The following is a 42,344-nucleotide window of genomic DNA, read 5'->3' on the forward strand; positions in this document are numbered from 1 at the left end:
GAAGGCTGAGACAGGGCGGCGGGACCTCTTCTTCCGCCGTCCGCAGATGCCGCGCCGCTCTTCGAGATGCGCGGCATCACCAAAACATTCGAGGACCTCACCGCCCTCACGGGCATCGACCCCCTGCAAGCTGATCTTCGGCGTCCACAGGCCCAGCGAGGGCACGATGTCCTTCCTCGGCGCGGCCCATGCGCCCGCCGGGCCGCGTGACGCGCTCGGGGTCGAAATCGTCAAGGCGCTGATGCGCCGCTCGAGACCTGCCGCCGCTTGGCCGAGGAAGGCTGCGGCGTCGTGACGGTTAGACACAATCTCGCCGAGATCCGCTCGGCCGCCGTCCGCGTGCCGGTGATCCGCGCCGGCGGGCTCAGCTGCCGCGACCCGAGCGGCGCCCTGCGGCTCGACAGCGCCTTCTTCACCGTGAGCGCCGGCGCGGTCGTCGGCATCGCGGGTGCCGACGACCGCACCGGCCAGACCGAGCTCAGCAACATCCTCGCCGGCGTGCTGCGCCCCTCGCAGGGGCGCAGGTTCGCGAGCGATGCCGACATGACCCATGCCACCGCGCGCGGCGACGGCCTGCGGTGTCGGGATCGTGCCCGAATACGCACATAGTGGCGATCGCCGACGGCATGAAGATCTCGGACAACATCGTGAAAAACCGGCTGCGCGACTACGGGCGCATCGGCCTGCTCGACCGGAGGCGGACGCGGGCGGATGCGGGCGCGCTCATGCAGCGCTTCGAGGTCCGCGCCGCGGGGTCCGAGTGCCCGATCGGCGGGCTCTCGGGCGGCAACCGGCAGAAGGCGGTGCCGGCGCGCGGGCTGACGACGCCGGGCCTCAGCTTCCTTCTTGCGGCGCAGCCGACGCGCGGGCGCGACGTCGGCGCGGTGAACGCCGTCTGCAGGCTGACACGCGAGGCCTGCGAGGCTGGCGTCGGCGTGCTGCTGAACTCGTCGGAGCTCGACGGGGTGCTGGCGGCCTCGGACCGCATCCGGGTGATCTACCGGTGCAGGATCGTGGCGCAACGCTCCGCGCATGAAACCCCGCGCGAGGAGATCGGGGCACTGATGGCGGGACAGGCGGCGGGACGGCGACGGGTCGGTCCTTCCGGGAGGTGCCGCGCGCGATACAGGTGCTCTCCGTCCTCGCAACCTTCGCGATCGGACTGCTGCTGATCCCCGGCATCGGGGCCACGCTGTCGCAATTGGTCAACGCTTTCGTGCAGGGCGCCTTCGGCTTGCCCTGCGCGATCTCGTTCCCGATCAATCGTGCGGTGATTTTCGCGCCGGTGGGCCTCGGCTTCATCATCGCCGCGCGGGCCGGGCTGAGCAATGCCGACCGCCCGCCTCGTGGTCGCGGCCCGGGGCAGCTTCGCCGGCGTGCTCAAGGTGCGCGCGGGCACCAACGGGGTGATCTCGACGCTGTTCCTCTCGTTCATCGCGATCTGGATGGTCTACTGGTCGGTGTGGTCGGCCGACCTGCTGCGCCAGCCGATGAACCTCGGCCGCGACGCTGCCGGAATCCCTGTCCATCCCTCTCGATCCCGCAGATCCCCCTGCTCACCGGCTCGACCCTCGGTTGCCGGCTGCGGCTGGTGGGCGAGAACGCGACAGCCGCGCTGCGCGCCGGAGTGCCGCTGGACCGCGTCATCGTGCTGGCCCTCGCCATCGTCGGCGCCTTCGGAGGGCTTGCCGTGTCGCTGATCCTGCAGGGCGAGCATTGCGCACTGAAGGCAGGCTTTTGGTCGAACTACGGCTTCGACGGGCTGGTCGTGGGCCTGCTGGCGCGCGGCCGGGTGTCGGGCTCGCCGGGTGCCAGCGAGCGCCCACCGCCCTCGCGAGACCCTGATAGCGGGCCCGACCGCGCGCGCCTTGCCGCAATCCCGGACAGGTCATGCCGACCAAAGTCCATGGTCGGACCGGGCGAGGATCGGCTATCCTTGCAGCCACCCCGAGGGAGGAGACAACGACATGTGCCAACTATTTGCCGGGCAGGATCCCACCCGTTATTCCTCGACCACCCGCCGGCTGCGCCTCAACGGCCAGAGCACCAGCATCCGGCTCGAGAATGCCTTCTGGGACATCCTCGACCAGATCGCCGAGGCCGACGGCGTCTCGACCCCTGCCTTCATCTCGCGGCTGCACTCCGAGGTGCTCGAGACCCGCGGCGAGCCGACCAACTTCACCTCGCTGCTGCGCACCGCCTGCCTGGTCTTCGCCGGCCAGTCGAGTGCCACCGCGCACCAGGGTGACAGCCTGGCCCTGGCCGCGGAATAGACCGCCGCGACCCGTGACCGATCAAAATTTGTGCGCGTAGTAGACGACTACTACCTGCACCCGCCGCGCCGCTGACACTCTTTCCCGGAGACTCATCATCCGGGAGGACCCCTTGGCAAAGGCCATTCACAGCATGATCCGCGTGCTCGACGAGGCACGCTCGGTCGATTTCTACCGCCGCGCCTTCGCCCTCGAGGTCGCCGACAGGCTGGATTTCGACGATTTCACGCTGATCTATCTCAGCAATTCCGAAACCGGTTTCGAGCTCGAGCTGACCGTGAACAAGGGCCGCAGCGAGCCCTACGCGCTGGGGGACGGCTACGGCCACCTGGCCGTCTCGGTTGCCGATCTCGACGCCGAACACGCCCGCTTCGAGGCCGAGGGCCTTGCCCCGCGCAAGCTCGTGGAATTCGCGCCGTCCGGCACCCGGATCGCGCGCTTCTTCTTCGTCGCCGATCCCGACGGCTACCAGATCGAGGTCCTCGAACGGAGCGGCCGCTTTGCCTGAACGACACTGACCGGCGCGGCGTGCAGAGGAGACATGCCGCGCCCCAACTGGGAGGAGACCCAAATGATCACAACAGCAAGCCCACGAGGACTGTCTCGGCGCCAGCTCCTGTCCCGGGCCAGCGCGGCCGGGGCGTCCTTCGTCGTCGGAGCCGGCTTCATGGCAGCCCCGAACGCTGCCTGGGCAATCGAGACCGCGAACCTCGACGCGCGGGTCTTCGCGACGCTCGTGCAGATGGCGCGCGACATCTACCCCCACGACCGCATCCCCGACGAGAACTACGTGATCGCCGTGAAGGGCTACGACACGCCCGAGGCGGCCCCCGGCATCGCCGCCGGGATCGCGCTGCTCGACGCCGCCGCGGGCGGCCGGGGCTTTGCCAGCTACCTCGACACCGGCTGGGAGCGCGACCGCGTCGACATCCTGCGCGGCATGGAGGAGAGCGCCTTCTTCCAGCAGGTGCGCGGCGGGCTGGTCACCGGCCTCTACAACCAGAAGGCCGTCTGGCCGCTCTTCGGCTACGAGGGCGAAAGCTACTCGAAGGGCGGCTACATCGAGCGCGGCTTCGACGACATCGCGTGGCTCTGAAGGGGGAGGAACGATCATGGCTGCACCTTTCGACATGAACGACGACAGCGTCGTCGTGATCATCGGCACCGGCGCCGGAGGCGGCGTCCTGGCCAACGAGCTCGCGCAGAAGGGCGTGAGCGTCGTGGCTCTGGAAGCGGGCGGGCGCTACCTGCCCGAGGATTACATCAACGACGAGTGGGACAGCTTCGGCCAGCTCTCCTGGACCGACCCGCGCACCACCTCGGGCAACTGGCGCGTGGCGAAGGACTTCTCGGGCCTGCCCGCCTGGATCGTCAAGGCGGTGGGCGGCACCTCGATCCACTGGGCCGGGGCCTCGCTGCGCTTCCAGGAGCACGAGTGGAAGGCCAAGGCCACCTATGGTGACGTGCAGGGCGCGAACCTGCTCGACTGGCCGCTCGACCATGCCGAGATGGCGCCCTGGTACGACAAGGCCGAGGACAAGCTCAAGGTCACCCGCACCGGCGGGCGTGCCGGGCTGCCGGGCAACAACAACTTCAAGGTGCTCGAGGCCGGCGCCAAGGCGCTTGGCTACACCGAGGTCCACACCGGCAACATGGCGATCAACTCGGCCGACTACGACGACCGCATGCCCTGCCAGCAGACCGGCTTCTGCTTCCAGGGCTGCAAGTGGGGCGCCAAGTGGTCCGCCGCCTACACCGACATCCCGCGCGGCGAGGCGACCGGCAACCTCGAGGTGCGCGACCATGCCCATGCCGCGCGCATCCTGCACGACGACAGCGGCAAGGTGACCGGGGTCGAGTATTACGACAAGGACGGTGCGCTGCAGATGCAGAAGGCGCGCGTCGTCTGCGTCGCGGGCAACTCCTTCGAGAGCCCGCGCCTGCTGCTCAACTCGGCCTCGGCGATGTTCCCGGACGGGCTGGCCAACAGTTCGGGCCAGGTCGGGCGCAACTACATGCGGCACACCACCGGCTCGGTCTACGCGACCTTCGACAAGCCGGTGCGCATGTGGCGCGGCACGACCATGGCGGGCATCGTGCGCGACGAGGCGCGGCACGACCCCTCGCGCGGCTTCGTCGGCGGCTACGAGCTCGAGACGCTGAGCCTCGGGCTGCCGTTCATGGCGGCCTTCCTCGACCCCGGCTCCTGGGGGCGCGAGTTCACCACGGCGCTCGATTCCTACGAGAACATGGCCGGGATGTGGATCGTCGGCGAGGACATGCCGCAGGAGACCAACCGCGTGACGCTCAACCACGGCGTCAAGGATGCCTTCGGCCTGCCGGTGGTGGACGTGCATTTCGACGACCACCCCAACGACATCGCCATGCGCAACCACGCCTACGCGCAGGGGCGGGCGATCTACGAGGCGGTGGGCGCCACACGCACCCTGCCGACGCCGCCCTACCCCTCGACCCACAACCTCGGCACCAACCGCATGTCCGAGAACCCGCGCGACGGGGTGGTGAACCGCTGGGGTCAGACGCACGACATCGCCAACCTCTTCGTCTCGGACGGCTCGCAGTTCACCACCGGCGCGGCGGAGAATCCGACGCTGACCATCGTGGCGCTGGCGATCCGGCAGGCGGACCATATCTCCGGCGAGCTCTCGCGCGGCAACCTCTGAACCCCGACACGCGCCGCTCCCCGCGGCGCGTGCCGTCCGGCTGCGATCCGGGAATTTGTGTTGTCCGATCGGTAATTTTGGCCTTATAGGTACAAAAAACCACAAACGGACACATCCCATGTCACCTGACCAAGCTCCCCTTCGCGTTGCGCTGAACCACGGCAACTTCGTCCTTGTCGGCCGCGACGATGCCGGCCGGCCGAAGGGCATCAGCGTCGATCTGGCGCAGGCCTACGCGGCGGCCCGCGGACGCGAGATCGTCTTCGTGGAGTATGAGCGCGCCGTCGACGTCTCCTCCTCCGCCACCGACGACGAATGGGACATCTGCTTCCTCGCGGTCGACCCCGAGCGCGCCATGACGATCGCCTTCACCGAGCCCTACGTCCGGATTGAGGGCAACTATCTCGCGGGACCGGACTGCGACGCCCCCGATGCCGGTGCGCTGGTCGCCTCCGGGCTGCCGGTCGGCTCCGTGCGGGGCAGTGCCTATTCGCTGACGCTGCAGCGCAAGCCAGGCGCGGAGGTCTTGAAGCTCTATGAAACCCTGCAATTGGCGCTCCAGGCGCTCGACCGGGGCGAGGTCCGCGCGGCGGCCGGCATCCGCCAGGCGATGGAGCACGAGGGGGGCAAGCGCCCCGGAAGCCGCGTGCTGACCCCGCCGTTCATGGAAATCCGCCAGGCCATGGCGATGCCGCAGGGGCGGCCCGAGGCCTCTGCCGACCTTCAGGCCTTCCTGACCGAGGCGCTGCGGGATGGCACGGTCGGCGACATTCTCGAGCGGCACGGCGTGTCGCGCGACTGCGCGATCGTTCCCGCGTAACGCCCGAACACGCGTCCGGGCCGGCCTGTCGCAGGTCGGCCCGGCCACGCGCCGCGCGCCGGTTCAGGCCGGGAGGCAGACCTCGCTCCGGCCCAGCTGCTCGGCGAGGATCTTCGGCAGCACGCCCCCCGCCCTCAGCGTCTCGACTTCCTGCTCGGTCTCGACCGCGACGCGGCCCGCGATCCGGCGGACGAGATCGCCGCGGCTCACCACCACCTCGGTCTCCTGCCGGGGCTGCAGACCGTCCGCCTCGACGCAGAGCGCGACCTCGTCGGTCAGCCGCAGCCCGCCCTCGGCGGGGATGAACCCGTCGGTGATCTCGATCGGCAGGATGCCCATGCCGATCAGGTTGGTGCGGTGGATGCGCTCGAAGCTGCGGGCGATCACCGCGCGCACCCCGAGCAGCGCCGCGCCCTTGGCAGCCCAGTCGCGGCTCGACCCCATGCCGTAGCGCTCGCCGGCGAAGATCACCACCGGCGTGCCAGCGGCCTCGAAGCGCTCGGCTGCCTCGTGCAGCGCCAGCACTTCGCCCGCCTCGCTGCGCAGGTGAGCCGGAGGCAGGTCGGGATTGAGGTAGTTCACCGCCATGCGGTTGGTGAAGAGCCCGCGCAGCATCACCTCCCAGTTGCCGCGGTAGCTGGCGTAGACGTTGAGGTTCCTCGGATCGCCGCCGCGCGCGATCAGCCAGCGGCCCGCCGCGCTTTCTGGGTCGATCCAGCCCGCGGGCGAGATGTGGTCGGTGGTCATGTCGTCGCCGAGCACCAGCAGCGGCCGGGCGGTCAGCGGACCGAGCGCGGTCGTGCTGGCGGCACGGGCGAACTTCGGGCGGCGCAGGTTGCGCGACTCCGGGTCCCACGGGAAGCGCGCCGTGGACGGGGCCCCGAGCGCCGCCCAGTCGTGGTTGTCGAGTGCGGCGCGGAAGTCGGCCTGCACATCTTCGGCGCGGAAGGCGCGCGCCATGGCGGCCTCGATCTCCTCGGCGCGGGGCCAGAGGTCCGACAGGTAGACCGGCGCGCCCGATGCGTCATGGCCGAGCGGATCGCGCGTGATGTCGGCGCGCACATGGCCCAGCAACGCGAAGGCCACCACCATCGGCGGCGAGGCAAGGAAGCCGAGGTCGAGCTTGGCATGCACCCGGCCCGGGAAGTTGCGGTTGCCCGAGAGCACCGCCGCCACAGCCTTGCCCTCGGCCAGCGCGTCCTCCACCGCCTCGGGCAGCGGGCCGGAATTGCCGATGCAGGTGGTGCAGCCGAAGCCGACGATGCCGAAGCCGACCGCCTCGAGCCCCTCAAGCAGCCCGGCGCGTGCCAGGTAGCTGGCGGCCGAGGGCGATCCGGGGGCGAGCGAGGTCTTGACCCAGGGCGCGGGGGCAAGGCCGCGCGCCCGCGCCTTGCCGGCCAGCAGGCCCGCCGCGATCAGCAGGCGCGGGTCCGAGGTATTGGTGCAGCTGGTGATCGCGGCGACGCCGATGCCGCCGTCGGGCAGTGCTTCGGGCCGCGCGGCGAGGACCGGCAGGGCGCGGCCGATCGCTCCCTCCACCGCCTCCCGCGCGGCGCGGGCGGGCAAGCTGTCCTGCGGGCGGCGCGGCCCGGCCAGCGTCGGCTCGAGCGTGCCCAAATCGAGCGCGATCTGCCGGTCGAACGAGGGCGTGGCATCGGGGTCGAACCACAGGCCCATGGCGCGGAAGGCCGGTTCAATCGCCGAGGTCAGCGCCTCGGGGCGGCCGGTGCGGACAAGGTAGGCGACCGAGTTGCAGTCCGCCGGGAAGAAGCCGGTGGTGGCGCCGTACTCGGGCGCCATGTTCGCAATCACCGCGCGGTCGTCGGCGGTGAGCGCCTGCACCCCCGGCCCGAAGAATTCCACATAGGCCCCGGTGACGTCGAGAACCCGCAGCCGGTGCGTCAGCTCGAGCGCGAGGTCGGTCGAGGTGACGCCATCCGGCAGCCTCCCTTCGAGCCGCACGCCGACCACCTCGGGCATGGCGAGCGAGACCGTCTGGCCGAACATCACGCTCTCCGCCTCGAGCCCGCCGATGCCCCAGCCGAGCACGCCGATGCCATTGATCATCGGCGTGTGGCTGTCGGTGCCGAGCATCATGTCGGGATGGGCGCGCCCGTCCGCGCCGGTCTCGAGCAGGCTCGCGTATTGTTCAAGGTTGAGCGTGTGCATGATGCCGGTGCCCGGCGGGTTGACGTGCACCGTCTCCATCACCTCGGAGGCCCATTTCATGAAGCTGTAGCGCTCGGCGTTGCGGGCGATCTCGTTGCGCAGGTTGACCTCCGGCGCCCCGGCGCGGGCAAAGACATCCACCGCCAGCGAGTGATCGACCGACACCTCGACCGGCAGCGAGGGTGCGAGCACCGAAGGATCCGCCCCCGCCTCGGCCAGCGCGTCGCGCAGCCCCGCGATGTCCGCGAGCGCCGGGGTGCAGGTGGTGTCGTGCATCAGGAGGCGGTTCGGCCGGAACATGAGTTCGAACCCGGTGTCCTCGCCGCGCAGCTTCCGCTCGAGCGCGCGGCGCAGTTCCTCCGCGTCGCCGCCGCAGCGCAGGTGGTTCTCGGCCAGCAGCCGCAGAACGTGCGGCAGCCGGTCGATAAGGCCGGCAAGGATCGCGGGCAGATCGGTCACAACCAGCGTCGCGCCGGGGATCTGGACAGAGCGGGAGGGCACCATGTCGGGGTCCTTGGATTGGGTCCGGCCAGGCGCCGGTCGTTGAACTTGCCCGGCACCGTCGCCGGGAGGCACGGGGCGCCGCAGCGCCCCGTGGTGGTGGCGGGTCAGTCGCCGACAGCGATCTCGTCGCTTTCTTCGGCGATCGCCTTCTTCACCTTGCGGCCGAAGATCATCGGCGCGACGAAGCCGAGGATGGCCAGCGCCCAGAGGGTTATCGAGAGCGGGCTGCCGACGAGGGTCAGCCAGTCCCCGTCCGAGAGCGTCATGGCGCGGCGCAGGTTCACCTCCATCTCGTTGCCGAGCAGGATCCCGAGGATGACCGGCACCAGCGGGATGTCGAGCTTGCGGAAGAGCCAGCCGACGACGCCGAAGATCACCATCAGGATCAGGTCGAAGGACGAGCCCGAGATGCCGTAGATCCCGACGAAGCTGACCATCGCCACCAGCGGCATCAGGATGTGCACCGGCACCAGCAGCACGCGGCTGAAGAGGCCCACGAGCGGGATGTTGAGGATCAGCAGCATGACGTTGGCGATGAAGAGCGCCGCGATCAGCCCCCAGACCACGTCGGGGTTCTGCGCGAAGAGCAGCGGGCCGGGCGTGATGTTGAGCGAGAGCAGCACCGCCAGCAGCACCGCCGTGGTGCCCGAGCCCGGCACGCCGAGCGCCAGCATCGGCACGAGCGCGCCACCGGCAGCGGCGTTGTTGCCGACCTCGGGCGCCGCGACGCCGCGCGGGTCGCCCTTGCCGAAGGTCTTGCCGGTCGGATCGACGATCTGCTTCTCGACCGAGTAGGACAGGAACGAGCCCAGCGAGGCCCCTGCCCCGGGCAGCACACCGGCGAGGAAGCCGATCACCGTGCTCCGCCCGAAGGTCGGGATGCAGTTGCGGATCATGCTCCAGGGCGCGAGGACCCGGCCGACCGAGGTGATGGTCTGGTTCTTCTGGTCCTCACTGCCCCGATGCTCGAGGAAGACGAAGACCTCGGAGAGCGCGAAGAGCCCGACGATGGCGATCAGGAAGTCGATGCCGTCGAAGAGATGCACCTCGCCGAAGGTGAAGCGCTGCACGCCGGTCTGGGTGTCGACGCCGATCATCGCGATGGCAAGGCCGACTGCGGCGGCAAAGGCGGCCTTGGCCTGGTTGGTCGACGAGATGCCGCCGAGCGTCGCGAAGGCGATGGTGAAGAGTGCGAAGTACTCGGCCGGGCCGAAGAGCAGCGCGATCTTGACGAGCTGTGGCGCCAGCAGCGCCAGCCCGATGGTCGCGAAGATCGCCCCGATGAACGACGCGATGCCCGAGAGCGACAGCGCCTCTCCGGCCATGCCCTTGCGCGCCATCGGGTAGCCGTCGAGGCAGGTCATCATCGCCGGCTCGTCGCCGGGGATGTTGAGCAGGATCGAGCTGATCCGCCCGCCGTACATGGCGCCGTAGTAGACCGAGGTCATCAGGATGAGCGACGGCAGCGGCCCGAGCCCGATCGAGAAGGCGATGGGGATGAGGATCGCGACGCCGTTCGCCGGCCCGAGACCGGGCAGCGCGCCCATCATCGTGCCGAGGAAGGCACCGATGAGGGCGATCCCGAGGTTGGAGAAGGTGAGCGCGGCGTCAAAGCCGACGCCGAGAGACGACAGGAGTTCCATGTGCTGACCTCAGATGCCGAGCGGACCCACGGCCAGCGAGAGGCCGAGCACGAGTTTGAAGACGACCCAGATCCCGACCGAAAGGCCGATGCCGGTCAGCACCGCGCCGAGCGGGCGCCCGCCGAGCCGCCAGCTCATGTAGCCGGAAGCGAGCGCGGTGCAGATCAGGAAGCCGAGCTTGGGCAGCAGGATCGCGTAGAGCAGGCAGACCGCGATCGCAAAGCCGATCTCGGCCAGCCGGTTGAGCGGCGGCCAGACCGGGTCGGGATCGGGCCGCAGGAGGAACCAGACCGAGCAGATCGCGATGATCACGCCGATGATGATGGGGAAGGTCGCGGGGCCGACGACATCGGCCATGAAGCTTTCGGGAATGATCGTGGCGGCCCAGATGTAGAAGGCGGCAAGGGCAAGCCCGATCCCCCCCATGATGCGATCGCTCATGCGGTGTCCTCTTGTGGTGAGGGGCGGCCGGGGATCGCCCCCCGGCCCGCCGGTTTACTGGATGAGACCGATTTCCTTCGAGAGCGCGCGGATCTCGGCGACGTTCTCGTGCACGAATTTCTCGGCATCTGCGCCGAAGAGGTCGAGCGCCTCGATGCCCTGGTCGGCGCGGATCTTCTGGAACTCCTCCGAGGCAACCATCTGCTGGATCGCCTTATTCCAGGCCTCGTAGGCCTCGTCCGAGATGCCCTTGGGCACGTAGAGGCCGCGCCAGTTCGGGCCGGTCACGTCGTAGCCCTGCTCGATGGCGGTGGGGAACTGGTCGAACTGCTCGAGCCGCTCGGGCGAGAGCACCGCGACGATGCGCATGTCACCCGCCTCGACGAAGCCCCGCACTTCCGAGAAATCGCCCGAGAAGGCGGTGATCGAGCCGCCCAGAACCTGGGTCATCGCCTCGCCGCCGCCCGAGAAGGCGACGTATTTCACTTGGCGCACGTCCGCGAGTTCGGCCGCCTTGGCCAGCTTCAGGATCTTCAGGTGGTCATAGCCGCCGACCGCCGAGCCGCCGGCGAAGGAGACCGAGCGCGGGTCCGCCTTCATCATCTCGACCAGCTCGGGCAGGTCGTCGATCTCGCTGTCGGCAGCCACGGCAATCACGCCGTATTCCGCGCCGAAGGAGGCGAGCCAGCGCACATCATCCTCGTCGGCGTCGGGGAAGGCCCCCTGCGCGAGCCGGGTGGTGGTGCCGTTCGAGGCCGCGATCAGCAGCTTGTCGTCCTCGTTGCGCTTCGAGACGACGTGGGCATAGGCCACGCCGCCGCCGCCGCCGGTCATGTTGGTGACCTGCATGGTGCCGTCGATCAGACCCTCGTCGCGCAGGACCTTGGCGACGGTGCGGCAGATGAAGTCCCAGCCGCCGCCCGGTGCCGCGGGCGCGATGCACTCGGTGTTCGAGGGCTTGTCCTGGGCTGCGACCGGCATGGCGGTGACGGCGGCGAGAACGGCCGCGCTGAGAATGCGAATCATTGTTGACCTCCCTTGATTGCGAGTCAGGTTTTGGACTTTTGGATTCTAAAATGCAAACTGTTTTGGTTTTTACATAACCAAAAGCCAACTTGCACTTTTCGCGCAATGAGTGTTCATCTGGACCGAGGAGGACCGGGATGCGCAGCGCTGACCTTGCCCAGAAGATATCCAACCGGGTGATCCGCGAGATCGCCGAGGGCCATTACTCTGCGGGCGACCGCCTGACGACGCAGTCGATCGCGGACCGCTACGGCGTTTCCCGCACACCCGTGCGCACGGCTCTCGGCCTGCTCGCCGAGCAGGGCATCCTCGGGCAGGTCCCGAACCGGGGCTATTTCGTCAGCAACGCGATCCCCGACGGTGCCCTCGCCTCGACGAGCGAGGACGAGCTCACCCGGGAATACCAGTCGCTGGCCGAGGACTGGATCCGTGACCGCATCCCCGAGGAGATGACCGAGCTCGCGCTACGGGAGCGCTATTCCTGGACCAAGGTACGCACGCAGGAACTGCTGGGCCGGGCGCAGCGCGAGGGCTGGGCCGAGCGCAAGGAGGGCTATGGCTGGCGCTTCCTGCCGGTTGCCAAGACGCCAGAGGCCTTCGACCAGATCTACCGCTTCCGCATTGCCAACGAGCCGGTCGCCATGCTGGAGCCCACCTTCCGGATCGATTTCCGCAGGCTGGCGGAGCTGCGCGAGGTGCAGGAAAAGCTGATCCATGCGGATCCGGCAACCATGCCCAACGAGACCATCCTGCAGCACGGGGCGGATTTCCACGAGAGCCTCGTGGCGATGTGCGGCAACCCCTTCTTCCTGATCGCCCTCGAGCGGGTCAACCGGATGCGCCGCCTCATGGAATATCGCGCGCGGGTGGACCGGGGCCGGCTGGCGAACGAATGCGGCGAGCATCTCGAGATCCTGACCCTGCTCGAGCAGGAGCGCATCGCCGAAGCCTCGCAGCGGCTGCGCCGGCACCTCGAGGACGCGCGGAACCGCAAGGCCCCGAACGCCCGCGCCTGGGCGGAGGGGTGAGCCCTACCCTCGACAAGCCGGAAACCATGCGCACCCGGTCAGGCGGGATCATCCCGCCTGACGCCGGAAGGCTTGGTGCGCCGTCAGGTCAAGCGCGGAAGAGGAGACCGCAAGTGGCTCAGCCCATCCGCTCGGACGCGTGCTCGCCCGGGCTTGCCGGGAAGACCACGGTCTTGTCGCGGTTGAGGAACACCCGGCGATGGATATGCGCATGGATGGCGCGGGCCAGGACCTGGCTCTCCACATCGCGGCCAAGGCTGACGTAGTCCTCGGCGCTCTGCGCATGGGTGACGCGGATCGTGTCCTGCTCGATGATCGGGCCCTCGTCGAGGTCGGCGGTCACGTAATGCGAGGTCGCGCCGATCAGCTTCACCCCCCGCTCGAAGGCCTGCTTGTAGGGGTTCGCCCCCTTGAAGGACGGCAGGAAGGAGTGGTGGATGTTGATGATCCGGCCCGACATCTTCCGGCACATCTCGTCGCTGAGGATCTGCATGTAACGGGCCAGAACGATCAGGTCCGCGCCGGTCTCCTCGACCACGCGCATGATCTCGGCCTCTGCGTCGGGCTTATTCTCCTTGGTGACCTTGATGCAATGGAACGGCAGGTCATGGTTCACCACCACCTTCTGGTAGTCGAGGTGGTTGGAGATCACCGCGACGATCTCGATCGGCAGCGCGCCGATCCGCCAGCGGTAGAGCAGGTCATTCAGGCAGTGCCCGAAGCGGCTGACCATGATCACCACCTTCATCTTCTCCGACGGATCGTGGAAGGCGAACTCGGCGCCGAGCCGTGCGGCGGTCTCGGCGAAGCCCTCACTCAGCGCCTCGCGCGTCGCGCCCTTCTCCGAGACGAAGCTGAGACGCATGAAGAAGCGGTCATTCTCGATGTCGGAGAACTGCGAGCTGTCGTGGATGTTGCAGCCCCGCTCGGCGAGGTAGGTGGAAATGGCCGCCACGACGCCGGAGCGCACGGGACAGGAGACGGTCAGGATGATCTTGGACATGTCTGTTGGACCCAGTTTGAGCGGTGTCCCGGCGCGCGGCGCGGGACCGGGACGTATGGTCTTCGTGCGTCCCGCCCGGGCTGCGGGCGGGACGGGAGCGCGGGGCGTGGTCAGGCAGGGGTGGAGTAGATCGGGAAGTCGTCGCAGAGCGCCTGCACTTCGGCACGCACCATCGCCTCGACCTCGGCATTGCCCTCGGGGTCGTGCGACAGCGCATCGATCACCCGCAGGATGAGCCCGCCGATGAGCTCGAACTCCGCCTCGCGGAAGCCGCGCGTGGTGCCCGCCGAGGTGCCGAGACGGATGCCCGAAGTGACGAAGGGCTTCTGCGGATCGTTCGGAATGGCGTTCTTGTTGCAGGTGAGCCCGGCGCGTTCGAGCGCGATCTCGGCGGCCTTGCCGGTCACGCCCTTGGGCTGAAGGTCCACGAGCACCATGTGGCTGTCGGTGCCGCCCGAGACGATGCCGAGCCCGCCGACCATCAGCACGTCGGCCAGCGCCTTGGCGTTCTCGATCACCTGGCCGGCGTAGTCGGCGAACTCGGGCTGCAGCGCCTCGCCGAAGGCCACGGCCTTGGCGGCGATCACATGCATCAGCGGGCCGCCCTGGTTGCCGGGGAAGACCGCCGAGTTGAGCTTCTTCGCAAGCGCCTCGTCATTGGTGAGGATGACGCCGCCGCGCGGACCGCGCAGGGTCTTGTGCGTGGTCGAGGTGACGACGTGGGCATGCGGCACCGGGTTCGGGTACTTGCCGCCTGCGATGAGCCCCGCGTAATGCGCCATGTCGACCATCAGGTAGGCGCCCACCTCGTCGGCGATCCGGCGGAAACCCTCGAAGTCGATGCGGCGCGGATAGGCCGAGGCGCCGGCGACGATCAGCTTGGGCTTCGTCTCGAGCGCCTTCGCGCGGACTTTCTCCATGTCGATGAGGTGGCTCTCGGCATCGACCTCGTAGGAGACCACGTCGAACCACTTGCCCGACATGGTGACCGGCGAGCCATGGGTCAGGTGCCCGCCATGGGCCAGCGACAGGCCCATGATCCGGTCGCCCGGCTCGAGCAGCGCGAGGAACACCGCCTGGTTGGCCTGCGCGCCGGAATGAGGCTGCACGTTGGCATATTCGGCCCCGAAAAGCTGCTTCAGCCGGTCGATCGCCACCGCCTCGACCGCGTCCACGTGCTCGCAGCCGCCGTAGTAGCGCTTGCCGGGATAGCCTTCGGCATACTTGTTGGTCAGCACCGAGCCCTGCGCCGCCATGACGCTGGCCGAAACGATGTTCTCCGAGGCGATGAGCTCGATCTGGCTCTGCTGGCGCTTCAGCTCCGCGGCCACGGCGGTCGCGATGACGGCATCGGAGATGCCGCCCTTGGGCAGTCTGTTGAACATGGTCTATCCCTTCAGATCAGAGAGTTTCAGCGGCGAGTTCACGTGCCCCGATCTGCAGGAGGTGCAGCAGGTGGGGGGCGAAGCTGTTCCAGATGTCGAGGCGGAAGCGGTCTTCGGCGTCGCGCCAGAGGGTGACCGTGGCGCCGTCGAAGAGCGTGCGGCGGGCGGTGCCGGGGGCGATGGTATCGATGTCGCGGGCGCAGCCGATGGTGATCAGCTCGGCGGCGCGCGGGCCCTCGATGACGAAGGTCACCTCGCGGGCCGAGATGTCGACGAGGCTGTGCGGCAGCGTGCCGTAGACCCCGGCGCAGGCCTCCGCGATGGGCGCGGCCTCCGAGGCCAGCAGGACCCATTCGTCGGGGCCGAGGCAGGCGGCCTCGATGGGGCCCTTGACGGTCTGCCCGATGCGGCGCGGCAGGGTCACCCCCAGCGCCTGCTCGAGCGGCGCGAGATCCCCCCGCGCGCGCAGCGAGAAGCGGGTCCTGGGCAGGGCCGAGCTCACCTTGGCGGCCGGGGTCTCGGCCAGGGTGGCGGGCGGGAAGGCGGAAAGCGGGGCGTTCATCATGGCCTCCTCAGATCTTCAGCCGGGTGTTCTCGGGATCGACGAAGACCGTTCCGGTGATCTTCGCCGCGATGGTGCGGTCGGGCATCGGGATGTGGACGGTCTCGCCCATCCGCCCGTGCCCGCCCGCGACCAGCGCCAGCGCGATGGGACGGCCCGCGGCATCCGAGTGGTAGGACGAGGTCACGTGGCCGACCATGGTCATCGGGATCGCTTGGCTGGGGTCGAAGACGATCTGCGCCCCCTCCTCGAGCTTGCTGCCATCCTCGGTCAGCAGCCCGACCAGCTGCTTGCGGCCCTCGGCCACGAGGTCGGGCCGCGCCATGCCGCGCTTGCCGACGAAGTCGGGCTTCGACTTGCCGACGGCCCAGCCCATGCCCGCGTCGATCGGCGTGACCGTGCCGTCGGTGTCCTGGCCGACGATGATGTAGCCCTTCTCGGCGCGCAGGACGTGCATGGTTTCCGTGCCATAGGCGCAGATGTTGAACCTCTGCCCGGCCTCCCAGAGCAGCTCCCAGAGCCTGCGGCCCATCGGCGCGGGCACGTTGACCTCGAAGCCGATCTCGCCGGTGAAGCTGACGCGGAAGAGCCGCGCGGGGATGCCCGCGACGCTGCACTCGGTGCAGGACATGTGCCGCTAGGCCTCCTCGGCCAGCTCGACGCCCTCGACGAAGGGCGCCAGCAGCTTCGCGGCATCGGGGCCGTTGAGCGCGATGGTGGACCATTGCTCGGTGGTCGAGGTGAGCCAGACGTTCAGGTCCGGCCACTCGGTCTGCAGGTAGTCCTCCATCATGTTCAGCACCCGCGCGGCGCCCCCGGTGGTGGTGGTGACGTGGAACTTGTCCTGCGCCATGCGGCCGATGACGCCGTCGTCGCGGATGAAGCCGTCGTCGCCGCAAAGCAGGCCATAGCGGCAGCGGCCCGGCGCCAGCTTGCTCCAGGGATTGGTGTACATGCGGTTCATGAACTCGACGGCGTCGGGGCCGACGACCTCGATCTTGCCCAGCGTCGAGGCGTCGAAGATGCCGACGCCGGCGCGGGTGGCGCGGCACTCGCGGCTGACCGCCGCCTCCATGTCCTCGCCCGGCCGCGGGAAGTACCAGGCCCGGCGCCACTGGCCGACCGGCTCGAAGACCGCGCCCTGTTCCTCGGCCCAGAGATCGATCTGGGTCTTGCGCGTCACCTCGAAGTGCCCGCCGCGGTGATAGCCCGCGAAGGCGCCGAAGCTGGTCGGGGTATAGGGCGGGCGGAAGGTGGTCAGGCCGACCGAAGGCTGTTTCTTTCCAAGCGCATCCGCGGCGATGTTGAGACCGTTGATATTGGACATCTTGCCCTGGTCGGTGGCCATGCCGTTGGTGGTGTAGCGCTTGACGTGCTCGATCGAGCGCATGCCCTCGCGCACCGCGAGGCGCAGGTCCTTGGCGGTCACGTCGTTCTGGTAGTCGACGAAGGCCTTGGCCTTGCCGGGGCTGAGGTCGGTCGGCAGTTCCCTGTGCGACACGCCCGAGCCGGCGCGGTCGTCCGAGACGGTGTAGGCCCGCGCGTCCCCGGTCTTGCCGAGCGCCTCGACCACCGCGCGGCCCTTCTCGGCGCCGTCGTTCAGCACCGCCTCGAGGCCCCAGAGGCCGCGGCTGGCGCCGGCGATGACGCAATCCTCCGGCGTGCGCTCGGGCAGGAAGGTGGTGCGGTCGTCGTCCCAGGCCAGCGTGCCCCTGGTGTGCGAGAAGAGGTGCAGCGAGGGCGTCCAGCCGCCCGACATCAGCACCGCGTCGCAGGCGATCTCCTCGCCCGCGCCGACCCTGCCGCCGGAGACCGGGTTGATCCGGATCGAGGCGACCCGCAGCCGGCCCTTGGTCGCCGTGGCGGTGCGGCCGAGCTTGACGGGGATGCCGCGCAGCCGCGCCTCGGCCATCAGCTCCTCGCTGACGCTGGCCCGCGTGTCGGCGATGGCCTGCACCCTGGCGCCGGCGTCCGAGAGATCGAACGCCGCGTGCCAGGCACTGTCATGCGAGGTCAGCACCACGGGGCGGCTCCCCACCAGCACGCCGTAGCGGTTGAGGTAGGTCTGCGCCGCGCCCGCCAGCATGACGCCGGGGCGGTCGTTGCCGTGGAAGACCAGCGGCTTTTCCAGCGCGCCCTGCGCCAGCACCACCTGCTTCGCCCGCACCCGCCAGAGCCGCTCGCGCGGGGTGTCGGCGGGCAGCTGCGCGAGGTGGTCGGTCAGCCGCTCGCAGAGGCCGATGAGGTTCTGGTGGTAGTAGCCGATGGCGGTGGTGCGGGTCATCACCTTGACGCCCGCGGCCTTCAGCGCGGCCAGCTCGGAGGCCAGCCAGTCCCAGGCCGGGATGCCGTCGATCTGCGCCTGCGGCTCCGAGAGCAGCGTGCCCCCCGCCTCGGCATTCTCGTCCACGAGCACGACCTTGAGGCCCGCCTCGGCAGCGACCTTCGCCGCGGCGAGGCCCGAGGGCCCGGCGCCGACGATCAGCACGTCGCAATGCAGGTTGCGCGAGGCGTAGCTGTCGGGGTCTTCCTCGGTGGGGCTCACCCCGAGCCCGGCGGCGGCGCGGATGAAGGGCTCGTAGACCTTGTCCCAGAAGCTGCGCGGCCACATGAAGGTCTTGTAGTAGAAGCCGGCCGAGAAGAGCATGTAGGCTGCGTCGTTGACCGCGCCGATGTCGAACTTCAGGCTCGGGTACTTGTTCTGCGAGCTGGTCTCGAGCCCGCCCCAGATCTCCTGCACCGTGGCGCGGGTGTTGGGCTCGAACCGGCCCGGGCCGCGGCGGGTGCCGATCAGCGCGTTCGGCTCCTCGGAGCCCGCCGCCACCGGCCCGCGCGGGCGGTGGTACTTGAACGAGCGGCCCATCAGGTGCACGCCATTCGCGAGCAGCGCCGAGGCGACCGTGTCGCCCTCGTAGCCCTGGAAGGTCCTGCCGTCGAAGGTGAAGTTCACCGGGCGGCTGCGGTTGACGCGGCCCTTGCCTGCGACACGGGCGGATGCGCGATGGCTGCTCATTTCTGGCCCTCCTTCAGCGCGGCGAGGTCGGGGCGCGGCGCGCCCGCCTTGTAGGTGGTCAGGAACTTGTCGGTGACGGTGTTGCGCACGGCGTTGAAGAAGCGCCCGCAGCCGTGCAGGTGGCGCCAGCGCTCGAAGTGGTCACCCTTCACGTTGTCACGCATGAAGAGGAACTGCTGCCAGGCATCGTCGCTCATCTCCGAGGGGTTCTCCGGCCGGGCGATATGCGCCTCGCCGGCATAGGTGAACTCGACCTCGGGCAGCGTCTCGTCGCAATAGGGGCAATGTATCAGGAGCATGGGCGTCGTCCTTAATGTGCAGTCATCATCGCGCGCAGGTCAGTGCGCGACTGCGGCCGCCGCCGCCTCGTCGATCAGCCGGCCGGTGCGGAAGCGGTCGAGCGTGAAGGGGGCGTTGATCGGGTGCGGCTCGTCCTTGGCGATGGTCCAGGCGAAGACATGCGCCGAGCCCGGCGTGGCCTTGAAGCCGCCCGTCCCCCAGCCGCAGTTGACGTAGAGGTTCTTGACCGGCGTCTTGCCGATGATCGGCGAGCGGTCCGGCGTGTTGTCGGTGATCCCCGCCCATTTGCGCAGCATCCGCATGCGGTTGAAGATCGGGAAGACCTCCGAGATCGCCGCGATCGTATGCTCGATCAGCGGCAGCCCGCCGCGCTGCGAGTAGCTGACATACTGGTCGGTGCCGCTGCCGATCACCAGCTCGCCCTTGTCGGACTGGCTGCAATAGGCGTGCACGGCGTTCGACATGACCACGCAGGGGAACACCGGCTTCACCGGCTCGGAGACCAGCGCCTGCAGCGGCATCGACTCGAGCGGCAGGCGGACATCGGCGGTCGCCATCACCTGGGTGTTGTGGCCCGAGGCCGAGACCGCGACCTTTTTCGCCTTGATGAAGCCCTTCTCGGTGTCCACCCCGGCGACCGAGCCGTCGGGGTTGCGGCGGATCGCGGTCACCGCGCAGTTCTGGATGATGTCGACGCCCCGCGCCGCGGCGCCCCGGGCATAGCCCCAGGCCACCGCGTCGTGCCGCGCCGTGCCCGCCCGCTCCTGAAGCGCGCCGCCCATGACGGGGTAGCGCGAGGTCTTCGAGATGTTGATCGGCGGGCAGTACTCCTTGCACTCCTCCGGCGTCAGCCAGCGGTTGTCGACGCCGTTGAGCCGGTTGGCATGCACGTGGCGCTTGAAGCTCTGCACGTCATGCACGGTGTGCGCGAGCATGAGGCAGCCGCGGTTCGAGTACATGACGTTGTAGTTCAGCTCCTGGCTGAGGGTCTGCCAGAGATCCACCGAGTGGTCGAAGAGCCGCGCGCTCTCGTCGTAGAGGTAGTTCGAGCGGATGATCGTGGTGTTGCGCCCGGTGTTGCCGCCGCCGAGCCAGCCCTTGTCGATCACCGCGATATTGGTGATGCCGTGCTGCGTCGCGAGGTAGTAGGCCGCCCCGAGCCCGTGCCCGCCGGCGCCGACGATGACCACGTCATACTCGGCCTTCGGCTGGCTGTCCGGCCACTGCTCGGTCCAGTTCCTGTGACCGGTGACGGCGTTCTTGAGAAGGGAAAAGGCGTTGAACCGCGTCATCGGAGGGCCCCCGGCTGGAATGGCGTTCGGCTATCCGTAGCGAGCCCTTCGGCCAGCGGCGTGAGCTTTTGCGACAGTGCCATCGGATCTTTGCGTCGGGGCCCGTGTCGCGATGATCCGGTTGCCCTTGGGCTGCCACGCCGGCCGCCGGGACCGTGGGTTTCGGCGCCCCGCCCCGTGACCCGTGGAGACCGACCTGCGAATCCCTGCGTTACAACTTATTAAATTCAGATAGTTACGCTGCACCCTACCCGCTCGCGCGCCCGAAACCTCCCACCCCGCGCCCCCTCCCGGCGCACGCCAGCGGGCCGGAACCGGCACCCGGCGTCGCGAAGATACCGGGGCTCTGTCGTTCCGGTTCTGCCCTGCGTGCGGACTTCCCTGAATAACCTCCGGACCGCAGATCAGCCTGCCGCCTGTCCGGGCTCAGTACAGCCGCAACGGCCCAGGGCGCGCATATTCCGCGCCGCACATCACCCCGCACCAAGACGGGCAGAAGCCTCCGGACGTGACTTGGCGAAAGGCTCCTTACCAGCAGAGGAGAGCCTCACTTGACCTATCCCACCGACACCGGAGACACCGGGACGGCACCGGACGCGCCCCCCGCGGAGAGCGTGATCCAGACCGACTACACCATCGGCCGCGACAATATCGAGGGCTCGGTCGGCCCGATCTATTTCGACGTGCACAACCCGGTCTTCGCGATCTCGGCGCTTGCCATCATCGCCTTCGTGGCCTTCACCCTCGCCCTTCCCGAGCTTGCCGACACGCTCTTCAGCACGCTCTTCACCGAGGTGACCACCGGCTTTGACTGGCTGTTCCTCGGCGCGGCGGACGTCTTCGTGCTGCTCTGCCTCGTGCTCATCGTCAGCCCCCACGGCAAGATCCGCCTCGGCGGGCGCGACGCGGTGCCGGAGTTCGGCTACCTCAGCTGGTTCTCGATGCTCTTCGCCGCCGGCATGGGCATCGGGCTGATGTTCTACGGCGTCTCCGAACCGCTCAGCCATTTCGGCTCGTCGCTCGGCGGCACGTCGCTCGGCGATGCCGGCACGCGCAGCGACTGGGCCCCGCTCGGCGCCGCGCTGAGCCAGGACGAGGCGGTCCGGCTCGGCATGGCGGCGTCGATCTTCCACTGGGGGCTGCACCCCTGGGCGATCTATGCCGTGGTCGGGCTCAGCCTCGCGCTCTTCAGCTACAACAAGGGCCTGCCGCTGACGATCCGCTCGGCCTTCTACCCGATCTTCGGCGAGAGGGTCTGGGGCTGGCCGGGGCACATCATCGACATCCTCGCGGTCTTTGCCACGCTCTTCGGGCTTGCCACCTCGCTGGGCCTCGGCGCGGCGCAGGCCAACGCGGGTTTCCACAAGCTCTTCGGCGTGCCGGTGGGCGAGACGACGCAGATCGTGCTGATCATCGGGATCACCGCGATTGCGCTCTTCTCGGTGATCCGCGGTCTCGAGGCGGGCGTGAAGCTGCTTTCCGAGATCAACATGGGCCTTGCCCTGCTGCTGCTGCTCTTCGTGCTCTTCGCCGGGCCGACGCTGCTGCTGGTCACCAGCGCCGGGGACTACCTGCTGGCCTACCTGAAATACCTGCCCGCCCTGTCCAACCCGGTCGGCCGCGAGGACGTGAACTTCATGCAGGGCTGGACCGCCTTCTACTGGGCGTGGTGGATCAGCTGGTCGCCCTTCGTCGGCATGTTCATCGCCCGCGTGAGCCGCGGCCGCACCGTGCGCGAGTTCCTGATCAGCGTGCTACTGATCCCGAGCCTCGTCTGCGTGATCTGGATGTCGGTCTTCGGCGGCGCGGCGATCACCCAGGTGGTGAGCGATGGCTATACCGCCGTGCAAGAGGCCGAACTGCCGCTGCAGCTCTTCGCCATGCTCGACAAGATGCCGCTGACCGCGATCACCTCGTTTGTCGGCATCATTCTGGTGATCGTCTTCTTCGTGACCTCGTCGGACTCGGGCTCGCTGGTGATCGACACGATCACCTCGGGCGGCAAGGTCGACGCGCCGGTGCCGCAGCGGGTGTTCTGGTGCGTCTTCGAGGGCATCGTCGCGGTTGTCCTGCTGCTCTCGGCCGGGGGTCTCAAATCGCTGCAGTCCATGGTGATCTCGACCGGCCTGCCCTTCACCATCGTGCTGCTGGTGATGTGCGTGGCGATCTGGCGGGGGCTCGCGAGCGAGCCGCGCTGAGCCATCCGTCCGCCCGAAGGATCGCGCCGCGGAGGAAACTCCGCGGCGCTTTTCGTTCCGACGTTACGCGAAGGGCACGGGCTCCGGGTCGGGCGTCAGCCCGCGCTCCTGCCGCAGCGCCTGCGGCGTGCAGCCGAAGCGGCGGCGGAACATCCGGCTGAGGTGCGAGGAGTCGCAGAAGCCGCAATCCACCGCCACCTGCGCGATCGACTTGTCCGCCGTCAGGACCAGGTGATGCGCCAGCGACAGGCGGATATTCAGGAAGGCCGCCTGCGGCGATACGTCGAGCGCGCTGCGGAAATGCCGCTCGAGCTGGCGCTTGCTGTGGCCGATCCGCCGGGCGATCTCCTCGACCGACAGCGGCGTGTCGACGGTCTGCTGCATGAGCTGCAGCGCCCGCAGCACGATCGGATCGCGGGTCTTGAAGCCAAGGGTGATCCCCGGCTGCGGCTTCTCGGCCTGCAGCGCGTCGTCGATGATCATGATGTGCAGGCTCTTGCTGGCCTGCGCGCGCCCCACGTGCTTGTCCACGAGATAGGCCGCCAGATGCGCCGAGCTGGCCCCGCCCGAGCAGGTGAGCCGGTCGCCGTCGACCACGAAGATCTGGTCGGCCACCGGGTTCAGCCCCTCGAACTGCTCTAGGAAATCGGCGTGGTGGAACCAGCTGACACAGCAGCGGTAGCCCTGCATGAGCCCGGCCTCGTGCAGCAGGAAGGCCCCGGTGCAGACCCCGACCAGCGGCACGCCCGCCTCTGCCGCCTGCCGCAGGAATTTCACGTAGGCGGGGCCGAGCGTCTGCATGTCGTCCATCAGCCCGCCGACCACGACGATGTAGTCGAACCGCGCCGGATCGCCGAGCCGCTCCTTGGGTTGCACCGTGATGCCGCTGCTCGAGGGCACCGCGTCCATCGTCTCCGACAGCACCGTCCACTTGCAGAGGATCGGGCGGCTTCGGTCGCCCTCGTCCGCCGCGAGCCGCAGCACGTCGACGAAATTGGCAAAGGCGCAGAGCGTGAACCGCTTGGCGAGGATGAACCCCACCGAGAGCCGCGCATCCTCGGGCCCGCGCCGGACGGCCCGGGACGAGGCCGCGCGCGAGGTGGCTTTCTGGAGAGCTGGGAGAAGGGTCATGCGGGCACTCCGGGCTGCGCGGGGAATTCGTGGCGGGCCGTCGTAGCCCTCACCCCCGCGTGTCGCAAACGTCCTGTCCTTGGACAGCGCTTCGTCGCAATACTCTGCGCTACGAAATCTGCGCCGACTTCGCCAAACGCGCCCATGCAAGGCCGAAACGCGACGTCTTCGCCGATCAGGAAGAAACGGGCGAACATTTGAAGGCGGCCCCCGCGGCGTCGCCCCTGTTCTCCGAAATGTCCCTTAAATCCGTCCCCTGCGCGGGCGGAGAGGGCCCGGGGAAGCCGGGCCACGGCAGAGAGGAAGCGACATGAAGGTGCTGGTCCCGGTGAAGCGGGTCGTCGATCACAACGTGAAGATCCGCGTGAAGGCGGATGGCACGGGCGTCGATCTGGCCAACGTGAAGATGTCGATGAACCCGTTCGACGAGATCGCGGTCGAGGAGGCGATCCGCCTCAAGGAGGCCGGCAAGGCGGACGAGGTCGTGGTGGTCTCGGTCGGTCCGGCGCAGGCGCAGGAGGTGCTGCGCACCGCGCTCGCCATGGGCGCCGACCGTGCCCTGCTGATCACCGCCGAGGGTCCGGTCGAGCCGCTGACCGTCGCCAAGCTGCTGAAGGCCGTGGTGGCCGAGGAACAGCCCGGCCTTGTCATCCTCGGCAAACAGGCGATCGACGACGACAGCAACCAGACCGGCCAGATGCTGGCTGCGCTGCTCGGCTGGAGCCAGGGCACCTTCGCCTCGGCGCTCGAGCTCGGCGAGGGCCGCGCCAGGGTCACCCGCGAGGTGGACGGCGGGCTTCAGGCCATCGAGATCGCGCTGCCGGCCATCGTCACCGCCGACCTGCGACTCAACGAGCCGCGCTATGCCTCGCTGCCCAACATCATGAAGGCCAAGAAAAAACCGCTCGACCAGAAGAGCGCCGAGGACTTCGGCGTCTCGACGACACCGCGCCTCAAGGTGCTGCGCGTCGAGGAGCCCGCGGCGCGGGCGGCGGGCGTCAGGGTCGGCAGCGTCGGCGAGCTGCTCGACAAGCTCAAGACCGAAGCCGGCGTCATCTGAGAACGGGAGCGCATAGCATGGCCATTCTTCTTTTCGCGGACCACGACAACGCGACCCTGTCCGAGCAGACTGCCAAGGCGCTGAGTGCCGCGCTGCAGATCAGCCCCGAGGTCGACATCCTCATCGCCGGCAAGGGCGCCGGTGCTGCCGCCGAGGCCGCCGCCAAGCTGACCGGCGCGCGCAGCGTGCTGCTGGCCGAGGGCGACGCGCTCGAGCACCGGCTGGCCGAGGCGAGCGCGGCATTGATCGTCGCGCTTGCCGGCGCCTATGACACGATCCTCGCCCCCGCCACCACCACCGGCAAGAACGTCCTGCCGCGCGTTGCGGCGCTGCTCGACGTGATGCAGATCTCCGAGATCACCGAGGTCGTCGCGCCCGACACGTTCAAGCGCCCGATCTACGCCGGCAACGCCATCGAGGTGGTGCAGTCGACCGAGGCCACGAAGGTGCTCACCGTCCGCACCGCCGGTTTCGCAGCGGTCGCCGCAGCAGACAACGCCGCGCCGATCCGCACCGTCGAGGCCGGGGCCGAGGGTGGCGCCCTCTCCAGCTTCCTCGAGAACCGGCTCTCGTCGAGCGACCGGCCCGAGCTGAGCGCGGCGAAGATCATCGTCTCGGGCGGCCGCGCGCTCGGCTCGGAGGAGAAGTTCCGCGAGGTGCTGAACCCGGTCGCCGACAAGCTCGGTGCCGCCGTCGGCGCCTCGCGCGCGGCGGTCGACGCGGGCTACGCGCCGAACGACATGCAGGTCGGCCAGACCGGCAAGGTCGTCGCCCCGGATCTCTACATCGCCTGCGGCATTTCCGGCGCGATCCAGCACCTTGCGGGCATGAAGGACAGCAAGATCATCGTCGCGATCAACACCGACGAGGACGCGCCGATCTTCCAGGTTGCGGACTACGGGCTTGTCGGCGATCTTTTCGAGGTCCTGCCGGAACTTGAGCGCCAGCTCTGACGCCCCCGCCGCGCGAAGGACGGTCGTTTTTCGCGCGGTGAATGCCGGTTCGGCGCCATCAGCACGCCGCGCCTCGCCCTATCACTTCGGTACCCACCTCGAACAAGCGGACTCCACCCATGTCTTCCTTTCCTGAACGCGCGAATGTCGTCATCGTCGGTCTCGGCGGCATCGTCGGCGCCTCGGTCGCCCATCACCTGATCGAGCGCGGCTGGGACAATATCGTCGGCATCGACAAGTCCGGCATCCCCACCGACATCGGCTCGACCGGCCACGCCTCGGATTTCTGCTATTGCACCAGCCACGATCTGCTGAGCACCTGGACGACCATGTACTCGGTCGATTTCTACGAGAAGATGGGCCATTACAGCCGCATCGGCGGTCTCGAGGTGGCGCGCGTCGGTGACGACCAGCGGATGGAAGAGCTGAAGCGCCGCTGCGACTCCGGCCGCGCCTTCGGCACCCGGGTGAAGATGATCTCCGCCGCCGAGGCCAAGGAGAAGTTCCCGCTGCTCGAGGAAGACCAGATCCAGGGCGCGATGTGGGATCCCGACGCCGGCCTCGTCGTCCCGCGCTCGCAGACCGTCGCGGGCAAGCTCGTGGACCAGGCCGAGAAGTCCGGCAAGCTCAAGGCCTTTGCCAACACCCCGGCGCTGGAGTTGATCACCGAGAACGGCCGCGTGACGGGTGTGAAGACCTCGCGCGGGACGATCATGGCCGATCACGTGGTGGTCTGCGCCGGTCTCTGGGGGCGCCTCATCGCCGCCATGGCGGGCGAGGACCTGCCGGTGATGCCGGTCGACCACCCGCTGACCTTCTTCGGACCCTATGACGAGTTCGCCGGCACCGGCCTCGAGATTGGCCGTCCGCTGCTGCGCGACCAGGGCAACTCGGCCTACATGCGCGACACCGGCGATCCCGCGACCACCGAGGGCGGGCAGATGGAATGGGGCTACTACTACGAGAAGGACGTGCGGATGGTGCATCCGCGCGACATTCTCGAGAAGCACCAGTCGCGCCTCTCGCCCTCGATGCGCGACCTCGTGCTGGATGACGTGATCGAGCCGCTCGAGCGGGCGATGGAGCTGACCCCGATCCTCGCCGAGCTCGGCTTCAACGAAAGCCACTCGTTCAACGGCCTGCTGCAGACCACCACCGACGGCGGCCCGTCGATGGGCGAGAGCCGCAAGCTGCGCGGGCTCTGGTACGCCGTGGCGATCTGGGTCAAGGACGGCCCCGGCATGGGCAAGCTCATCGCCGACTGGATGACCGACGGGCGCACCCACATCGACCACAACCGCATCGATTATTCGCGCTTCCAGGACTTCCAGCTGACCGAGGACTTCATCTGGGGCCGCTGCGAGGAAACCGCCGCCAAGATCTACAACCCGCCCGTCCACCCGCGCGAGCCCTTCGGCAACGGCCGCGGCATCCGCCGCTCGCCCTTCTACGAGCGCGAGGTCGAGCTTGGCGGCTACTTCATGGAACTCGGCGGCTGGGAACGGGCGCATGGCTATGCCGCCAACGAACACCTGCTGGAGAAATACGCCGATCAGGTGCCGGTGCGCGAGAACGAGTGGGACAACCGCCACTTCTGGCGCGTGTCCAACGCCGAGCAGCTCGAGATGAGCGCCGACTGCGGCCTCATCAACCTGTCGCACTTCCACATGACCGACATCGAGGGTCCGGACCACGTGGCGCTGATGGAATGGCTCTGCGCCGCGAAGATCGGCGGCGACACCATGGTCGGCAAGGGCATCTACACCCACATGCTCGACGACGAGGGCAACGTGCGGGCGGACTTCACCGTCTTCCGGATGGGGGACCGCTGCCGTCTGGTGAATGGCGCCGATGCCGGGCCGCGCGACCTCGAGTACATGAAGCGCACCGCGATGGACAAAGGGCTCGACGTCACCATCACCGACGTGACCGAGAAGTTCACCACCATCGGCATCTGGGGCCCGAATGCCCGCGAGAACCTCAAGAAGGTGGTCGCGGACCCGGCCGGGCTCGACGTCGAGAACTTCCCCTTCGCCGCCATCAAGCCGATCGAGATCGCCGGCAGGACCGTCACGGCCTTCCGCATCTCCTACGTCGGCGAGCAGGGCTGGGAGCTGCACATGCCCTACGAGGACGGCCTTGCCGTCTGGGACGCTCTGCGCTCGACCGGCGTCATGGCGGTGGGGGTCGAGACCTACGCCAACTCGCGCCGCCTCGAGAAGTCGCTGCGCCTGCAGAACGCCGACCTCATCACCCAGTACAACCTTTACGAGGCGGATCTCTCGCGTCCGAAGGTCAAGGAGGCCGAGTTCCGCGGCAAGGAGAAGCACCTCGAGTACCGCGCCCGCGACCACCAGCCCGCGATGCTCTGCACGCTGGTGATGACCAACAACGTCGACAGCAAGGGCGTCGCCCGCTACCCGGTCAACACCATGCCCGTCATGGACCCCGAGACCGGCGAGGTGCTGGTCGACGAGCTCGGCCGCCGCTCCTACACCACCTCGCAGGCCTTCGGCCCCAGCATCGGCAAGAACATCATGCTGGCCTACCTGCCGTGGGACTACTGCCAGATCGGGCGCAAGCTGCAGGTGACCTATTTCGACGAGCCCTTCGAGGTCGAGGTCGCCGGGATCGGCTACGCCCCGCTCTACGACCCGGAGAACAGCAAGCCGCGCAGCTGAGCTGCCGGATCGACCCAAGACCGAAGACGCCGGCGGGACTCCCCCGCCGGCGTCGCGCCTTTTCCGGGGAAAGGGGTCGGGACTTCAGCCCCTGCCCCTCCCGCCAGTCCTCGCTGAGCCGCGCGCGGCGGAGGCCCGTTCGGCGCCGCGACCTCCCAAATCCGCGCGCCCGGCGACTCCCAGAACCCCGCCCGCAAGTTTACCTTGGATAACGTTTACGTAAACCTGTTGACGCATTGGTGACGCCCCGGTACGAATAATCACGGACTTCAGAAATCCGATCGTCTTTAGGGAGGAGCGATCAATGTCTGGATGCGTGAAGCATTCCGCTATTGTGGCGGCAGGAGCGGTATTGGCGTTCCTGCCTTTGACAGATAAGGCGCAGGCCGCCGGGTTCCAGTTGCGTGAAATGAGTTCCGAGGGCGTGGGCTCTGCGTTTTCCGGATCGACGGCGAAGGCGACGGATCTCTCCACGGTCTATTCCAACCCTGCCGGGATGACGCATATCCCCGGCACGGCGGCACAGCTCGACCTGAACTACGTGATCCCGACGATCCGCTTTTCCGGCGAGGCCGGGATCGGCGGCTCGGAATATTCCGGCGGCGACGGCGGCGACGCGGGCGAGAACAAGCTCGTGCCGGCCTTCTACGGCCTCATCGACCTCACCCCGACCATCAAGGCCGGCCTGTCGCTGACCGTGCCCTTCGGCCTTGCCACCCAGTACGACGAGGACTGGAAGGGGCGCTACTTCGCCATCGAGAGCGAGATCGAGAACCTCGTCCTCACGCCGAGCATCGCCTGGCAGGCGACCGACCGGCTGTCGCTGGGGGCCGGCATCCAGATCGGCCATGCCGATGCGACGCTGTCGAACGCGCTCAACCTCTCGGGGCTCGGCCTCGGCGATGGCAAGTCGGAGCTGACCGGCGACGGCTACGGCTACGGCTACACGCTGGGCGTGCTCTACGACATCGCGCCGACGACCCGCGTCGGCCTGAGCTACCGCTCCAAGGCGACCTACACGCTCGAGGGCAAGGCCAAGATCAGCGGCGTGCCCGATGCCTATGCCGCCGCGATCCCGGCGCTGCGGAGCTCCGACGCCGAGGCCGAGGTCACGATGCCCGACGTCGTCTCGATCGGCGCCTACCACGAGGTCAATCCGCAATGGGCGGTGATGGGCGACGTGTCCTGGACCAACTGGTCGACCTTCGACGAGTTGCGGGTGAAGTTCGATGACGGCCGGGCCGACAGCGTGACCGACGAGAACTGGCACGACTCCTGGTTCGTCGCGCTCGGCGCGGACTACAAGCCGCGCGACAAGCACACGATCCATTTCGGCGTCGCCTACGACCAGAGCCCGGTGCCGAACGACAACCGGACCGCGCGGATCCCCGATGCCGACCGCTACTGGGCCTCGCTGGGCTACAGCTACGAGTTCGGGCCGGACCGGACGATCAACGTCGGCTACACGCATATCTTCTTCGACGAGGCCGACATCGAGGAAACCACCGCCTTCGGGACGCTCAAGGGCAGCTACGAAGGCCATGCCGACATCCTGAGTGCCAGCCTGACCTACCGGTTCTGATCCGCCGGGTCCCGCGCACGCCCCCACCGGCGCTGCGCGGGCCGCAGGCGGCACCAGCCGCACCCCCAAGTAAGAGGCCTGTCCCGGCTGCAGGGACAGGCACCCGCAGTCCGCGCTCCCCGAGCGCCGGACCAGACGCCCTGTTGCCGGAGCCCTGCTCATGTGTCCAAATGACGTCGCGACTGCCGATCTGATGCCGCTCCGAGACCCCGCGAGCACCGGCGGCCAGGCCCGCGCCATCCCCGCGCTTCTCGATGACGCCGTGCGCCTTCATGGCGACCGCCCGGCCATTCACTTCCTCGGGCGCCGCTACAGCTACCGCGAGCTTGGCGCGCTGGTCGACCGCGCGGCGGCCGGGTTTGCCGAGCAGGGTGTCACCAGGGGCGTCCGGGTCGGGCTCTGCCTGCCGAACATGCCCGCCTTCGTGATCTGCTACTTCGCCGTGCTGAAGGCCGGCGGCACGGTGGTGAACTTCAACCCGCTCTATGCACCGCGAGAGCTGCAGCACCAGGTCGAGGACTCGGGCATCTCGCTCATGGTCACCACCGACCTTGCCGCGATCTATCCCAAGGTGTTGGCGCAGCTGGGGCGCGGCGCGCTGACACGGCTGGTCATCTGCCCGATGGCCGAGATGCTGCCGCCGCTCAAGGGGCTGCTCTTCCCGCTGCTGAAACGCCGGGACCTTGCCCGCATTCCCGCTGACGAGCGGCACATCCAGTTCCGCCACCTGACCCGGCGCGCCGGCACGCTGACCCCGCCCGCGATCGACCCCGAGACCGACCTCGCGACGCTGCAATACACCGGCGGCACGACCGGGCTCTCCAAGGGCGCGATGCTGACCCATGCCAATATCGTCGCCAATGCCGAGCAGATCTTCGACCGGCTCCCCGATCCTCGGATGGGCGAAGAGCGGGTGCTCGCGGTCCTGCCGCTTTTCCACGTCTTCGGGATGACCGTGGCGATGAACCTCGGCGTCCGCATCGCCGCCGAGATCATCCTGGTGCCGCGTTTCGACGTCGAGGGCACGATCGAGGTGATCGAGCGCCAGCGGCCTACGCTGTTTCCGGGCGTGCCGACGATCTACACCGCGATCAACCATGCGCTCGAGAAGCGCTCGGCCGATCTCACCTCGCTGCGCTGCTGCATCTCGGGCGGCGCCCCCTTGCCCGGCGAGGTCCGCCGGCGCTTCGAGGCGTTGAGCGGCTGCCATCTCTGCGAGGGTTATGGCCTCTCCGAAAGCTCGCCGGTCGTCTGCTGCAACCCGTTCGACGGCGGTGCGCGCGACGGGTCCATCGGCAGGCCGCTGATCGGCACCCGGGTCGAGATCCGCGACCTCAACGACCCGGGCCGGATCTGCGGCCCCCACGAGAAGGGCGAGCTCTGCGTGCGCGGCCCGCAGGTCATGCAGGGCTACTGGAACCGCCCCGAGGAGACCTCGGCCAGCTTCATCGACGGCGCGCTGCGCACCGGCGACGTCGGCTATGCCGACGAGGACGGGTTCTATTTCATCGTCGACCGGATCAAGGACATGATCCTGTGCAGCGGCTACAACGTCTATCCGCGGGTCATCGAGGAGGCGCTCTACCAGCATCCGGCGGTGGCCGAGGCGGTGGTGATCGGCGTCCCGGACGACTACCGCGGCAGCGCGCCCAAGGCCTTCGTGGTCCTCAAGCAACCGCTCGACGCACCCGAGGCGGCGCTGCACGAATTCCTCAAGGACTATATCTCGCCCATCGAGATGCCCCGGCAGATCCAGATCTGCGAGAGCCTGCCAAAGACCCCGGTCGGCAAGCTGTCGAAGAAGGAGCTTCAGGAAGGCGAGCGGAAGCTGCGCGAAAACCCGGCATCCGGACACGAGGGCGCACCATGACTTACGTAAGCGTCCTCACGTGGCCGGAAAGCGCTGTCCTTCGTCATGATCTCGGTGCTACAAACCATGGTGGGTTGCGGACTGCACAGCGTCCGGCCCCCTCTCCGCGACAGGTCTCAAATGGACAAGCTCTATTCAATCTCGGAACTGTCGAACGAGCTTGGCGTGACCCCGCGCACCATCCGCTTCTACGAGGAACGCGGGCTGCTGCTTCCGCAGCGGGTCGGTGCAAACCGGATCTACACGGCGCGGGATCGCGCCCGGATGATCCTGATCCTGCGCGGCAAGCGGCTCGGCTTCACGCTGAAGGACATCAGCGAGTACCTCGATCTCTACGATGCCGATCCGACGCAGCGCGAGCAGATCGACACCCTGCTCGGCAAGGTCCGCCAGCGGATCAGCGAGCTGGACGAGCAGTTCGAGACGCTGCGCGTGACGCTCAGGGAGCTGCGCGAGATCGAGCAGATGTCGCTGGACGCCCTCGAGCGCCACGAAAAGGCCGCCGCGCGGACCACGGCGCGGAAATCCTGATCGCCACCGGAACCCGCAGGGTTCCGCCTCACCATAATCCTCACGCAACTCCGGAGAGTTACCGATGACACGTGTCGTTGTCGCGGGCTACGTGCGCTCGCCCTTTACCCTTGCCCGCAAGGGCGCGCTGGCCAGGGTCCGGCCGGACGATCTGGCCGCGCAGGTGGTCAAGGCTCTGGTCGGTCGCTCCGGCGTCGATCCCGAGGCGGTCGAGGACCTGCTGCTCGGCTGCGCCTTCCCCGAGGGGGAACAGGGGCTCAACCTCGCCCGGCTCGTCGGTCTGATGAGCGGGCTGCCGCAGTCGGTCGGAGCCGCCACGATCAACCGCTTCTGCGGCTCGTCGATGACCTCTGTGCATGTCGCCGCCGGGTCGATCGCGATGGGCGCCGGCGAGGCCTTCGTCTGCGCCGGGGTCGAGAACATGAGCCGGGTGCCGATGATGGGCTTCAACCCGATGCCGCATCCCGAGTTCGCCCGCGCTCACCCCGAGGCCTACATGGGCATGGGGGAGACCGCCGAGAACGTCGCCCGGCGCTGGCAGATCACCCGCGCCGAGCAGGAGGAGTTCGCCCTCCGCTCGCAGGAAAAGGCCGCGGCGGCGCTGCAGAAGGGCCTGCTGGCCGACGAGATCGTGCCGATCACCGGGCGCGACGGCGTGGTCGAGACCGACGGCTGCCTGCGCCCCGAGACGACGCTCGAAGGCCTTGCCGAGCTCAAGCCCGCCTTTGACGCGCAGGGTGTCGTGACCGCCGGAACCTCGTCGCCGCTGACCGATGGTTGCGCGGCGGTGCTCATCTGCTCGGAGGCTCATGCCGAGAAGCACGGGCTGCCGGTCCTCGCCTACGTGAAATCCGTCGCCGTGAAGGGTTGCGCGCCCGATGTCATGGGGATCGGCCCGGTCGCCGCCACCCGCGCCGCACTGCAACGCGCCGAGATCTCCGCCCATGATCTCGACGTGATCGAGCTCAACGAGGCCTTTGCGTCCCAGTCCATCGCCTGCATCCGCGATCTCGACCTCGATCCGGCGCGGGTCAACCTCGACGGCGGCGCGATCGCGCTCGGCCATCCGCTCGGCGCCACCGGCGCGCGCATCGTCGGCAAGGCGGCGAGCCTGCTGAAGCGCGAGGGCGGCCGCTACGCGCTGGCGACGCAATGCATCGGCGGCGGTCAGGGCATCGCCACCATCCTGGAGGCCGCATGATGGCCGGCATCGGGACGGTCGCCGTCATCGGCGCCGGCGTCATGGGCGCCGCGATCGCGGCCCATGTCGCCAACTCCGGCACCAGGGTGCTGCTGTTCGACATCGTGCCCGAGGGCGCGGCGAACCGGAACGCGCTGGCCGAGGGGGCCGTCGCGAAGATGCTGAAGGCCGACCCCGCGCCCTTCATGGGCGCCAGGGCCACGCGCCTCGTCGAGACCGGCAATCTCGAGGATGACCTTTCGCGCCTCGCCGAGGCCGACTGGATCATCGAGGCGGTGATCGAACGGCTCGACATCAAGCAGGCGATCTACCGCAGGATCGACGCGGTGCGCAAACCGGGCAGCATCGTGTCCTCGAACACCTCGACCATCCCGCTCGCGACGCTGGTGAGCGGGCTGCCGGAGAGCTTCGCGCAGGACTTCCTCGTCACGCATTTCTTCAACCCGCCCCGCTACATGCGGCTGATGGAACTGGTGACCGGCCCCGCGACCCGCGCGGAGGCGGCCGAGACCATCGCGGAGTTCGCCGACCGGCGGCTCGGCAAGACGGTGGTGCGGGCGAAGGACACGCCGAGCTTCATCGGCAACCGGCTCGGCATCTACTGGCTGCAGACCGCCGTGGTCGAAGCGGCCGAGCGTGGCATCCCGGTCGAGATGGCCGACGCGCTGATCGGCAAGCCCTTCGGCATCCCCAAGACCGGCGTCTTTGGCCTGCTGGACCTCGTCGGGCTCGACCTCATGCCGCATGTGAACGCCAGCCTTGCCGCCGCGCTGCCGCAAGAGGACGCCTTCCATGCCGCGAACCGGCCGCTGCCGGTGGTGCAGAAGATGATCGCCGAGGGCTACACCGGCCGGAAGGGCAAGGGTGGCTTCTACCGCATGGGCCGCGACGGCGGGCAGAAGGTGAAGGAGGCGATCGACCTCGCCACCGGCGCCTACGCCCCCGCCCGCAAGCCCCGGTCCGAGGCGATGGAGGAAGCCGGGCGCAGCCCGCGCGCGCTCATGGCGCATGACAGCGCCGAGGGCCGCTACGCCGCCGCGGTGATGGGCGCGACGCTGCGCTATGCCGCCGGACTGGCCGGCGAGGTGGCCGACAGCATCGCCGACATCGACGAGGCCATGTGCCTTGGCTACGGCTGGAAGGACGGCCCCTTCGCGCTGATGGACAGGATCGGCCCCGACTGGCTGGCCAAGCGGCTCGAGGCCGAGGGCCAGACGGTGCCGCCGATCCTCGAACTGGCGCGCGGCCGCAGCTTCTACCGCGTCGAGGCGGGCCGGCTCGAGCAGCTGGGCCTCGACGGCGCCTACCACCCGGTCACCCGCCCCGAGGGCGTGCTGCTGCTCTCCGACATCAAGCTCGGCGCGAAGCCGGTGCTGAAGAACGGCTCCGCCGCGGTCTGGGATATCGGGGACGGCGTGCTCTGCTTCGAGTTCACCTCCAAGATGAACTCGATGGACGACCAGATCCTCGCGCTGCTGGCCAAGACGCTGAAGCTGGTCGAGGCGAAGTACAAGGCGCTGGTGATCCACAACGAGGGCACGAATTTCTCGGTCGGCGCCAACCTCGGCCTCGCCTTCTTCGCCGCCAATATTGCGGCATGGGATCAGGTCGAGGCGCTGGTGGGGCTGGGCCAGCAGACCTTCCAGGACATGCGCCGGGCCCCCTTCCCCGTCGTCGGCGCGCCCTCGGGCATGGCGCTCGGCGGCGGCTGCGAGGTGCTGCTGCACTGCGATGCGGTGCAGGCCCATGCCGAGAGCTACATCGGCCTTGTCGAGGTCGGCGTCGGGCTGATCCCCGGCTGGGGCGGCTGCACCGAGATGCTGCACCGCTGGCAGAAGTTCGGACGCCTGCCCAAGGGGCCGATGCCGGTGCCCTCGAAGGTCTTCGAGATCCTCAGCACCGCGACGGTGGCGAAATCGGCGGCCGAGGCCAAGGAGCTGCTGTTCCTGCGCCCCGAGGACGGCATCACCATGAACCGCGCCCGGCTGCTGGCCGATGCCAAGGCCCGCGCGCTGGCCATGGTCGAGGGCTACGTTCGGCCCGAGACGCGCGACTACACCCTGCCCGGGCCATCGGGCCTCGTCGCCATGGAGATGGCGGTGCAGCAGTTCCGCAAGATGGGCAAGGCCACCCCCTATGACGAGGTCGTCTCGGGCGCGCTGGCCGAGGTGCTGTCGGGCGGAGACACCGATCCGCTCGACACGCTCACCGAGACGGACCTGCTGAAACTAGAACGCGACCGCTTCTTCACGCTGGTCAAACGGCCCGGCACGCTCGACCGCATCGAGACCATGCTGATGACCGGCAAGCCGCTGCGCAACTGAACCCCGGCCCTGGGCCTCAGACAGAGGGACATCACGACGATGGCCAAGTACACGCCCCCCCTGCGCGACATGCGCTTTGTCTACCACGAACTGCTGGGCTGCGACGACCTCGCGGAGCTGCCGGGGTTCGAGGAGTTCACCGCGGATCTCATCGACCCGATCCTCGAAGAGGCCGGCAAGATCTGCGCCGAGGTGCTGCACCCGATCAACCGCTCCGGCGACGAGGAAGGCTGCCGGCTCGAGAACGGCGTCGTCCGCACCCCCGCCGGCTTCCCCGAGGCCTACCGCCAGTTCCGCGAGGGCGGCTGGACGGCGATCACCTGTGATCCGGCCTATGGCGGTCAGGGCCTGCCCGCCGCCGCCGACGTGCTGGTGACCGAGATGATCTGCTCGGCGAACCTCTCCTTCGGCATGTACCCGGGCCTGTCGCACGGCGCCTACCTCGCGCTGCACAGCCACGGATCGGAGGAGCTGAAGCAGGCCTACCTGCCGAGGCTCGTCGACGGCACCTGGTCGGGCACCATGTGCCTGACCGAGCCGCATTGCGGCACCGACCTCGGCCTGCTGCGCACCAGGGCCGTGCCGCAGGAGGATGGCAGCTACCGCATCACCGGCACCAAGATCTTCATCTCCGCCGGCGAGCATGACCTGACCGAGAACATCATCCACCTCGTGCTGGCGCGGCTTCCGGACGCGCCCAAGGGCTCGCGCGGGATCAGCCTCTTCGTCGTGCCGAAGTTCCTGCCCACCGCCGAGGGCACCCCGGGCGAGCGCAACGGCGTGCTATGCTCGAGCATCGAGCACAAGATGGGGATCAAAGCCTCGTCGACCTGCGTGATGAACTTCGACGAGGCGCAGGGCTGGCTCGTCGGCGCGCCGCACAAGGGTCTGCAGGCGATGTTCACCATGATGAACAACGAGCGCCTCGCGGTCGGCGGTCAGGGGCTGGGCCTTGCCGAGGCGGCCTACCAGGGCTCGGTCGCCTATGCCCGCGAGCGGCTGCAGGGCCGATCGCTGACCGGGACCAAGGCGCCCGACAAGCCCGCCGACCCGATCATCGTGCATCCCGACGTGCGCCGCATGCTGCTTCTCCAGCGCGCCGCGACCGAGGGCTGCCGGGCGATGGCGGTCTGGGTGGCGCGGGAGCTCGACAGGCAGACCCACCACCCCGAGCCGGAGGTGCGCCAGGCCTCGGAGGATTTCGTCGCGCTGATGACCCCGATCGTAAAGGCGCTCTTCACCGATCTTGGCTTCGAGAATGCCAACCTCGGGATGCAGGTGCTGGGCGGGCACGGCTACATCCGCGAACACGGCATGGAGCAATTCGTCCGCGACGCACGCATCACGCAGATCTACGAGGGCACGAACGGCATCCAGGCGCTCGACCTCGTGGGCCGCAAGCTCGGCGCCAATGGCGGCCGCTACCTGCGCCGGTTCTTCCACCCGGTAGCGGAGTATATCGAGGCGCGCGCCGGGACGCCCGAGATGGCGCCCTACGTCGGCCCGCTCGCCAAGGCCTTCGGCCGGCTGCAGACGGCCACGGCCACCGTCGCCCGGCGCGGCCTTGCAAACCCTGACGAGGCGGGTGCGGCGGCGACCGACTACATGCGCCTCTTCGGCCTGACGGCCCTCGGCTATCTCTGGGCGCGCATGGCCGAGACCGCGATGGAGAAATCCCGCGAGACAGGCGATGCCGACGGCTTCTACGCCGCCAAGCAGGTGACGGCGCGGTTCTTCATGGAGAAGATGCTGCCGCAGACCGGCGCGCTGCTCTCGCAGGTCATGTCCGGCGGCGAGACCGTCATGGCACTAGACGAGGCGGCGTTCTGAGCCGGACACGGGACAGGAAAGGAGCGAACGGAATGGACGATCTGGGCGGCAAGACACTCTTCATCAGCGGCGGCAGCCGCGGCATCGGGCGGGCCATCGCGCTGCGGGCCGCGCAGGACGGCGCCAACGTGGTGCTGGCGGCAAAGACCGTTACACCCCATCCCCGGCTTCCCGGCACCATCGAGGACGCCGCGGCCGAGGTCGAGGCGCAGGGCGGCCGCGCCCTGCCCCTTATGCTCGACATCCGCGACGATGCCGCGGTCGAGGAGGCGGTGCGCAAGGCCGAGGCGCATTTCGGCGGCATCGACATCGTGGTCAACAACGCCAGCGCCATCTCTCTGACGCCCACGCCGGAGACCGAGATGAAGCGTTTCGACCTGATGATGCAGGTCAACATGCGCGGCACCTTCGCGGTCACCCGCGCCTGCCTGCCCGCGCTGAAGCGGGCGGCGAACCCGCATGTGCTGACGCTCTCGCCGCCGCCCTCGCTCGACCCGGCGTGGTACGGGCCGCATGTGGCCTACACGATCTCGAAGATGGGAATGAGCCTCTGCGTGCTCGGCTGGACCGAGGAGTTCCGCCCGCTCGGCATCGCCGCCAACGCGCTCTGGCCCCGCACGGTGATCGACACCGCGGCGCTCGCCATGCTCGGCGGCACGGTGCAGCCGAAGAACTGCCGCACGCCGCGGATCGTCGCCGACGCCGCCCATGCGATCCTGACCCGCCCCGCGCAGAGCTGCACCGGCAACTTCTTCATCGACGAGGCCGTGCTGCGCGAGCAGGGCGTCGAGGATTTCTCGGGCTACGCCGTCGATCCCGCCGAGCCGCTCCTGACCGACCTCTTCGTTGCCTCCGAAGACTGAGCGCGACCACCCTTCTCCGGAGGAACCGATGATGATGAAACGCCTCGCTCCCCTCGCCTGCGTGCTGGCCCTCACCGCGGCTCCCGCGCTCGCCGCCGATCCGGTTCTCGGAAACTGGCAGACCCAACCCGGCGACGACGGACATTTCGGCGTCGTGACCATGGCGCCCTGCGGCAGCAGGATCTGCGGGACGCTGAGCCACGCCTTCGACGCGGGCGGCACGGCGATCCCCTCCTCCAATCTCGGCCGCCAGATCGTCTGGGACATGCAGCCGGAAGGCGAGGGGAAATATGACGCGGGCCGCATCTGGGCACCCGATCGCGACAAGACCTACAAGTCCAGGATGGAACTCTCGGGTGACCAGCTGAAGGTCTACGGCTGCGTTTTGGGCGTCTGCCGCGGCCAGACCTGGACCCGCGTTCAATAGCGCGAAGACCTGACAGGATTTGCGGTGTCGCATTTGCGTGCAGCCGGTCCCCCGGACACGATGAGAGGGTCGTGACCGCGGAACTGGAGCGTGGATATGGCGAGACGGAAGTTCAGCGGCGAGTTCAAGGTTGAGGCCGCGAAGCTGTTGAATGATCGGGCTGTTTTGATCTCTTAGCCATGCCGGGAACTGGAGCGTCCAAAGAACGTGCTGCCTCGCCCACGCAGGCTGTCCAACCGGCACGCGACCATTCGGTTTGCCTCGCGAGGCACCTCGGCGGTGACCTACTCCCCTTGGGGTCCGCGGCTATTGGTTCGCTATGTTCATGGTTTGGGCCTCTACTGACCGTTGGTGATACTCCCACGGGGTGAGCCCGTCGAGGCTCGTGTGTGGGTGGTGATGGTTGTAGTCATCGCGCCAGGCCGAGATCAGCTCCCTTGCGTGGCGCAGGTTGGCGAACAGGTGCTCATTCAGGCACGCGTCCCTCAGACGGCCATTGAAGCTTTCCACGAAGCCGTTCTGCATCGGTTTGCCGGGTGCGATATAGTGCCACTCGATGTATCGCTCCTCCTGCCATTTCAGGATGGCGTTCGATGTCAGCTCCGTTCCGCTCGCAATTGTCCTCGGACCAATGGTGGACAGGGCTCGCTCACTGACCACCATGCAGGGATAGCCGCGGACCCGGGCGATGTTGTCGAGGTCCCGCGCTCCTCTCTGACCAGGCAGCGATGTATCGATCACACAGGCCAGGCATTCCCGGCTGAAGTCGTCGATGACGCAGAGCACCCGGAAGCGGCGACCATCGGACAGGCTGTCTGGCACGACGTCCAGCGACCAGCGCTGGTTCGGCCCCTGCGGGATCGTCATGGGTGCCCTGGTGCCCAGGGCCCGCTTGCGACCGCCCCGTTTACGGACTGTTAAGCCTTCTTCTCGGTAGATCCGGTAGAGCTTCTTCCAGTTCACCTTCCAGCCTTCGCGGCCAAGAAGCAGGTGCAGCCTCCGATAGCCGAAGCGCCGTGGTTCGCTGGACAGCTCCTTCAGCCTCTCTCGCAGCTCGGTGTCCGCAGGTCTGGTTGATCGTCGTCTGTAGACACGCGGATCGATCCCGGCCAAGGCACAGGCCCGGCGCTGGTTGTAGTTCTTCTCGGTCATGGCCCAGTCCACAGCGCGTCGCCTTGCACCGGGCTTCAGAAGGGTCGGCAGGTTCTCTTGCACCGGAGACGTTCACCCGCCTCCATTCCCAGCCTCTTCTCCTTGAGCGTGGCGACATCAAGCATCTGCTCCGCCAGCGTTGTTCGGGGCAAACGCCCCACTGGGGCCTTTGCTGATCCCTCCAACTCTTCAGCTTCGCGTTCTCAACCTCGAGCGCTTTTAGCCGCTTGGCCTCGGACACTTCCATGCCCCCATACTTCGAGCGCCACTTGTAGAATGTGCCATCGCTTATGCCGTGCTTCCGGCAGAGTTCCATGGCACCTATCCCGGCTTGGCGCTCCTTCAGGATGCCGATGATCTGCTCTTCGCTGAAACGGCTTTTCCGCATCGTCTGTCTGCTCGTTTGGAGAACAGGCTAACTTCGAACTGCGGACTTTTCCGGGTTGCGGTCACGCGCGTGGACCTGCAGGGCGCGCTGATCGACATCCTGGAACTGTCGGTGGTGGATGAGCGCGATCTGCGAAAGCAAAAAGCCTCCTGCGAGAGGAGGCTGATCAACTTGTAGAGTTTATGGTTGCGGGAGCAGGATTTGAACCTGCGACCTTCAGGTTATGAGCCTGACGAGCTACCGGGCTGCTCCATCCCGCGACAGGGGAGATCGTTTTGAGAGATACGGTTTTTGTGGGTCTTGCTAGGTTTGGCGGTGACCTACTCTCCCACGTCTTGAGACGCAGTACCATTGGCGCGGCAGCACTTAACGGCCGGGTTCGGAATGGAGCCGGGTGTTTTGCTTGCGCTATGACCACCAAACCGAGAAAGACCCACTTGCTGCAGGCAGCAAGTGGGTCTGGTCGGCGGACGCGACCTGCGAAGCAGGTTGCGGGCCGACACGTCTCACGTGCTGGATGCAGCGATTTCCAAGTCAAGTATGTGTAGGGGTTGTATGCTTTTGTCTGATCGGAACAGCCTTGCTGTTCCTGGATCGGATCAAGCCTATCGGGCCATTAGTACCGGTCAGCTGAATGCATTGCTGCACTTACACCTCCGGCCTATCGACGTGGTGGTCTTCCACGGCCCTCAGGGATACCTTGTTTTGAGGGGGGCTTCCCGCTTAGATGCCTTCAGCGGTTATCCTGTCCGATCATAGCTACCCAGCACTGCCGTTGGCACGACAACTGGTCCACCAGTGGATCGTTCACCCCGGTCCTCTCGTACTAGGGGCAACTCCTCTCAAGTATCCTACACCCACGGCAGATAGGGACCGAACTGTCTCACGACGTTCTAAACCCAGCTCACGTACCTCTTTAAATGGCGAACAGCCATACCCTTGGGACCTGCTCCAGCCCCAGGATGAGATGAGCCGACATCGAGGTGCCAAACACTGCCGTCGATATGGACTCTTGGGCAGTATCAGCCTGTTATCCCCGGCGTACCTTTTATCCGTTGAGCGATGGCCCTCCCACTTGGGACCACCGGATCACTATGGCCGTCTTTCGACTCTGCTCGACTTGTCAGTCTTGCAGTCAGGCTGGCTTCTGCCATTGCACTCAACGAGCGATTTCCGACCGCTCTGAGCCAACCTTCGCGCGCCTCCGTTACGCTTTAGGAGGCGACCGCCCCAGTCAAACTACCCGCCACACAGGGTCCCGGAACCGGATAACGGTCCGCGGTTAGACATCAAGCAATGCAAGGGTGGTATCTCAAGGGAGGCTCCACAGAAACTGGCGTTCCTGCTTCGAAGCCTACCACCTATCCTGCACATGCATGGCCTGATGCCAGTGTGAAGCTGTAGTAAAGGTGCACGGGGTCTTTCCGTCTAACCGCGGGAAGCCTGCATCTTGACAGGCAATTCAATTTCGCTGAGTCGATGTTGGAGACAGCGGGGGAGTCGTTACGCCATTCGTGCAGGTCGGAACTTACCCGACAAGGAATTTCGCTACCTTAGGACCGTTATAGTTACGGCCGCCGTTTACCTGGGCTTCAATTCAGAGCTCTCACCCCTCCTTTTAACCTTCAGGCACCGGGCAGGCGTCAGACCCTATACGTCGTCTTGCGACTTCGCAGAGCCCTGTGTTTTTAGTAAACAGTCGCCACCCCTGGTTTGTGCCCCCAGCCAAAACTTGCGTTGAAACTGGGCCTCCTTCTCGCGAACTTACGGAGGTATTTTGCCGAGTTCCTTCAACATCGTTCTCTCAAGCGCCTTGGTATTCTCTACCAGTCCACCTGTGTCGGTTTAGGGTACGGTCTAAAAGTGGGGCTATTTCCAGGAACCGCTCAGCAGCCCTTCCAATCCGATAAGGAAGAACTACCCCTGCGATCCGTCACCACCACATGGCCCAGGAATATTGACCTGGTTCCCATCGACTACGCCTTTCGGCCTCGCCTTAGGGGCCGGCTT

32 protein-coding genes, 1 tRNA gene, 2 rRNA genes and 3 pseudogenes (2 of these 38 only partly in view) are annotated in these 42,344 nt (G+C 67.8%); 23 read left to right on the plus strand and 15 right to left on the minus strand.

Annotation, left to right across the window (positions count from 1 at the left end; translation table 11 throughout):
* The 9 genes and pseudogenes from PVT71_RS16900 to PVT71_RS16940 all read left to right on the plus strand — a co-directional run.
* On the plus strand, positions 1–295 hold the 3' portion of the coding sequence (locus PVT71_RS16900) for a hypothetical protein (RefSeq protein WP_353475232.1). The gene continues 86 nt to the left of window position 1, outside the view; only the last 295 of its 381 coding nucleotides appear in the window; the start codon falls outside the window, past its left edge; its stop codon occupies positions 293–295.
* Entirely contained in the window at positions 292–609 is a 318-nt protein-coding gene (locus tag PVT71_RS16905; RefSeq protein WP_353475233.1) for a hypothetical protein, read from the plus strand. The genes PVT71_RS16900 and PVT71_RS16905 overlap by 4 nt, the downstream gene beginning before the upstream one ends.
* A complete protein-coding gene (locus PVT71_RS16910) occupies positions 609–1,172 on the plus strand; it encodes a hypothetical protein (protein ID WP_353475234.1) in 564 nt (187 codons plus the stop codon). Before PVT71_RS16905 ends, PVT71_RS16910 begins: the two co-directional genes overlap by 1 nt.
* 290 nt (positions 1,173–1,462) lie before the next feature.
* A pseudogene (locus PVT71_RS16915) lies at positions 1,463–1,777 on the plus strand (hypothetical protein); the annotation flags it as partial.
* Positions 1,778–1,967: 190 nt separating this feature from the next.
* The gene (locus tag PVT71_RS16920; protein ID WP_353475235.1) at positions 1,968–2,273 is read left to right on the plus strand and encodes a ribbon-helix-helix domain-containing protein; all 306 of its coding nucleotides are present in this window, start codon (positions 1,968–1,970) and stop codon (positions 2,271–2,273) included.
* Positions 2,274–2,385: 112 nt separating this feature from the next.
* On the plus strand, positions 2,386–2,781 hold the full coding sequence (locus tag PVT71_RS16925; protein ID WP_353475236.1) for a VOC family protein: 396 nt from the start codon (positions 2,386–2,388) through the stop codon (positions 2,779–2,781).
* A gap of 63 nt (positions 2,782–2,844) precedes the next feature.
* Positions 2,845–3,369, plus strand: a complete 525-nt coding sequence (locus PVT71_RS16930) for a twin-arginine translocation signal domain-containing protein (protein WP_353475237.1) — start codon at positions 2,845–2,847, stop codon at positions 3,367–3,369.
* Between the two features lie 16 nt (positions 3,370–3,385).
* Positions 3,386–4,957, plus strand: coding sequence for a GMC family oxidoreductase (locus PVT71_RS16935; RefSeq protein ID WP_353475238.1), 1,572 nt, complete (start codon positions 3,386–3,388; stop codon positions 4,955–4,957).
* A 118-nt stretch (positions 4,958–5,075) separates the two neighbouring features.
* A complete protein-coding gene (locus PVT71_RS16940) occupies positions 5,076–5,777 on the plus strand; it encodes a transporter substrate-binding domain-containing protein (protein ID WP_353475240.1) in 702 nt (233 codons plus the stop codon).
* 63 nt (positions 5,778–5,840) lie between these two features.
* On the opposite strand, the gene acnA is transcribed toward PVT71_RS16940, so the two are convergent.
* From acnA to PVT71_RS16960, 4 genes are all read right to left on the minus strand, one after another.
* The gene (gene acnA, locus PVT71_RS16945; protein WP_353475241.1) at positions 5,841–8,450 is read right to left on the minus strand and encodes an aconitate hydratase AcnA; all 2,610 of its coding nucleotides are present in this window, start codon (positions 8,448–8,450) and stop codon (positions 5,841–5,843) included.
* Positions 8,451–8,554: 104 nt separating this feature from the next.
* On the minus strand, positions 8,555–10,093 hold the full coding sequence (locus tag PVT71_RS16950) for a tripartite tricarboxylate transporter permease (protein WP_353475242.1): 1,539 nt from the start codon (positions 10,091–10,093) through the stop codon (positions 8,555–8,557).
* Positions 10,094–10,102: 9 nt separating this feature from the next.
* Positions 10,103–10,534, minus strand: coding sequence for a tripartite tricarboxylate transporter TctB family protein (locus PVT71_RS16955; protein WP_353475243.1), 432 nt, complete (start codon positions 10,532–10,534; stop codon positions 10,103–10,105).
* Between the two features lie 54 nt (positions 10,535–10,588).
* Entirely contained in the window at positions 10,589–11,560 is a 972-nt protein-coding gene (locus PVT71_RS16960) for a tripartite tricarboxylate transporter substrate-binding protein (protein ID WP_353475244.1), read from the minus strand.
* A gap of 137 nt (positions 11,561–11,697) precedes the next feature.
* Here PVT71_RS16960 and PVT71_RS16965 point away from each other — a divergent pair, with 137 nt between their 5' ends.
* Positions 11,698–12,588: a GntR family transcriptional regulator gene (locus tag PVT71_RS16965; RefSeq protein ID WP_353475245.1), complete on the plus strand. Its 891-nt coding sequence runs from the start codon at positions 11,698–11,700 to the stop codon at positions 12,586–12,588.
* 118 nt (positions 12,589–12,706) lie between these two features.
* Here the strand turns inward: PVT71_RS16965 and purU are convergent, their stop codons facing one another.
* The 6 genes and pseudogenes from purU to PVT71_RS16995 all read right to left on the minus strand — a co-directional run bounded on the left by purU (position 12,707) and on the right by PVT71_RS16995 (position 20,143).
* Positions 12,707–13,591, minus strand: coding sequence for a formyltetrahydrofolate deformylase (purU, locus tag PVT71_RS16970; RefSeq protein ID WP_353475246.1), 885 nt, complete (start codon positions 13,589–13,591; stop codon positions 12,707–12,709).
* A gap of 110 nt (positions 13,592–13,701) precedes the next feature.
* Positions 13,702–14,976 (minus strand): serine hydroxymethyltransferase, encoded by a 1,275-nt coding sequence (gene glyA, locus PVT71_RS16975; RefSeq protein ID WP_353475247.1) that lies wholly within the window; start codon positions 14,974–14,976, stop codon positions 13,702–13,704.
* Between the two features lie 16 nt (positions 14,977–14,992).
* Positions 14,993–15,538, minus strand: a complete 546-nt coding sequence (locus PVT71_RS16980) for a sarcosine oxidase subunit gamma (RefSeq protein ID WP_353475248.1) — start codon at positions 15,536–15,538, stop codon at positions 14,993–14,995.
* 10 nt (positions 15,539–15,548) lie between these two features.
* Positions 15,549–18,551, minus strand: a pseudogene (locus tag PVT71_RS16985) (sarcosine oxidase subunit alpha).
* Positions 18,548–18,850: a sarcosine oxidase subunit delta gene (locus PVT71_RS16990; protein WP_095882167.1), complete on the minus strand. Its 303-nt coding sequence runs from the start codon at positions 18,848–18,850 to the stop codon at positions 18,548–18,550. Before PVT71_RS16990 ends, PVT71_RS16985 begins: the two are co-directional and overlap by 4 nt.
* 39 nt (positions 18,851–18,889) lie before the next feature.
* The gene (locus tag PVT71_RS16995; protein WP_353475249.1) at positions 18,890–20,143 is read right to left on the minus strand and encodes a sarcosine oxidase subunit beta family protein; all 1,254 of its coding nucleotides are present in this window, start codon (positions 20,141–20,143) and stop codon (positions 18,890–18,892) included.
* 614 nt (positions 20,144–20,757) lie between these two features.
* Between PVT71_RS16995 and PVT71_RS17000 the strand changes: the two genes are divergently transcribed.
* On the plus strand, positions 20,758–22,341 hold the full coding sequence (locus tag PVT71_RS17000; RefSeq protein ID WP_353475558.1) for a BCCT family transporter: 1,584 nt from the start codon (positions 20,758–20,760) through the stop codon (positions 22,339–22,341).
* A 63-nt stretch (positions 22,342–22,404) separates the two neighbouring features.
* Here PVT71_RS17000 and PVT71_RS17005 read toward each other — a convergent pair whose 3' ends face one another.
* Positions 22,405–23,472 (minus strand): GlxA family transcriptional regulator, encoded by a 1,068-nt coding sequence (locus PVT71_RS17005; RefSeq protein WP_353475250.1) that lies wholly within the window; start codon positions 23,470–23,472, stop codon positions 22,405–22,407.
* A 310-nt stretch (positions 23,473–23,782) separates the two neighbouring features.
* Here PVT71_RS17005 and PVT71_RS17010 point away from each other — a divergent pair, with 310 nt between their 5' ends.
* From PVT71_RS17010 to PVT71_RS17060, 11 genes are all read left to right on the plus strand, one after another.
* Entirely contained in the window at positions 23,783–24,532 is a 750-nt protein-coding gene (locus PVT71_RS17010; RefSeq protein WP_353475251.1) for an electron transfer flavoprotein subunit beta/FixA family protein, read from the plus strand.
* A gap of 17 nt (positions 24,533–24,549) precedes the next feature.
* Positions 24,550–25,485 (plus strand): electron transfer flavoprotein subunit alpha/FixB family protein, encoded by a 936-nt coding sequence (locus tag PVT71_RS17015; protein ID WP_353475252.1) that lies wholly within the window; start codon positions 24,550–24,552, stop codon positions 25,483–25,485.
* A 119-nt stretch (positions 25,486–25,604) separates the two neighbouring features.
* Entirely contained in the window at positions 25,605–28,166 is a 2,562-nt protein-coding gene (locus PVT71_RS17020; RefSeq protein WP_353475253.1) for an FAD-dependent oxidoreductase, read from the plus strand.
* 304 nt (positions 28,167–28,470) lie between these two features.
* On the plus strand, positions 28,471–29,748 hold the full coding sequence (locus tag PVT71_RS17025; RefSeq protein WP_353475254.1) for an outer membrane protein transport protein: 1,278 nt from the start codon (positions 28,471–28,473) through the stop codon (positions 29,746–29,748).
* A gap of 193 nt (positions 29,749–29,941) precedes the next feature.
* Positions 29,942–31,618: a long-chain fatty acid--CoA ligase gene (locus PVT71_RS17030; RefSeq protein WP_353475255.1), complete on the plus strand. Its 1,677-nt coding sequence runs from the start codon at positions 29,942–29,944 to the stop codon at positions 31,616–31,618.
* A 120-nt stretch (positions 31,619–31,738) separates the two neighbouring features.
* Positions 31,739–32,149 (plus strand): MerR family DNA-binding transcriptional regulator, encoded by a 411-nt coding sequence (locus tag PVT71_RS17035; protein ID WP_353475257.1) that lies wholly within the window; start codon positions 31,739–31,741, stop codon positions 32,147–32,149.
* A gap of 64 nt (positions 32,150–32,213) precedes the next feature.
* Entirely contained in the window at positions 32,214–33,350 is a 1,137-nt protein-coding gene (locus PVT71_RS17040; RefSeq protein WP_353475258.1) for a thiolase family protein, read from the plus strand.
* The gene (locus tag PVT71_RS17045; RefSeq protein ID WP_353475259.1) at positions 33,347–35,674 is read left to right on the plus strand and encodes a 3-hydroxyacyl-CoA dehydrogenase NAD-binding domain-containing protein; all 2,328 of its coding nucleotides are present in this window, start codon (positions 33,347–33,349) and stop codon (positions 35,672–35,674) included. The genes PVT71_RS17040 and PVT71_RS17045 overlap by 4 nt, the downstream gene beginning before the upstream one ends.
* Positions 35,675–35,713: 39 nt before the next feature.
* The gene (locus PVT71_RS17050) at positions 35,714–37,504 is read left to right on the plus strand and encodes an acyl-CoA dehydrogenase C-terminal domain-containing protein (protein WP_353475260.1); all 1,791 of its coding nucleotides are present in this window, start codon (positions 35,714–35,716) and stop codon (positions 37,502–37,504) included.
* 32 nt (positions 37,505–37,536) lie between these two features.
* Complete coding sequence (locus PVT71_RS17055; RefSeq protein ID WP_353475261.1) at positions 37,537–38,367, plus strand: NAD(P)-dependent oxidoreductase; 831 nt, start codon at positions 37,537–37,539, stop codon at positions 38,365–38,367.
* Between the two features lie 28 nt (positions 38,368–38,395).
* The gene (locus PVT71_RS17060; protein ID WP_353475262.1) at positions 38,396–38,794 is read left to right on the plus strand and encodes a DUF2147 domain-containing protein; all 399 of its coding nucleotides are present in this window, start codon (positions 38,396–38,398) and stop codon (positions 38,792–38,794) included.
* A gap of 306 nt (positions 38,795–39,100) precedes the next feature.
* Here the strand turns inward: PVT71_RS17060 and PVT71_RS17065 are convergent.
* Positions 39,101–40,334, minus strand: a pseudogene (locus PVT71_RS17065) (IS3 family transposase).
* On the opposite strand from PVT71_RS17065, the gene PVT71_RS17070 reads away from it, so the two are divergent.
* The gene (locus PVT71_RS17070) at positions 40,278–40,511 is read left to right on the plus strand and encodes a hypothetical protein (protein ID WP_353475573.1); all 234 of its coding nucleotides are present in this window, start codon (positions 40,278–40,280) and stop codon (positions 40,509–40,511) included. The pseudogene PVT71_RS17065 and the gene PVT71_RS17070 overlap by 57 nt on opposite strands.
* Before the next feature lie 6 nt (positions 40,512–40,517).
* On the opposite strand, the gene PVT71_RS17075 is transcribed toward PVT71_RS17070, so the two are convergent.
* From PVT71_RS17075 to PVT71_RS17085, 3 genes are all read right to left on the minus strand, one after another.
* A tRNA-Met gene (locus PVT71_RS17075) sits at positions 40,518–40,594 on the minus strand.
* 47 nt (positions 40,595–40,641) lie between these two features.
* Positions 40,642–40,756, minus strand: a 5S ribosomal RNA gene (rrf, locus tag PVT71_RS17080).
* A 173-nt stretch (positions 40,757–40,929) separates the two neighbouring features.
* A 23S ribosomal RNA gene (locus PVT71_RS17085) occupies positions 40,930–42,344 on the minus strand; it runs 1,414 nt beyond the window's last position.

It is taken from the genome of Salipiger sp. H15 (assembly GCF_040409955.1).
GTDB lineage: Bacteria > Pseudomonadota > Alphaproteobacteria > Rhodobacterales > Rhodobacteraceae > Salipiger.

Coding starts and splice junctions, on each gene's coding strand:
- PVT71_RS16930 (WP_353475237.1), top strand. CDS start 2,845: ATGATCACAACAGCAAGCCCACGAGGACTGTCTCGGCGCCAGCTCCTG.
- glyA (WP_353475247.1), bottom strand. CDS start 14,976: ATGTTCAACAGACTGCCCAAGGGCGGCATCTCCGATGCCGTCATCGCG.
- PVT71_RS16935 (WP_353475238.1), top strand. CDS start 3,386: ATGGCTGCACCTTTCGACATGAACGACGACAGCGTCGTCGTGATCATC.
- PVT71_RS17040 (WP_353475258.1), top strand. CDS start 32,214: ATGACACGTGTCGTTGTCGCGGGCTACGTGCGCTCGCCCTTTACCCTT.
- PVT71_RS16965 (WP_353475245.1), top strand. CDS start 11,698: ATGCGCAGCGCTGACCTTGCCCAGAAGATATCCAACCGGGTGATCCGC.
- PVT71_RS16955 (WP_353475243.1), bottom strand. CDS start 10,534: ATGAGCGATCGCATCATGGGGGGGATCGGGCTTGCCCTTGCCGCCTTC.
- PVT71_RS17050 (WP_353475260.1), top strand. CDS start 35,714: ATGGCCAAGTACACGCCCCCCCTGCGCGACATGCGCTTTGTCTACCAC.
- PVT71_RS16950 (WP_353475242.1), bottom strand. CDS start 10,093: ATGGAACTCCTGTCGTCTCTCGGCGTCGGCTTTGACGCCGCGCTCACC.
- PVT71_RS16920 (WP_353475235.1), top strand. CDS start 1,968: ATGTGCCAACTATTTGCCGGGCAGGATCCCACCCGTTATTCCTCGACC.
- PVT71_RS17055 (WP_353475261.1), top strand. CDS start 37,537: ATGGACGATCTGGGCGGCAAGACACTCTTCATCAGCGGCGGCAGCCGC.
- PVT71_RS17025 (WP_353475254.1), top strand. CDS start 28,471: ATGTCTGGATGCGTGAAGCATTCCGCTATTGTGGCGGCAGGAGCGGTA.
- PVT71_RS16990 (WP_095882167.1), bottom strand. CDS start 18,850: ATGCTCCTGATACATTGCCCCTATTGCGACGAGACGCTGCCCGAGGTC.
- acnA (WP_353475241.1), bottom strand. CDS start 8,450: ATGGTGCCCTCCCGCTCTGTCCAGATCCCCGGCGCGACGCTGGTTGTG.
- PVT71_RS16940 (WP_353475240.1), top strand. CDS start 5,076: ATGTCACCTGACCAAGCTCCCCTTCGCGTTGCGCTGAACCACGGCAAC.
- PVT71_RS17005 (WP_353475250.1), bottom strand. CDS start 23,472: ATGACCCTTCTCCCAGCTCTCCAGAAAGCCACCTCGCGCGCGGCCTCG.
- PVT71_RS17045 (WP_353475259.1), top strand. CDS start 33,347: ATGATGGCCGGCATCGGGACGGTCGCCGTCATCGGCGCCGGCGTCATG.
- PVT71_RS16960 (WP_353475244.1), bottom strand. CDS start 11,560: ATGATTCGCATTCTCAGCGCGGCCGTTCTCGCCGCCGTCACCGCCATG.
- PVT71_RS17010 (WP_353475251.1), top strand. CDS start 23,783: ATGAAGGTGCTGGTCCCGGTGAAGCGGGTCGTCGATCACAACGTGAAG.
- PVT71_RS16995 (WP_353475249.1), bottom strand. CDS start 20,143: ATGACGCGGTTCAACGCCTTTTCCCTTCTCAAGAACGCCGTCACCGGT.
- PVT71_RS17060 (WP_353475262.1), top strand. CDS start 38,396: ATGATGATGAAACGCCTCGCTCCCCTCGCCTGCGTGCTGGCCCTCACC.
- purU (WP_353475246.1), bottom strand. CDS start 13,591: ATGTCCAAGATCATCCTGACCGTCTCCTGTCCCGTGCGCTCCGGCGTC.
- PVT71_RS17020 (WP_353475253.1), top strand. CDS start 25,605: ATGTCTTCCTTTCCTGAACGCGCGAATGTCGTCATCGTCGGTCTCGGC.
- PVT71_RS17035 (WP_353475257.1), top strand. CDS start 31,739: ATGGACAAGCTCTATTCAATCTCGGAACTGTCGAACGAGCTTGGCGTG.
- PVT71_RS16980 (WP_353475248.1), bottom strand. CDS start 15,538: ATGAACGCCCCGCTTTCCGCCTTCCCGCCCGCCACCCTGGCCGAGACC.
- PVT71_RS17015 (WP_353475252.1), top strand. CDS start 24,550: ATGGCCATTCTTCTTTTCGCGGACCACGACAACGCGACCCTGTCCGAG.
- PVT71_RS17030 (WP_353475255.1), top strand. CDS start 29,942: ATGCCGCTCCGAGACCCCGCGAGCACCGGCGGCCAGGCCCGCGCCATC.